The organism is Streptomyces sp. NPDC001135 (assembly GCF_053598395.1).
This window is the reverse complement of record NZ_JBSFKD010000012.1, coordinates 110,721-167,864: the sequence shown is the minus strand read 5'-3', so window position 1 is coordinate 167,864 and position 57,144 is coordinate 110,721. Positions and strand designations below refer to the sequence as shown.

The following is a 57,144-nucleotide window of genomic DNA, read 5'->3' as shown; positions in this document are numbered from 1 at the left end:
TCGGTCTGGCGCGCCGGCTGCTCGACGGGCTGGAGCGGGAGGCCCGGGAGCGCGGCCTGGGCGTCGTACGTCTGGACACGCACGCCCAGCTCACCGAGGCGCAGGCGATGTACCGGGCGTGCGGGTACACCGAGATCCCCCGCTACGACGACAACGTCTACGCCGCCCACTGGTTCGAGAAGCGGCTAGCCGGCTGACGCCGCCGACGCCCCGGTCATCAGCTCCCGTACACAGCCGCGCAGCCAGGCGTGGGCGGGGTCGGCGTCGTGGCGGGGGTGCCAGGCGAACCCCACCTCGGCCGAGGGGAGTTCCAGGGGGATCTCGAAGGTGACCAGTCCGAGGGTGTCGGCCATGGGGCGGCCGTAGGAGGTGATCAGCCCGATCAGGTCGGTCTCGCGCAGGACGAACAGCGAGGCCGGATAGGTGCCGACCGTGCCCACCACACGCCGCTCCAGACCCAGTTCGGCCAGCGCGTCGTCGATGGGCCCGCGCTGCCTGCCGCGCCGGGAGACGATGAGGTGTCCCGCCTCCCCGGCGAACCGCTCGGGCGTCAACTCCCCGTCGAGCAGCGGGTGCCCGGGCCGTACGACTCCCAGCAGGCGCTCCTCGTAGACCGTCTCCACGCGCACCTCGGGCGCGGTCGTGTCGATCACCCCGACCTCCAGGTCGGCGGTGCCCTGGCGCAGGAACGGGGCGTCCACATGGCTCTCGGAGAGAAAGCGCAGCCGGATGCCGGGGGCCTCGCGGGCGGCGCGGGCGAAGAGGGCGGCGCCGTGGGTGGCGGCGATCGCGTCGTGACCGAGGATCGTGAACGTGCGGGTCACCGTGCGCAGATCGGTGTCCCGGCCCGGCGCGAACAGGGCCCGGGCCCGCTCCACCACCGCGCCGACCTCGGCCCGCACGGCCAGCGCGTGCGGGGTGGGCACCATCCGGCGTCCGGCGCGCACCAGGACCGGGTCGCCGAGCGCCTTGCGGATCCGGCCGAGCGTGCGGCTCATGGCGGGCTCCGACAGGTGCAGCCGGCGGGCGGCGCCCTGCACGCTCTGCTCCTCCAGCAGGACGTCCAGCGCGACCAGCAGATTCAGGTCCAGAGCACTGGATTGCGTCATGTGCAGGTATCCCTTGCGAAGGTTGCACTGGAATGCAGGTCACCGGCGAGCCTACGGTGAGAGCGCATCCCACACCACCCACGAAGCTCCCGGGAGGAGCCGTGCCCGCGCACGCCCTGAAACGCCCCACCCTGCTCACGCTGTGCGCCTGTGTCCTGGTCGCCCAGAGCATGGTCGCCGCCATCAACCTGCTGATACCGCAGCTGAGTTCATCGTCCCTGCACCCGTCGCACACCGAGATCCTGTGGACGGTCGACGCCTACGTCATCGTCTTCGCGGGCCTGCTCATCCCGGCCGGCGCGCTCGGCGACCGGTACGGCCGCAAGGGTGCCCTGCTCGCCGGTCTCGCCCTGTTCGCGGCGGGCGCCGCCACCAGCGCGCTCGCGACCGGTCCGGCGGTGCTGATTGCCGGGCGGGGTCTGTCCGGTGCCGGGGCCGCACTGATCACACCCGCCACCCTCTCGATCCTGATGCACCTGTCCGCACCCGAGCACCGGGCCCGTTCGATGGGCGCCTGGACACTGTCGATCGGCCTGGGCGGCGCGGCGGGCAACCTGGGCGGCGGCCTGGCCGGCCAGTTCCTCACCTGGCGCGCCCTGTTCGCGGTGATGGTCCCGCTCGCCGTCGTCCTGGCGGTGGCCGCCTCGATCGCGGTCCCGCGCACCGAACGCTCCGCCCGCAGCAACCCCGACCCGCTCGGCACGCTGCTCCTGACGGCGGGCCTGGTCGCGGTCCTGTTCGGCATCATCGAAGGCCCGGCCTACGGCTGGACCTCCGCCCGCATCCTCGGCGCCTTCGCGGCGGGCGCCCTGCTCGTCGCCGCCTTCAGCCGGCACGCCCTGCGCTCCCCCGCCCCGCTGTTCGACCCGCGCGTCTTCGGCTCCGCCCGCCTGCGCGCGGCCTCCCTCGGCACGGCCACCGGTTTCTTCGGCCTGTTCTCGCTGTTCTTCGTCAACTCGCAGTACCTGCAGGGCGTGAAGGGCTTCGGGGCCGCCGTCACCGGGGTGGCGATCCTGCCGCTGGTGTTCGGGATGGCCGCCGCCCAGAAGCTGGCGACCCGCTGGGCCGGCCGCCCCCGCGCGGTCATCGGGGCCGGTCTCGCCCTGATCGGTCTCGGCCTGCTCGGCGCGTCCACGGCCGGCGCTGACACGCCCTACGCGGTGTTCGTCTGCTGGCTCCTGGTCATCTCCGCCGGCGCCGGACTGTCCATGCCGGCCCTGACCCTGGGCGTGGTGACGTCCCTCCCGCCCCACCAGGCGGGCCTGGGCTCGGGCCTCGGCACGACGGCCCGGGAAACCGGGGCCGCGCTGGGTGTCGCCGTCACCGGTACGGTCCTGTCCGCCCACACCGACCTGCTGCAGGGCATGGGACCGGCGCTGCGGACGGTGGGGGTGGTGGTGCTGGGAGCGACGGCGCTGGTGGTCGCCGGGTACGGAAGGCGCCCCGCAAGGGGCGCGGGGAACTGCGCGACCAGCCACAACGCACCCGCAGACGGCAAACGCCCGGCACCCCTACGGCGGGATGCCGAGCGTTTGCCGTGACTCCGGAACTTCTTAGATGAGGCCGAGGCCGCGGACCGCCTCGCGCTCCTCCGCCAGCTCCTTGACGGAGGCGTCGATGCGGGCACGGGAGAACTCGTTGATGTCCAGGCCCTGGACGATCTCGTACGCGCCGTCCTTGGTGGTGACCGGGAACGAGGAGATCAGGCCCTCCGGGACACCGTAGGAACCGTCCGACGGGATACCCATGGAGGCCCAGTCGCCCTCGGCGGTGCCGTTGACCCACGTGTACACGTGGTCGATCGCGGCGTTGGCGGCGGAGGCGGCCGACGAGGCACCGCGGGCCTCGATGATCGCGGCACCGCGCTTGGCGACGGTCGGGATGAAGTCCTCGGCCAGCCACTTCTCGTCGTTCACGGCCTCGGCGGCGTTCTTGCCGGCGACGGTGGCGTGGAAGATGTCCGGGTACTGGGTGGCGGAGTGGTTGCCCCAGATGGTCAGCCGCTTGATGTCGGCGACCGTCGAACCCGTCTTCTTCGCGAGCTGCGTGAGGGCGCGGTTGTGGTCCAGGCGGGTCATCGCGGTGAAGCGCTCGGCCGGCACGTCCGGCGCGGCGGCCTGGGCGATGAGGGCGTTGGTGTTGGCCGGGTTGCCGACGACGAGGACCTTGATGTCGTCCGCGGCGTGGTCGTTGATGGCCTTGCCCTGCGGCTTGAAGATGCCGCCGTTGGCCTCCAGCAGGTCGCCGCGCTCCATGCCCTTGGTGCGCGGGCGGGCGCCCACCAGGAGGGCTACGTTGGCGCCGTCGAAGGCGACGTTCGGGTCGTCGGTGATGTCGATGCCCTGCAGCAGCGGGAAGGCGCAGTCGTCCAGCTCCATGGCCGTGCCCTCGGCGGCCTTGAGAGCCGGGGTGATCTCCAGCAGGCGCAGCTTGACCGGCACGTCCGCGCCGAGCAGCTGGCCGGAGGCGATGCGGAAGAGCAGGGCGTAACCGATCTGGCCGGCCGCGCCGGTGACGGTGACGTTCACGGGAGTGCGGGTCATGGCGTTCTCCGTATGACAGCTGGCGGTGGGGCGTCCCTGCCCCGGGCGGATGATCGATCTCTTGGCGTCAAGAGAGATCCAGCGGTCAGGCTATCGCGCATCCGGCATGCGAGACGTCCGGGGCCGTGTGGCCCAGCCCACAAGTCGGACACATCGAACGTGATGGCGGCCGCCACGTCCGGGAGAGGGGGAGAGGACGGGACGGCCGCCAGGTGGGGGTACCGAATGCCGGACTCCCGTGGGGGTACTCCTCGCGTGCCCAGGATCCGCCCGCCCATGCGCCCGGACCCGGAATTTCACTCTCCTTCTCCCCGCGGCCCGGCCTACTTCGTGCACCCCGTCCGCCCGGAGGCGAGGGTCGCGCAGGCCTTGGCCTCCGCCGCGTTCTTCACGGCGACCATCGGGGTGTACGCGATGGTGTCGCCGACGCCGGTGGTCTCGCCGGTCTGCCGGACCTTCCCGGCGGTGAGCTGGACCTTGTCGCCCTGGGCGGCGCCGGTGATCCGGCCCCAGGCGGTGCCGCAGGCCTTGCTGTAGCGGACCTCCAGGGTGGTGGTGCCGACGGTGACGGTCCGGGCGGTGGTGACCAGGTCGCCGCTGCACCCCATGGCCTCGGCGTCCTTTCCGTTGCAGGCGGAACCGGTGCACTTGACGCCGGGCGGCGTGCTCGCGTTCGGGGTGGCGCTGGGGGACGGCGGCTTGGCGGCGTTCCCGTGCTGGGCGCCGCCCCGGTGGGTGAAGAAGAAGACGGCGGCGATGACGACGAGGACGCCGACGAGGCCGGCGCCGAACATGATCACCCGCTGTCGTCCCGCGTTCCCGGGGTCCGGGGCACCGCCGCCGGGCCGGGGGGCCGGTGCGTGGGGCTGCTGCCCGCCGTACGGGGTCGGCGTGTCCGGGGTCCGGTCGGCGCCGCCGGGCGAGGCGGCGGGCCGGGATCCGTTCACGGCGGCGGCCCCGGAACCGGCGCGTCCCCCGGTTCCGGGGCGGGCGCTCGCCGGGGACGGGCCCTGATACCCGGCGAGATTCCACGAGTTGCCGCCGGATGTCCCACCACGCCCGGTCCCGTCACCGTCGACCGGACCACCCCCCACACCGTCTCGGTCAGCCGGACCACGGGCCCCACCGTCACCGTCGACAGGACCACGAGCCCCACCGTCACGGTCAGCCGAACCCCGGCCCACGCCGTCACGGTCAGCCGGCCCACGCCCCGCACCGTCACGGTCAGCCGGACCACGGGCCCCACCGCCCCGGGCGACGCCGTCCCGGGCGTCGGCGTCAGGGGCCGTCGGCTGCGGGGGGATCGTCGGGGAGACGCCCGCCGGGCCGGCGATGCCCAGGACCGGGCCGAGACCCCCGCCCTTGCGGCCGGACGGGCCGCCGGTCGCCTCCGCCGCCCCGAACTCACCGAGCGCGGCACGCGCCTGGGAGATGCGGATCGCCTCCATGGTGCGGTCGTGCCGCATCTCCGCCCGGCTCCAGGCGCGTTCGGCCAGCTCCCACATCGTGGTCAGGTGCACGGGATTGGTGCCGGTGACCTCGGCCAGCGCGACGACCGCGCCCTTGGGCGCCAGAAGCCGGCCGCCCAGGTAGCGCTCCCAGGACGTCTTGCTGTAGCCCGTACGGTCGGCGAGTGCCGCGACGCTCATGCCGCTGCGGTCCACGAGCCGCCGCACCTGGCTGGTGAACTCCTTGATCTGCGGGTCCAGATCCTCGGGCAGGTCTTTCCAACGAGGCATCGTTTCCCCCCTTGCTCTCCCCCGACATTCCCCGTGCTGGCTACCCACAAGGATGCACTGCCTAAGGATCCCAGTTCCCGGAGCGGGGGCGCGCGGGAGCATGGGCGGCGCGCGCGGACACCGTAGCGGAACGGTCACTTCCGTGCCACAGCGCACGGACAGGCGTTGAACAGGCGGTTCACGGGCGGAAGGCTGAGGGACGGCGGCGGCTCGTCCCTCCTCGGGGGAGGGGACGAGCCGCCGCCGTCCCTGCGCACGCCTCTACTGGCTGATGGTGAAGTGCAGGGTGTCCTTCAGGAACGGGACCTGCAGCCACGGTTTGGGCTGGGCCATCATCGCCAACAGGACGATGGCCAGGCCGAGGACGCCGTACGTGACGATGTCCGTGAAGCGGGAGCGCACGGCGAGCATGCCGACGCCGGGCAGTATCCAGCGCATGACCGCCCCGGCCAGCAGGGCGGCGCCGATCAGCAGGGTGCCGAAACGGAACACGTCGAGCGCGGTCAGCAGCAGACCGAGCGCGACCGCGCCGAGCACCACGAGCAGGGGCCACTGCCGCGCCGGGGCCGGGGCGTCGCCCGGCGCCGCCCGGCCGCCGCCCTCGGGCCGCGCGGTGTCCCGGGTGATCCGCGGGAAGCGGCGCGTGGTCCGCCGCAGCCGCCCCTGCGCGTCCGGGGCGCTGGTCGCGTCGCGCACGGTCGGCTCGCCGCCGTGCGCCTGCTCAGCCGGCACTGCGCTCCGCCGCCTCGACCACGTTGACCAGCAGCTGCGCCCGGGTCATCGGCCCCACACCGCCGGGGTTCGGGGAGATCCAGCCGGCCACCTCGACGACGTCCGGGTGGACATCGCCGACGATCTTGCCCTCGGCGTTGCGGGAGACACCGACGTCCAGGACGGCGGCGCCCGGCTTGACGTCCTCGGCGCGGATCAGGTGCGGGGCGCCGGCGGCCGCGACGATGATGTCGGCGCGCTTGAGGTGGGCGGACAGATCGCGGGTGCCGGTGTGGCACTGGGTCACGGTGGCGTTCTCGCTGCGCCGGGTGAGCAGCAGCGGCATCGGCCGGCCGATGGTGACACCGCGGCCGACGACCACGACCTCGGCGCCCTTGATCTCCACGCCGTGGGCCCGCAGCAGGGAGAGGATGCCGTTCGGGGTGCAGGGCAGCGGCGCGGGCTCGTTCAGCACCAGCCGGCCGAGGTTCATCGGGTGCAGCCCGTCGGCGTCCTTGGCCGGGTCCATCAGCTCCAGGATGCGGTTCTCGTCGATGCCCTTGGGCAGCGGCAGCTGGACGATGTAGCCGGTGCAGGCCGGGTCCTCGTTCAGCTCCCGTACGACCGCCTCGATCTCCTCCTGGGTCGCCGTGGCCGGCAGCTCGCGCTGGATGGAGGCGATGCCGACCTGCGCGCAGTCGCGGTGCTTGCCGGCGACGTACTTCTGGCTGCCGGGGTCGTCCCCGACCAGGATCGTGCCGAGGCCGGGCGTGACGCCCCTCTCCTTCAGCGCCGCCACGCGGGCGGTCAGATCGGACTTGATCGCGGCTGCGGTGGCCTTGCCATCGAGAATCTGGGCGGTCATGCACCCATCCTCGCGGATGACCCGGCCCCGGTTCCAATCCGGGGGGCGGGGCCCCGTACCGCCTTGTCGGCAGATGATCGACGATGTTGCACTTGCACAACACCTGGGGGTCCCGGCTGGACAAGTCAGTAATCGGTCAAGAACGATGAGCAGAACAGTGCAGCGGGCAGCTCGACGGGGGGACGGACCGCATCTGTAGAAACTCTCCTCCGTGCAGTGCCGCGCCTCGTCCCCAGCACTCGAGCAACGGAGGAAACACCGCCATGAGCTACGGCGACCCGAACAACCCCTACGGCGCCCCGCAGGGCCAGCAGCCCGGTTACGGCTACCCGCAGGGCCAGCAGCCCCAGGGTGCCGGTTACGGCTACCCGGCGGCGCCGCCCGTCCAGCAGCAGTACGGCGCCGGCGCCCCGATGACCGCCATGCCGGGCAACGTCAGCGCCGCGCGCGTGATGCTGTGGGTGATCGTCGGCCTGCAGGTGGTCGGCGTGGCGCTGTTCGCGTTCTACGCCGTGGCCGTGAACCACGCGAAGAACGACAGCGCCGTGCAGGACGACTCCTCCTTCCAGCGGGTCGCCGACTACGGAACCGGCATCCTGCTGGGCATGGCGGTGTTCGCGCTCGCCTGGGGCGTGTTCGCGGCCGTCCTCGCGGCGAAGTTCAACACCGGCGGCAACGGCGTCCGCATCACCACCCTGGTGTTCGGCATCATCACCGGCGTCCTCGGCCTGTACCCGTTCGTCATCGTGGGCCTCGTCCACGCGGTGCTCGCCATCCTGATCGCCTGCTTCGTCGGCGGCGCCAACGGCAAGGCCTGGTTCAACCGCGCCCGGTACTGAACCCGCCCGCGCGACGGAACAGTTCGCGCCAATTCAACATCGAGGGCCGTGTCTCACCCGTCCAGGGGGAGGCACGGCCCTGGTGTCTCCCCCTAGTCTGACTCGGGTAGCCGTACCCGGCCGGGGTGGCCGCAAGGCACGGGGAGCCGCAGCTTGTACAGCATCATCGTCGTACCTCCGCCGACCCCGGAGGACCGGCAGGACCGCACCCAGATCCGGCTCGCCCCCGGTGAGCGCCTCAGCTTCGGGCGGGCGCCCGGCAACGACCTGAGGATCCCGCACGACGGGGTCTCCCGCCGGGCCGGCGAACTCGGCGCCCAGGGTGCGTTCTGGATACTGAGCAACCTGTCCGCGCGGCACACGTACGTCGTGGAGAACCCGGAGGGCGCCGGCGAGCACATCAAGGTCGGCCCCGGCAGGCTCGACGCGCCCGTCCCGTTCGAGTTCTCGCGGATCGTGCTGCCCGCCGCCGGGGAACTGCTGACGATCGAGGTGTGGGCGCCGCGCCACGACTACCTGCGCGACGGTGCCGGTCCGGACGGCGACACCACCGCCCCGGCCTTCTCCGTCGACCGCACCAAACGCTACTTCGCCGTCCTGGCCGCCCTGTGCGAACCGCGGCTGCGCGGCGACCCGCACGCCCCGCTGCCCACCGTCGACCAGGTCGTCGACCGGCTGAGCCCCACCTGGCCGGCCGCCTCCCGCACCTCGGTGCAGTGGAACATCGACTACCTGGCGGTCAAGCTGCGGCTCAAACCCGGCCCAGAGACCGCGGACACCGGCCCCCGCCTCAACGGCAAGAAGGAGTCCCTGGTCTCGCTGGCGCTCCGCTTCGACCTGGTGCGGGAGGACGACCTGGTCGTCCTGTCCGGGACGGTCAGCCGGGCGGCCCGGTGACCGAGCCGTACGCCGTACCGGTGCCCAGGGGCTACCGGGTCGGCGTCTGGGAGGTGCGCGAACCGATCGCGACGGGTGCCTTCGGCAGCGTGTACGCGGGCCGGCGCACCGGGGACGGCACGTCCGAACTGCCGCGCACAGCCGCCCTGAAGTTCCTGCCGACCGGTACCGGCACCCCGCGTCAGCTGGCCCACCTGCGCGAACTCATCGAGCGCGAGGTCGGCCTGTACCGCCGGCTCAGGCGGCCGCGGCTGATCCGGATGTACGAGACCCTCGTCGTGGACGACCCGGCCCGCCCCGCCCTCGACGGCGCCACCGTCCTCGTACTGGAGCGCGCCGAGGGCTCCCTGTCCGCCCTGCTCGCCGCCTCGCCCCGCCCGGACGCCGGGCCCGCCCTGCTCGCCCAGATCTGCGAGGGGCTGGCCCAGCTGCACCGGGCCGGCTGGGTCCACGGGGATCTGAAACCGGCCAATGTGCTGCTGATGGCGGACGGTTCGGCACGGCTCGCCGACTTCAACATGGCCGCCGAACTGGAGGGCACCCACGCCTACACCCCGGCCTTCTCCACCCCCGACTACACCCCGCCCGAGCTGTTGTGGGCGGAGATCGGCGAACGCGGCCGGCGCATCCGCCCGTCCGCCGACGTCTGGGCCTTCGGTGTGCTCGCCCACCTCGTCCTCACCGACTCCTTCCCACTGTCCGGCGCCACCCCGACGGCCCGCCGCGACGCGGCCGCCGCCTACGCGCGCGGCACCGACGAACTGCGCCTGTCACCCGAACTCCCGGACGCCTGGCGGGACATCGTCCGTGACTGCCTGGCCCGTACCCATGGCGCACGCATCACCACCGAGGCCCTGCTGCGCCGCGTGGATGCGGCGGCCGGCACGGGCCGCTCACCGCGCCTGCCCCGCCTGTTCCCGCGCCGCAGACGCCGGCGGGCGGCGGTCGCCTCGGCCGCGGCCGCCACCGTCGCCGTCGCGGCCCTCGGCTACGGCATCAGCACCTGGGTCGCGGACGGCCGGGGCGACGACGCCCGCGATGCCGCGCCGGCCTCCTACGGCGCCTCGGAACTCCGCACCGGCCAGGGCGTTCCGGTCGCCTACCGCCGGCTCGTCGTGGACTCCGCCCATGCCTGCTCCGAGCCCGACGTCACCCCCGCGCTCATCGCGGCGATGCTGAAGGCCGAGAGCAACTTCGACCCGGACCTCTCCGACCCCGGCAAGCAGGAGTTCGGCATCGCCCGCTGGACCCCCGGCGTGCTGCGCTGGTGGATGCGCGACGACGGCGTCCCCGCGTCGGCGACGCCCACCCCGCCGCTGTCCCCTTCCGTGTCCATCCCGGCCATGGGCCGCTACCTGTGCTTCATCGACTCCCACCTGAAGGACGGCCTGCCCGGCGACAAGCGCGTGCTCACCGCGGCCGGCTACCGGACGTCGTACAAGAAGGTGAACGACACGGGCGGAGTTCCCCCGAAGTACCGCGACTACTGCGCCCGTGTCGCCCACTACCTCAAGGAGTACACGCCCGCGGGGAAGAAGTGACCCTGAGACTTCCGAGGTACCGGACGGCCGGCACCGCGGGCACGGTGGAACCGCTCCGCAACGGCGGCACGGACGCCGCGGCGGAGGGACCGACACCATCCGTTCACATGGGGGAACACGTGAACATCGCCAAGCCCGCCGCACTGCTCGTCGCGGCCACCGCCCTGCTCGCCGGCTCCACGGTGGCGGCCACCGCCGCCGCACCGGACGGAACCCGGGTCACCGGCATCCAGGCCACGGCCGACCAGGTGCTCGCCGGGCACCCGAAGCCCCTGAAGACCGGCGCCGACAAGGTCCGGTACGACGGCCTGACCCTCACCAGGGTCCCGCGGGGGAAGCTCGCCGCCAAGGACCTGGACTGCGCCTACGGCCACCTGTGCATGATCGTCAACGGCACCAAGTTCGACTTCTACAAGTGCCAGACCTGGGCGGTCCACAACTGGACCGGGGACGGCCCGTTCACCAACAACCAGACGCCGGGCACGGTCGCCAGGTTCTACAACCAGGACGGCAGCGTCCGCTGGACCTCGACGGCCTACGAGGCCGGCACCGCCACCTGGGACCCGATCTGGTCCCTGCGTCCCTGCTGACCCGAACAGGCCGACGGCCTCCGGCTCCCTCGGGGGAGGGCCGGAGGCCGTCATGCGGGTCGGACGCCTGTCCGGGTGATCAGTGGAAGAAGTGGCGCGTGCCCGTGAAGTACATGGTCACGCCCGCCTCCTTGGCGGCCTCGACGACCTGCTCGTCACGGATCGAGCCGCCCGGCTGGACGATCGCCCGCACACCCGCGTCGATGAGGATCTGCGGGCCGTCCGGGAAGGGGAAGAAGGCGTCGGAGGCCGCGTAGGAACCCCGGGCCCGCTCCTCGCCGGCCCGCTCGACGGCCAGCTTGCAGGAGTCGACGCGGTTGACCTGGCCCATGCCGACGCCGACCGAGGCGCCGTCCTTGGCGAGGAGGATGGCGTTGGACTTGACGGCGCGGCAGGCCTTCCAGGCGAACGCCAGCTCCTTGAGCTCCTCGTCGCCGAGCGCCTCACCGCTGGCCAGCGTCCAGCCCGCGGGGTCGTCGCCGTCGGCCTGGAGCCGGTCGGTGACCTGGAGCAGGACACCGCCGTCGACCTGCTTGGCCTCGACCCGGTTGCAGGGAGCGCCCGGGGCCTTCAGGACCCGGATGTTCTTCTTCTTGGCGAGGGCCTCCAGAGCCCCCTCCTCGTAGTCCGGGGCGACGATGACCTCGGTGAAGATCTCCGCGACCTGCTCGGCCATCTCCTTGCTGACCGGCCGGTTGACGGCGATCACACCGCCGTACGCGGAGACCGGGTCGCAGGCGTGCGCCTTGCGGTGCGCCTCCGCGACGTCCGAACCGACCGCGATACCACAGGGGTTGGCGTGCTTGATGATCGCGACGCAGGGCTCGTCGTGGTCGTACGCGGCACGGCGGGCGGCGTCCGTGTCCGTGTAGTTGTTGTACGACATCTCCTTGCCGTGCAACTGCTCGGCGTCCGCGAGCCCGCCGCTGCCGTCGACGTACAGGGCGGCCGGCTGGTGCGGGTTCTCGCCGTAGCGCAGGGTGTTCTTGCGCGCGAAGGTGGCGCCCAGGAAGTCGGGGAACTGCGCGTCGTCGGCCGGCGCGTAGGAGGAGGCGAACCACGAGGCGACAGCGACGTCGTAGGCGGCGGTGTGCTGGAACGCCTCGGCGGCCAGCCTCTTGCGGGCGGCGAGGTCGAAACCGCCGTCCTTGACGGCCGCGAGGACGTCGGCGTACCGCTGCGGGCTGGTGACCACGGCGACCGACGGGTGGTTCTTGGCCGCGGCACGGACCATGGACGGCCCGCCGATGTCGATCTGCTCCACGCACTCGTCGTCCGAGGCGCCGGAGGCGACCGTCTCGCGGAAGGGGTAGAGGTTGACGACGACGAGGTCGAACGGCTCCACGCCGAGCTCGGCGAGCTGCTCACGGTGGCTGTCCAGCCGCAGGTCGGCGAGGATGCCCGCGTGGACCTTCGGGTGCAGGGTCTTGACCCGGCCGTCCAGGCACTCGGGGAAGCCGGTCAGCTCCTCGACCTTGGTGACGGGGACGCCGGCGGCGGCGATGCGGCCGGCCGTGGACCCGGTGGAGACCAGTTCCACACCGGCCTCGTGCAGGCCGCGCGCGAGGTCTTCCAGGCCGGTCTTGTCGTAGACGCTGACGAGCGCCCGGCGCATGGGCCGCTTCGTGCTCTCGGCGGTGGCGGTCACTGGATAACTACCTTTCGTCCCTCAATGCGATAGCCGTTGCGGGCGATCCGCCCCACGACTTCGACGAGCAGCCTTCGCTCGACTTCCTTGATGCGCTCGTGCAGCGCGCTCTCGTCGTCCTGGTCCCGGACCTCGACCACGCCCTGGGCGATGATCGGGCCGGTGTCGACGCCGTCGTCGACGAAGTGGACGGTGCAGCCGGTGACCTTGGCGCCGTACGCGAGCGCGTCACGGACGCCGTGGGCCCCCGGAAAACTCGGCAGCAGGGCCGGGTGGGTGTTGACGAACCGCCCGCCGAAGCGCGCGAGGAACTCCTTCCCCACGATCTTCATGAACCCGGCGGAGACCACGAGGTCCGGCTCGTACGCGGCCACGGCCTCGGCGAGGGCGGCGTCCCACTCCTCGCGGCTCGCGTGGTCCTTGACCCTGCACACGAAGGTCGGCAGCCCCGCCCGCTCGGCGCGGGCGAGTCCCTCGATGCCGGCACGGTCGGCCCCTACGGCGACGATCCGGGCGCCGTACCGCTCGGCTCCGGTGCGCTCGATCTCGTCCAGGAGCGCCTGCAGATTGGTGCCGGACCCGGAGACCAGCACGACGAGGCGCTTGACCGCGGGGCCAGCGGGGGTGGCGGCCACGATGGGGCCCTTTCTCGGGGTGGGCGATGTCCGGTCGGTGGTCGCACGTGCGGTTGTACGTTCGTACGAATGCTTCGCACCCCGCGATACGGGGAAGTCTACGAAGCGGCCGACCGTCAGCAACGATACCGGCACTCGGGAAGGCCCCCACGGGACGGGGGAGTGGCCGGAAGGTAGCGTTCGCGAGGAATCACAAAGGGGAAGCCTCGGGAACGCGGTCGTCGTGCGGTGCGTTGTCGGGGTGGAAGCTCATGTGGGACAGCCGTATTCACCCAGGGGAAGACGCTCTTTTGATGCCCGATCGCAGCCTGCGACTCCTCACGTTCCCTCCGCGCCCGGCCCAGGGGGGCGAGCGTGGCGCCGTGCTGCTGCGGGAGCGGCCGGTCTCGCCGCCCGAGGCCCCGCAGGACGGTCGGGGCGGTCAGGACGGCCGCGACGGTGACGGGCGAAACGGCGGGCAGCAGGACGACAACCCGTTCGCGCCGCCGCCCGAGGGCACCCCGGACCAGCCCTGGCAGCCCCGCCATCCCGAGGGTCACCAGGGTGCCGGTCCCGGCGGCTCCCCGTGGGGCAGTCAGTGGAGCGACCGCCAGCCCGGACGCTCCCCCGGAGGTTTCGGCGAGCGGCCCGGCGGCGGCCCCCAGGGTCCCGGCGGACCGGCCGGCTCCGGCATGCGCTGGGACCCGACCGACCCCGCCCAGCGCCGCGCGCGCTACGCCCTGCTGTCCGGTATGTGGGCCGTCTTCTTCGCCCTGTTCAGCTGGCCGTACGTGGCCCTGCTGCTGGGCGCCCTGGCTCTCCACTGGGGCATCAGCGCGCTGCGCGCCAAGCCGCGCGGTCCCCACCCCGACTCCCCGGCACCGGCGCCCGCCGCCCCCGGCCGCCCCCAGACGACGGCGGCCGTCGGCGGCCTGGTCACGGCCTCCCTGGCCCTGGTCCTGGTCGCCTCGACGTTCACGGTCCAGCTGGTCTACCGCGACTACTACACCTGCGTCGGCGACGCCCTCACCCACGAGGCCAAACAGTCCTGCGACACCCTGCTGCCGAAGGAGCTGCGGGGGGTCCTGGGGGCTGGCAACGACTGACGCCGGGCACTGACGGACGGCCCGGCGGGGCTCGGTGACCGGGTGCGGACGAAGACTTCGGTGTCTCCGGCGAGGGCTCGGCGGAGCCCGGGGCGTTCAACGGTGAACGGTCGGGGCCGTGGGGTCAGCGGGTTTCCGGCAAGGAGCCGGCGGGCCCCCGTGGCCGGCTCGGCGGAACCCGGGCACGTTCAAGGGTGAACGGTCGAGGGCCGTGAGGTCAGCCCGTCTCCGGCGAGGAGTCGGCAGCGCCCGTGGCCGGCTCGGCGGGGTCCGGGGTGTGTTCGGCGGTGGCCGGGCGGGGCCGTGGGGTCAGCGGGTTTCCGGCAAGGAGCCGGCGGGCCCCCGTGGCCGGCTCGGCGGAACCCGGGCGCGTTCAAGGGTGAACGGTCGAGGGCCGTGAGGTCAGCCCGTCTCCGGCGAGGAGTCGGCAGCGCCCGTGGCCGGCTCGGCGGGGTCCGGGGTGTGTTCGGCGGTGGCCGGGTGGGGGTGTGGCTGGGGCGGGGGTGTGTGCGTCGTGGCCGGTGGTTCCGGGGGAAGGGGCCAGGCGGGCGGGGTCGGCGAGGAACTCGGCTGTGCGGTCGGGGTGTCCGCGGTGTCGCGCGGGGCCGCGGGCTCTCGCACGGCCGTCCAGCGCGAGGCGCGCGTGAGGTCGTCGGGCCAGTCCGGGGCGAACGGGTCGTCGGCCGGGAGGATGTCGTACGCGTCCTCCTCCGCCGCACCGGCCGTGCCGGGCACGGCCGGCGGCCGGGCAAGGATCCTGCCCGTGCCCGGCTCCTTGCCCCCGGCCGCGTCCTTTCCCCCGGCTTTCGCGGTCTCCTCCCGGCTCCCTCCCTCGTCCTTGCCCTGCCCCTGCCCCTCCCCCTGTCCCTCGGCCTCTGCCTCGGCGGGGTCCTCGGCCCGCGTCGGCTCCTTCGCCTCCCCCCGCTCGTTTCCGGTTCCGCCGCCCCCCGTCCCGGAGTCCGCCGTGGGCACCGTGCCGTCCCGCCCCGCGGGCGCGCCCTGCGCCGGGATCTCCCCGCCCCGTGTGCGCCCGCGCCACACCCGCCATCCCCGCGCGACCAGCGCCACCGGCATCCCGAACACCACCGTCCAGGCCCCCACCGCTCCCCCGCTCTGCCACCACACCGGTCCGAAGCGGGCCAGCGCGGCCACGCCCAGCGGACCGCCCGCCAGCTCGGCGAGCAGGGCGAAGGCCGCCGCGCACACCGTCGCGGTCAGCAGCATCACCCCGGCGGTGCGGGCGGTCGACCACCGAGCCACGGCCCCCGCGCCCGGCTCCGGCCGCTCCATGGCCCCGCGCGCCACGAACCACCCCGCCGTCACCCCGGCCGCCACCGGCACCAGCCCCGCCAGCCAGTTCGGCAGCGACCCGGCACCCGCGTCCGGGACCGCCGCCAGCAGCGGGAAGGGCGGCAGCAGCGGCGCCGGATCGGAGGCGAACGGATTCACCCCGTGTCCGGTACCGAGGAGGAAACCGGGACCGAGGGCGTAGGACGCGGCCCACACCGCCGCGTTGGGGATCAACGCGATACCGAGCACCAGCACCGCGAACCGCCCCGTCCAGCCCTCGGTCAGCTGGAGGAAGGACGCCTGCGCCGCCCCGCCGTGCCACACCAACGACATCCCGAGCACCAGTGCCCCGCCACCGAAGAGCACCGCCGTAGTGGCACCGGCGGCCCGTACGGCCGTGCCCACGCGGGCGCGCTCGTCCGCGCCGAACACCACCCGCCGCACGGGCCCCGGCAACACCGTCAGGATGTTCAGCACCGGTTCGCGGGGACAGCCGTACGCCGACCACACCCCGGCCGCCGCCGAACCCGCCGCGACCAATGGCAGACACATCGTCACCCAGGGCCAGGCGGGCCGCAGTTCGCCGCCCGAGCAGTACAGCGCGATCGCGCCGCCGACCCCCAGATAGCCGAGGACGACCCCGGTCCACACCGTGCGCGCCGGTACGGGCGGCGGGCCGTCGGCGTCGTCGGGCGCGTCCACCGCGTCCCGGGCCGCCCGGTACACCCGCCACACGGGCAGCGCCAGCAGCAACAACGGGGTCACGCCCACCGGCATGGGCGCACCCGAGAGGGTGTCGGTGCGGACCAGTTCGACGCCGTGCGCCAGCAGCCACAGCGCCGCGGCGACGTGCAGCGCACCGCCCGGACCGCTGTCGGGATACGGCGAACTGACCCACAGCACCATCAGCAGTGCGGCGAACGAGGCGAATCCGAGGCCGGCCGCGACCGCGCCGGCCAGGAGGCTCGCGGCCAGCCCGGGCTCACGGTCCCGCATCCGGGTCAGCAAGGGCGACAGGGACGGTCGGCGAGCGGTCAGCAGAGTCACCACGCCATGCTCCCAATGCCACCCGCTTTCCCCGCGCAACAGGCGAACTTCCGATGTGTCGCCCAATATATGTTTATGTTCTTTTTCGCACGGAAGGGCGCATGGTGACGACGACTCAGAACACCGACGACCCGCTGCCGCCGCCGCCGGAACGCCGACGGCTGCGCACGTCACGGGCGCTGACGAAGGCTCAGGTCGCCGCGCGGGTCGGCGTCAGCCGCTCGACGATCCGCGGGTGGGAGTCAGGCCGTCGCGTTCCGCACGGACGCGAGGGCGAGGCCTACGCCAGACTGCTGCGGGCACTCGCCGCACCGGCGGCGGCTGAGGAGACGGCAACGGCCGAGGCGGTCCCGGAGAAGCCACCCACGACCGCCGCAGCCCCCGCCCCTCCCCCCACCGCCGTCCCCGCGCCTCCCCCTGCCGCACGCACGACACCGGTCACCCCCGAGCCCCTGACGCCCGCTCAGGCCTTCGACGCGCTGTACGCGTTCTGCGCCCCGGCCCTCGTACGCCAGACGTACCTGCTCACCGGGCGCCGGGAACTGGCCCGCGAATCCGTGGAGCGGGCCTTCCAGCTGGCCTGGCAGCGCTGGCCCGAGCTGGCCCTGGACCGGGATCCGGGCGGCTGGGTGCGGGCGGTGGCGTACGACTGCGCGCTCTCGCCCTGGCACCGTCTCCGGCCCCGCTACCGGCACCCGGAGCCGCCGCCCGCCGACCCGGCCGACCGTGCGCTGCTGAACGCCCTGCTGACGCTTCCGCCGTCGTACCGGCGCACGCTCGTCCTCTACGACGGGGTGGGCCTCGACCTTCCGGAGACGGCGGCGGAGACGGAGGCCAGCACACCGGCGGCCGCGAACCGGCTGACCCACGCGCGGGAGGCGGTGGCCGCCAGGCTGCCGGACCTGGCCGACCCCGCGCAGCTGCACCGCCGGCTGCTCGAACTGGCCTCGAAGGAGCGGCTGGGCGCGGGCAGGCCGACGGTGATCCGCACCGGCTGCGAGCGGCGGAACGTGTTCTGGACCCGGGCGGCGATCGCGTTCACCGTGACGATCGTCGGCGCGACGACACTCACCCTGCGGACGGCTCCGACCCACTACGAGGCCCCGGTCGCTCCGGCGCAGGCCGTACAGGGAGTGCCGGCGGTGGGGGTCATGGGCCCGCTGTCACGGGAGGAACAGGCACTGCGCGCAAAGCTGCGGGCTGCCGCGCGGGGGCCGGAGCGATTGGCGCCGGAGCCGGGGTGAGACGGGCACGGGGACCCGGGTGAACGGTGCCGGGTGCCGGTACCGCTGGGCGACACGGCGGGGTGCCGGTGCCGGTGCCGGTGGGCGAAACGGCGGTGGGCCCGCCCCAGCCAGGGAACGGGCCCACCGACGCTCAGCTGAGAAGCTCAGCCGGCCAGGATCTCCCGGGCCAGCTTCGCCGTCTCGGTCGGCGTCTTGCCGACCTTGACGCCGGCGGCCTCCAGGGCCTCCTTCTTGGCCTGCGCGGTGCCGGAGGAGCCGGAGACGATGGCGCCGGCGTGACCCATGGTCTTGCCCTCGGGCGCGGTGAAGCCCGCGACGTAACCGACGACCGGCTTGGTCACGTTCTCCTTGATGAACGCGGCGGCACGCTCCTCCGCGTCACCGCCGATCTCACCGATCATCACGATGAGCTCGGTCTCCGGGTCGTCCTGGAACGCGGCCAGGGCGTCGATGTGGGTGGAGCCGATGATCGGGTCGCCACCGATGCCGACGGCCGTCGAGAAGCCGATGTCCCGCAGCTCGTACATCATCTGGTACGTCAGCGTGCCGGACTTCGACACCAGACCGATGCGGCCCGGCTTGGTGATGTCGCCCGGGATGATGCCGACGTTCGACTGGCCCGGGGTGATGATGCCGGGGCAGTTCGGGCCGATGATGCGGGTCTTGTTGCCCTTCTTGCCGGCGTACGCCCAGAAGGACGCCGTGTCGTGCACGGCGATGCCCTCGGTGATCACGACGGCCAGCGGGATCTCGGCGTCGATGGCCTCGACGACCGCGTCCTTGGTGAACTTCTCCGGCACGAAGATGACGGAGACGTTGGCGCCGGTCTTCTCGATGGCCTCCTTGACGGTACCGAAGACCGGTACCTCGGTGCCGTCGAAGTCCACGGTGGCACCCGCCTTGCGCGGGTTCACGCCGCCCACGACGTTCGTGCCGTCACCGAGCATGAGCTTGGTGTGCTTCATGCCGGTGGCGCCGGTCATGCCCTGGACGATGACCTTGCTGTCCTTGTTGAGCCAGATAGCCATGGTGTGTCGGTGTCCTCGTCCTCGTGCTTACTTGGCGGCGGCCAGCTCGGCGGCCTTGTCGGCCGCGCCGTCCATGGTGTCGACGCGCTGCACCAGCGGGTGGTTGGCGTCGGTGAGGATCTGTCGGCCCAGCTCGGCGTTGTTGCCGTCGAGGCGGACGACGAGCGGCTTCGAGACGTTCTCGCCGCGGTCCTCCAGGAGCTTCAGGGCCTGCACGATGCCGTTGGCGACCTCGTCGCAGGCGGTGATGCCACCGAAGACGTTCACGAAGACGGACTTGACGTCCGGGTCGCCCAGGATGATCTCCAGGCCGTTCGCCATGACCTGGGCGGAGGCGCCACCGCCGATGTCCAGGAAGTTGGCGGGCTTGACGCCACCGTGCTTCTCACCGGCGTACGCGACGACGTCCAGGGTGCTCATGACGAGACCGGCGCCGTTGCCGATGATGCCGACCTCGCCGTCGAGCTTGACGTAGTTGAGGTTCTTCTCCTTGGCGGCGGCCTCGAGCGGGTTGGCCGCGGCCTTGTCGTGGAGCTCCTCGAAGTCGGGGTGACGGAACTCGGCGTTGTCGTCGAGCGACACCTTGCCGTCGAGGGCGATGACGTCACCGGAGGCGACCTTGGCCAGCGGGTTCACCTCGACCAGGAGGGCGTCCTCCTTGATGAAGGTGTCCCACAGCTTGACGAGGACGTTCGCGACCTTGTCCGCGACCTCGGCCGGGAACTTGGCGGCGGCGACGATCTCGCGGGCCTTGGCCTCGTCCACACCGTCGATCGGGTCGATCGGCGTCTTGGCGACGGCCTCCGGACGGGTGGCCGCCACCTCCTCGATCTCCATGCCGCCCTCGACGGAGGCGATGGAGAGGAAGGTGCGGTTGGCACGGTCGAGGAGGAAGGAGACGTAGTACTCCTCGAGGATCTCCGGAGCGGTCTCGGCGATCATGACCTTGTGGACCGTGTGGCCCTTGATGTCCATGCCGAGGATGTCCGTCGCGCGGGCGACGGCCTCGTCCGCGGAGGCGGCCAGCTTCACGCCACCGGCCTTGCCGCGACCACCGACCTTCACCTGCGCCTTGACGACGGACTTGCCGCCCAGACGCTCGGTGATCTCGCGCGCCGCCTCAGGCGTGTCGATGACTTCACCGGCCAGCACCGGTACATCGTGCTTGGCGAAGAGGTCCCTCGCCTGGTACTCGAACAGGTCCACGCGCTTCCGTCCCTATCAGTGATCTCGCGGTTCGTTGGATGCGTGGGCGTGCCGCGAAGGGCAACGTGACGTCCGCTTGTCACTAGGGAGGCGCACACGGTGTCCGAGCGCGCGGCATGTCCGTCTCGCAGGTTATCGCCGCTTGACGGGGCTCCCTAAATCGAGGGTCACACACGAGCGGTGATACCTGTCACATGATGCCGCCTTTCGTGACACGCCGTGCCGATCGGAACCCGTGCCAGGCGAGCGGCCCCCGCTGTCCCGGCCCGTGCCGACGACCCGCTGCCCGACACCGTGGCCGCACCCGTGACAGTGGGTGCTGTCCGTGCCGTCCGAGCCGTCGGCGCGTTTGCGCCTTCTGCATCGATTGCGCGGATTGCGCCGTCTGGGTGACCGAGGTGGTCGTGCCGGCCCCTCCCCCTCACCGCCCGGTGTCACGCGGTGTCCGGTATCGGCAGGGGGCGTTTTTCGAGCGCTGCGGCCATGACCTCGGGGAACAGGTCGGGCGTGCAGGCGAAGGCCGGTGCGCCGAGCGCGGCGAGCGCCGCCGCGTGCTCCCGGTCGTACGCGGGCGCGCCCTCGTCCGACAGCGCGAGCAGCGCCACGAACTGCACCCCGGACGCCTTCATCGCCGCCACCCGCTTGAGCATCTCGTCGCGGATGCCCCCCTCGTAGAGGTCGCTGATGAGCACGACCACGGTCTCGGCGGGCCGGGTGATCTGCGACTGGCAGTAGGCGAGCGCCCGGTTGATGTCCGTGCCGCCGCCGAGCTGGGTGCCGAACAGGACGTCGACCGGGTCGTCCAGCTGGTCGGTGAGGTCGACCACCGCCGTGTCGAAGACGACCAGCCGGGTGCTGATCGACCGCATGGAGGCGAGGACCGCGCCGAACACCGACGCGTAGACCACGGACGCGGCCATCGACCCGGACTGGTCGATGCAGAGCACGACCTCCTTCTTCACCGACCGCGCGGCCCGCCCGTACCCGACGAGCCGTTCCGGCACCACCGTGCGGTACTCGGGCAGGTAGTGCTTGAGATTGGCCGCGATGGTGCGGTTCCAGTCGATGTCGTGGTGGCGTGGGCGGCTGACCCGCGCGCTGCGGTCGAGGGCGCCGGTGAGCGTGGCCCGGGTGCGGTTCGCGAGCCGCTTCTCCAGGTCCTCGACGACCTTGCGCACGACCGCGCGTGCCGTCTCCTTCGTCGTCTCCGGCATCGCCTTGTTCAGCGACAGCAGCGTGCCGACCAGGTGCACGTCCGCGTCCACCGCCTCCAGCATCTCCGGCTCCAGGAGCAGGGAGGCGAGGCCCAGCCGGTCGATGGCGTCGCGCTGCATGACCTGGACGACGGAGGACGGGAAGTACGTGCGGATGTCGCCGAGCCAGCGCGCCACGGAGGGGGCCGAGGCACCGAGCCCCGCCGAACGGTCGCGTCCCGCCTGCGGCTTGTCCCCCTTGCCGTACAGCGCGGCGAGCGTGCCGTCCATCGCCGCGTCCCGCCCGGACAGCGCGCATCCGGTGCCGTCGGCCTGGTCGCCGCCGAGCACCAGCCGCCACCGGCGCAGCCTCTCCCGCGCCGCGTCGTCGAAGTCCGCCGTTTTTGACCCGGTCGTCATACACCCACCCCCGCGAGTCGGTCGTCATCGCTCGAACCACGCCCGGCCGCATCGCGCCCGGTCGCGTCGTCCAGGCCGAGCAGCAGCCGCAGTACCGGCAGCACGGCGTCGGCACGCTCGGTGTCCGGCTCGGCGGCGAATCCGGGCGTCACGGCCCCGCGGGCCGCCGCCCGGCCGGCCGACGGGTCCGCGGATCCACGCCGGAGCAGTTCGCCGAGCGTTCTGCGCACCCCCGGCTCATACGCCGCGAAGGTGCGCCGCAGCAGCGGCAGGACGTCCGTGAACGCCTCCGCCGGCACCCCGGTCAGCCAGCTGTCCACCAGTCCGAGCAACCGCTCGTCATGCACCAGCAGCAACCCGCCCCCGCCGACGAAGCCCTCGATCCAGGCGGCCGCGTCCGCGGGCGGCGTCCCCGGCGACAGCGCGAGCCCCATCAGCCGCGCCGCCTCCTCGGGCCGCACCTCCCCGTCGTCCAACAACAACCGCACCGCCCGCCCCCGCAACACACCGGGCACGCTGTCCCGCAACGACAACGTCCGCAGCACGGCCCGCCACCGGTCCCGCAGACCGCCACGCCCGGCGCCGGGGACGGCACGGGTGGGCGACGGCGGTCCCCCCGCGTGAGCGAAGCCGAGCGCGGGGGAGGCACCCCCGCCGGTGCCGGCACGCTGATCTGCGCCTGCTTCAGCGCCCGCGCCGGCCTGCCCGCCGGCACCGGCGCCGGCCAGCGTCTCCGCCAGCAACCCCACCGCCGAGTGCACGGCGTCCACATGGCCGCGCATCTCCTCCGCGGCGTCGCTGTCGAGGGCGGCGCACGCCGGGGGCAGGCCGACGAAGATGCGTTCGGCGAGGCCCGCGGCGACGCCGGCCAGCGCACCGGTGTCGGTGCCGCGCACGTCGCCGTAGCGCAGGGAGCGGACCAGGGCGGGCAGGGCCTGGGCGAGATGACCGACGTCCGTGTCGAGCGCCGCACGGTCGGCGAGCACCCGCATGACCACGGGCAGGGCGTCCGCCAGACCGGCGAGCAGGCAGTGTTCGGCCAGCGCGGTGACGTCGGCCAGGGTGCGCGCGGCCGTCGCGTCCGCCTCGGCCCTGGCCCGCGCCGCCGCCAGTACGGTCGTCCCCCACACGCCCGCCTCGGCGACCCGCACCGACAGCTCCGGCTCCCAGCGCAGCCGCCAGGTCTCCCGGAAGGTGCCCGTGCTCCCCCGTGAGCGCGCGGGCTCGCCCCAGCCGACGCCGAGCAGCCGCAGCCGGTGCAGCAGCCTGCTGCGGCCGGCGTCGGTGTCGCCCCGCAGGTCCAGCTCCAGTTCCCGCTCGAGCGCCTCCGGTTTGAGCCGCAGCGAACGCTGCTGCCGGGCCAGGTCGCGCTGCAGGGGCACCGCCGGCGCCGACTCCGGGACCTCGCCGAGGACGTCCCCGACGACCAGCCGGTCGTGCACCAGCGCCAGCGGCACGTCCGAGCCGTCGCCCATCACCGCGCGCACGGCGTCGGTGGTCTCGCCCAGCCCGGGCAACGGGCGGCCGCGCAGCGCCGCCAGGGTCTCGGCGAGCCGGACGGCCTCGATGACATGGGCGGAGGAGACGACCCGGTCCTCCTCACGCAGCAGCCGGGCCACCTTGGTCAGCCAGCGCTCGACCGGCCGGTCGGGGGCGTGGAACAGATGGCCGTACCAGCCCGGCGAGTCGATGCCCGCGCCGTAGCCGCTGGACCGGGAGAGCCTGCGGTGTGTCCAGGGCACCCAGGTCAGGTCGGCCCTGACCTTGGGCAGCCCCTTCAGCAGGGCCCGGTCGGCGGCGACGGTGGTCTTCGCGCGCAGCGCGGGCACGTGCCAGGCCCCGCAGACCACGGCCAGCCCGTCCCCGAACTCCTTGCGCGCCGCACGCAGCCGGAGCCGCATGTGCGCCTCGCGGACCAGGTCCTGGGAGTGTCCGCCGGCGCCGTACCGCTCCCGGAGTGCGCCCATGGCCTCCTCCAGTGCGGCGAACGGGGCGAAGGGGTCCCCCTCGCCCGGGCCCCGGTGCTCGACGACGTCCTCCCACCAGCGTTCGGGGTCGTCGTATCCGGCGGCTTCGGCGAGCGCGGCGAGCGGGTCGACACGGACCTGCTCGCCGTTCCCCCCGCCGTCGCCGCTGGCTTCGGCGTTCCCAGGGCCCGCGGCGGTCTCCGCGGCGCCGGGCTCGGCCCGCGACCGGGGCTCGGCCCGCGAACCGGGTGCGGCGCGCGATCCGGGCGCGGTAGGTGCGTCCTGCTTCTCCTTCTCCCCCCGCTTCCCCTCCCAGGCGAGCGTGTGCGCGGCCGGCAGGTCGATGAAGTGGGCCGGGACGTCCTGTTCGAGGGCCCAGCGGATCGCCACCCATTCGGGGCTGAAGTCGGCGAACGGCCAGAACGCCGAGCGGCCTGGCTCGTCCACGGCATGGGCGAGCAGGGCGACGGGAGGCCGCAGGTCCGGGTCGGCGGCCAGCGGGATCAGCGCGTCTGCCTCGGGCGGGCCCTCGATCAGGACGGCGGCGGGCCGGGCGGCGTCCAGGACGGTGCGCACCGCGCGGGCGGAGCCGGGGCCGTGGTGCCGCACGCCCAGCAGGAGCGGCCCGGAGTCGTGGGCCCGGGGCCGGCGGGTGCCGCTCACACACTCACCTCCCGGCACGCGCGGTAGAAGTCCGTCCAGCCCTCGCGCTCGCGGACGACGGTCTCCAGGTACTCCTGCCAGATGACCTTGTCGGCCGCGGGGTCGCGGACCACGGCTCCGAGGATGCCGGCGGCGACATCGCCCGGGCGCAGCACGCCGTCGCCGAAGTGCGCGGACAGGGCGAGGCCGTTGGTGACCACGGAGATCGCCTCGGCCGTGGAGAGCGTGCCGCTGGGCGACTTGACCTTGATGCGGCCGTCGGCGGTGATGCCGTCGCGCAGCTCCCGGAAGACGGTCACCACCCGGCGGATCTCCTCGATGCCGTCGGGTGCGGCCGGCAGGTCGAGGGAGCGGCCGATCTGCTCGACCCGGCGGGTGACGATGTCGACCTCCGCGTCGGCGCTCTCCGGCAGCGGCAGCACCACCGTGTTGAAGCGGCGGCGCAGCGCGCTGGAGAGGTCGTTGACGCCTCTGTCCCGGTCGTTGGCGGTGGCGATGAGGTTGAAGCCGCGGACCGCCTGGACCTCCTGGCCCAGCTCCGGAACGGGCAGGGTCTTCTCGGACAGGATCGTGATCAGCGTGTCCTGCACATCGGCCGGGATACGGGTCAGCTCCTCGACACGGGCCGTCATGCCCTCGGCCATGGCCCGCATGACGGGGCTGGGCACGAGGGCGTCGCGGCTGGGGCCGTGCGCGAGCAGCTGCGCGTAGTTCCAGCCGTAGCGGATCGCCTCTTCCGGGGTGCCGGCCGTGCCCTGCACCAGCAGGGTGGAGTCGCCGCTGACCGCGGCGGCCAGGTGCTCCGACACCCAGGTCTTGGCGGTACCGGGCACGCCGAGCAGGAGCAGGGCGCGGTCGGTGGCGAGCGTGGTGACGGCGACCTCGACGATCCGGCGCGGGCCCACGTACTTGGGTGTGATCACCGTGCCGTCCGGCAGGGTGCCGCCGAGCAGATACGTCGCCACCGCCCACGGCGACAGCTTCCAGCGGGCCGGGCGCGGGCGGTCGTCCTGCGCGGCGAGCGCGGCGAGTTCGGCGGCGAAGGCGTGCTCGGCGTGCGGTCGCAGCGCCTCGGCGCTCTCGCCGTGGCTCGTTTCCGCGGTGGTCGGTCGCACGGACGCAGACGTGACAGACATGGCTGAGGTCCCCTCCAGCTCGGCCGGTTCGGATCTGGCACCTACCGTGCACCACGCCACTGACAATCGCTCTGACCTGCGCAATCTCCCACGCCGGACCGATTGTCAGTGGCGGGACCTACCGTCGGGGGCATGACTGAGCAGGGGGTGCGCTGGACCGCGGAGCAGGTGCTGGCACTGGCGCCTGACGCCGCGTCACGCAAAGCGGGAGGCAAGCTCGGCACGGCCGGTCCGTGGTCCGGGGCGGGGAGCGGAGAGGGGACGGTGTGGGGTCTGTGCAGGGGCAGCGGCAGCAGGCCGTACCAGACGGTGGTCGATCTCGCCGGCGCGGCGGGTCCGGCGTACAAGTGCAGTTGCCCGAGCCGTAAGTTCCCGTGCAAGCACGCGCTCGGGCTGCTCCTGCTGTGGACGGGCGGCGACGGCTCGGTGCCGGATTCCGCCGAGCCGCCGGACTGGGCCGAGCAGTGGCTCGCGGGCCGGCGCAAACGCGCCGAGAACACGCAGGCCCGGGGGGAGGGCGGTGCCCGGACCGGGTCCGTCGATCCCGAGGCGGCGCGGCGGCGGGCCGAGCGCCGGGCCGAGCGGGTCACCGCGGGTGCGACGGAGCTGGAGCAGCGCCTCGCGGACCTGTTGCGCGGCGGTCTGGTCGCGGCCGAGCAGGCGGGGTACGGGCTGTGGGACGAGACGGCGGCCCGCATGGTGGACGCGCAGGCACCCGGACTGGCGGCGCGGGTGCGGGAGTTGGGGGCGATACCGGGGTCGGGCGCGGGCTGGCCGGCCCGGCTGCTGGAGGAGTGCGCGCTGCTGCACCTGCTCGACCAGGGCTGGCTGCGCCGCGACCGGCTGCCGGAGGCCCTCGCGGCCACGGTCCGCTCCCGGCTGGGCCTGCCCGCCACGGCCGGGGGCGCGCCGGTCCGTGACCGCTGGCTGGTCCTCGCCCAGTACGACACGGTGGACCCGAAGCTGACGACCCGCCGGATCTGGCTGCACGGCGCCTCCTCGGGACATACCCGGCTGCTGCTGTCCTACGGCGCGGCCGGCCGGGCCCCGGAGCTGTCGCTGCCGGTCGGCCTGGCCCTGGACGCGGAGCTGTCCGCCTATCCGGGCGCCGGTCAGCCCCGGTCCGCCCTGGGCGAGCGGTACGCCGCGCCCGCACCGGCCGCGTTCCGCCCGCCGGGCACGACCACGGCCGAGGCGGCGGCCCGGTACGGCGACGCGCTGCGGGACGACCCCTGGCTGGAGTCGGTTCCGGTGACGCTGGACCGGGTGGTGCCGGTCCCGGACGGCGACCTGTGGCAGCTGGCCGACGCCGACGCGGACTCCGCCCTGCCGCTGGCCGGGGCCGCCCGCTCCCGCCCCGGCCTGTGGCGGCTGGTCGCCCTGTCCGGTGGCGGCCCGGTCACGGTCTTCGGCGAGTGCGGCCACCGTGGCTTCCTCCCGCTCACGGCCTGGCCGGAGGGCACGGGTGAGGCGGTGCCGCTGTGCTGACCGGTCCGCCGGGAAGGCACCGGCGGTCGGGCACGGCAAGCGCCGCCGCCTCGCAGGCCCGCGCGGGAACCGGCACCGCCCGGACACACGGTCCCCAGCAGGCCGTTCCACACACAGTCGCCGTCAGACACACAAGCACTGTCAGACACACAGTCCGCCTCAGACACACAGTCGCCCTCGGACACACGCAGGGGAAGGGAAGGCGATGAACGGGACCACCTCGGCCGACGACGCCGCCGCGGCTGCCGCAAGCTCCTGGGAAGACCTGGTCACCACCGCTCTCCTCGGTACCGACCGGCGCACGCCGGCGCACGCCGAATCCGGCCGGGAAGCCCCCCTGGCGCTGCTCGACGAGGCCGCCGTGGCGACCGTACGGCGGCGGGCCGGGCTGCGCCCGGCCCGGGCAGCCAGCCGGCCGGAACCGGCACCCGAGGATCCGCGCCCGGCCCTGCCCGCAGCGGCGGCCCGCAGGCTCGCCACGCTGCTGGCCGACCGTTCCGGCGGCGGGGCCGGTGGCCGCCGGGGCAGCTCCCCCGACCTCACGGAGCTGCTCCCCCAGTGGCTCGCGACGGCCAACGCACACGGGTACGCGGCCCCCGCACAGGCACTGCCCGCCCTGCTGGACGCGGCCCGGGGCCGTACGGACCTGCGCCCGGCGGCGCTGGCGTTCGCGGGCCCGCGGGCGCTGTGGCTGGCCCGGCTGAACGCGGACTGGCGCTTCGCCCTGCGCGCGGCCCCCGGCGGCGGCACCGCCCTGCCCGACCCCGGGGACGACAAGGAGGTGCGGCGGCTGTGGGAGGAGGGCCTGTTCGCCGAGCGGGTGGCACTACTGGGCGCGCTGCGCGCCGCTACGCCCGGGTTCGCGCGTGAGCTGCTGGCCTCGACCTGGCCGGCGGAGCGGGCGGAGGACCGGCTGATGTTCCTCGACTCGCTGCGCACGGGCCTGTCCGCCGCGGACGAGCCGTTCCTGGAGCGGGCGTTGGCCGATCGCAGCCGCAATGTGCGGGCGACGGCGGCGGAGCTGCTGTCGGCACTGCCCGCTTCGGCGCTCGCCGCGCGCATGGCCGTACGGGCCCTGGCGTGTGTGGCCCTCGACCGCACGGGGAACGCGCCGGCGATCGTGGTGGAGGCGCCGCTCGAGTGTGACTCCGGCATGGAGCGTGACGGTGTGCCGGCCGCACCTCCCACAGGCAAAGGGGAACGCTCATGGTGGCTGGGGCAGTTGGTGGAGGCCGCACCGCTCGGCGTCTGGCGGGAGCGGCTCGGCGGCCGGACGGCGCAGGAGATCGTGGCGCTGCCGGTGGCGGACGGCTGGCAGGGCGAACTGCACGCGGCCTGGTGCAGGGCCGCGGTGCGGCAGCGGGACGCCGAGTGGTCGCAGGCGCTGCTCGGTTCGCCGTCGGCGCCGGAGGCCGGCGGGCCGGGCGCGGTGTCACTGGCCGAGCGTGCGAAGCTGCTGGCCGCCCTGGAGCCGGCGCAGCGGGCCGCGTGGGTGGCCGGGTTCATCGCGACCCACGGACTGTCGGAGGCGTTCCAGCTGCTCGGGGTGTGCGCGGTGCCCTGGGCCCCGCCGTTGGGCCGGGCGGTGGTGGACGCGCTGAACATCGCGCGGGACGCGGGCAGTTACCCGTGGAGCTTCAGCGGGGTGATGGGCCTGACGGAACGCTGCCTGGACCCGGCGGAGGCCACCCGGCTGGAGGGGCTGCTGGCGGTACCCGACGAACGGGAGGACGCGGCGCCGGGGGCCGGAGGGTATTGGGCGGAGGCGTTCCAGCGACTGGTGACCACGTTGCGGCTGCGGGCGGAGATGGCGGCGGAACTCGCACCCGGCGAGCCGCCGCCCCTGGTCGCAGCGTCGGCTCAACCGCCGGAGGCGGCCGGCTGACGGACGTTCTCCCGCACCCACTGCACGATCGACGCGGTCGTCGCACCCGGCGTGAAGATCTCCGCAACGCCCTTCTCCTTCAGCGGCGGGATGTCCTCGTCCGGGATGATCCCGCCGCCGAAGACGAGGATGTCCGCGGCGTCGCGCTCCTTGAGCAGGTCGATCACTGCACCGAACAGCGTGTTGTGCGCGCCGGAGAGGATGGACAGACCGATCGCGTCGGCGTCCTCCTGGATGGCGGTGTCCACGATTTGTTCCGGCGTCTGGTGAAGGCCGGTGTAGATGACCTCCATACCGGCGTCGCGCAGGGCACGCGCGATGACCTTGGCCCCGCGATCGTGGCCGTCGAGCCCCGGCTTGGCCACCACCACGCGGATCGGACCGGCTGCCACACCCATCACTGCCTCCATCAAACGACCCCGGAAGCGATCGCTTCCGTCCGTAACGACAAGTACCGCACTTTTGGCGCGTTCCGCCACCCGTCGCGAAGTGAACGAACGTTATCTCCAGCATCCCGCAACCGGCAGTTTTACGGCGCGCAGCGAGGGGGAAATCACATGGTGGGACATCAGGGCACACGGGGGATCGAGCCGTCCTCCGGCGTGCCGACAGGAGGTCGGCCATGAAGGTCACCGGGGTACTGCCGCTCTTCCTCCCGCTCTGCCGCCGCCTGTGGCCCGGCAGGCTGGCCGGACTCTCGGTGGCGTTGCTGAAAGCGACCGCACTGGAGGCCGCGATCCTGACCGGCCACCTCCTGCTGTATCCGACCGGCCTCACCCAGGAACGCCGCTCCCCCGCCCTGCCCGCCCAGGACGGCACCGCCCAGCTTCCGGTCCGGTCCGGCCCGCCGGTGGTGCTGCTGCACGGTTTCATCGACAACCGTTCGGTGTTCGTGCTGCTGCGCCGCAACCTCGCCCAGCACGGCAGGCAGCGCGTCATATCGCTCAACTACTCCCCGCTGACCTGTGACATCCGTGCGGCCGCCGAGTTGCTCGGCCGGCACGTCGAGGAGATCTGCGAGCGCACCGGCAGCGGCCGGGTCGACATCGTCGGGCACAGCCTCGGCGGGCTGATCGCCCGCTACTACGCGCAGTGCCTCGGCGGCGACCTGCGGGTGCGCACCCTGGTCACGCTGGGTACGCCGCACTCGGGGACCAGCGCCGCACCCCTGGCCAACGCCCATCCGATCGTGCGCCAGATGCGGCCCGGCTCGGGGGTCATCGAGGAGCTGGCGCGGCCCGCGCCCGGCTGCCGTACGCGGTTCGTCTGCTTCTGGAGCGACCTGGACTCCGTGATGGTCCCGCTGGAGACGGCCCGTCTCGAGCACCCCGACCTCGACGCGCAGAACGTGCGGGTGACCGGCATCGGGCATCTCGCCCTGCCCGTGCACCCGGCCGTCGCGGCCGGAATACGCACCGCGCTCGACACCCCGCACCCGGGGGACCGGGTCGCCGACGGCCTGACGGTGGCGTGACGGCGACACCTGGGTGACCAACAGTCACCGCACATCGAACACCAATCGAACCCTCGGCCAAACTCGTGTCCGGCACCCCCCGAAACACCGCCGAATGCCCGTTTACCGCCAACGCGAAACCAGCGGAAGATTGTCGCGCCCAGGTACCGGCGGGTACAGTCGCCGCACTGCTCTGGCAGCCCCTGTTGTCGAGGCGAAAGAGAAGTTGGTGAACGACCGTCACCCGTCGGGGACCATGACCACCCCGGCCTCGGCTTCCGACGCCTCCGCCGCGCACTATGCGGCGTACGCAACGCACGAAGCCCCCTACGGCGACCTCACCACGTACGGCGGCTACGGCGCCAGCGGTTTTCCGGACGGCACCGGCTCCTTCCCCACCGACCCGCTCTTCGGCGGCCTGCCCGGCCAGCAGACCAGCAGCGCGTACGAGACCGGGCAGTGGCAGACCGGCCAGACCCTGGGCTACGACCCCTACGCGGCCCAGTACCACGCCTCCTACGACTCCGGTGCCTACGACACCACCGCCTGGACGGTCCCCGCCCAGGCGACCGGCAACGACGTGAGCGGCCACTGGGATGCGAGCGCCTGGCTGCAGCCCGACCAGTCCGGCGGCGCCGACCCGACCCAGCAGTGGGAGTGGGGCACCCAGACCTTCGAGACGGGCGCGTACGACGCCACCCAGTGGAACTCCGCCGGCCAGGGCGCGACGGCGGAGCCGGAGCAGTCCGGCGAACCGTTCGTCCAGCAGGCCACCGCCCTCTTCGAGCAGGTCGGCGACCCGGAGTCGGCCGCGGCCTTCGGGCAGGTGCCGTATCAGCACGACGCGCCGTACGAGGACACCGCCTTCAGCGGACAGCGTTCCGCGGACGACGATCCGGGCGGCACGGGTGAACTGCCCGTCGTGACCGGTCTGCTGGACGACCAGGAAGAGATCACCCCGGCGTCCACGCCCCGCACCGGCTCGCGCAGCGCCGCGCGCTCCCGCCGGCGCACACCCGCCAAGCGCTCCGCGCTGCTGACCGTCGCCGTGCCCTCGGTCTGTGTGATGGGGGTCGCCGGGATCGCCGCCGCCTCGGTCGGCGCCCTGACCGACGGCGGTGGCAAGGACACCACGGCCTCCGCCTCGGACGCGCACGCGGTCAAGCCGTCGGTCGCCAACAGCAAGCTGGACAGCCAGCTCAGGACCCTGTCCGCCGGCGCCGACGACTTCGCCGACCGGGCGAGCCGGACGCAGGAGCGGATCGACCTCAAGAACCAGCAGGAGCTGGAGAAGAAGAAGGCCGCCGCTCAGGCCGCGCTCAAGGAGCGGCTGCGCCCGAAGTTCGTCCTGCCGGTCACGCAGAGGGGGCTCAGCGCCTACTTCGGCCAGGCGGGCGTGAACTGGATGTCGGTGCACACGGGCATCGACTTCCCCGTGTCCTACGGCACCACGGTGATGGCCGCCACCGACGGCGTCGTCTCCACGAAGTGGAACAGCGCCTACGGGAACATGCTGATCGTGACGGCGAAGGACGGCACGGAGACCTGGTACTGCCACCTCTCCAGCTACCGCGTCGCTACCGGTACGGCCGTGAAGGCCGGCCAGCCGATCGCCTACTCCGGCAACTCCGGCAACTCCACGGGCCCTCACCTGCACTTCGAGGTGCGGCCCGCGGGCGGGGCGGCCATAGACCCGCTGCCGTGGCTGAGGAGCCACGGCCTCGATCCCACGTAGGAACTGGGGGCTTCCGCCCCCGGATCCCTACAGCTTCTCCACCGGCGCGTACCGCAGCAGCAGCCGCTTCGGCTTGGTGTCGCCGAAGTCGATCGTCGCCTCCGCGTTCGCGCCCGTGCCCTTCACGGCGACGACCGTGCCGAGCCCGAACTGGTCGTGGGTGACACGGTCCCCGACGGCCAGCGCCACCACCGGCTTCTCCGCCGTGCGCCGCGTGGCGAAGCCGGACGCACCCGACGCCGAGGAACGCGAGCGGGTCGAGGACAGCGAGGCCGCGATCCCGGAGGCCGGACCCGAGGACGCCGGTGCCGTCGCCCCCGTCCGCTTCCACTCGACATGGGCGGGCGGGATCTCCTCAAGGAAGCGGGAGGGCGGGTTGTACGACGGCTGGCCCCAGGCGCTGCGCATCGCGGAGCGCGTGAGGTAGAGCCGCTCCCGCGCGCGCGTGATACCGACGTACGCCAGGCGCCGCTCCTCCTCCAGTTCCTTGGTCTGGCCGAGGGCGCGCATGTGCGGGAAGACGCCGTCCTCCATGCCGGTCAGGAAGACGACCGGGAACTCCAGGCCCTTGGCGGTGTGCAGGGTCATCAGGGTGATGACGCCGGAGCCTTCCTCGTCCTCGTCGGGGATCTGGTCGGAGTCGGCGACCAGGGCGACCTGCTCCAGGAAGTCGGCCAGCCCCACCGGCTCGCCCTCACCGCGCTCCTGCTCGAACTCGAGGGCCACAGCCGCGAGTTCCTGGAGGTTCTCGATACGGGTCTCGTCCTGCGGGTCGGTGGAGGCCTGCAACTCGGCGAGATAGCCGGTGCGCTCGAGCACCGCCTCCAGGACGGTCGCCGGTCCGGCACCGGACTCGACGATCGTACGCAGGTCCTCCATCAGCGTGTTGAACCGCTTGACCGCGTTGGTGGAGCGCGCGGCCATGCCGTACGCCTCGTCCACACGCTTCAGGGCCTGCGGGAAGCTGATCTTCTCCCGCTGGGCGAGGGCGTCGACCATCGCCTCCGCGCGGTCGCCGATGCCCCGCTTGGGTACGTTGAGGATGCGGCGCAGCGGCACCGAGTCCTCCGGGTTGGCGAGAACGCGCAGGTAGGCGAGGACGTCCCGGACCTCCTTGCGCTCGTAGAAGCGGACCCCGCCGACGACCTTGTAGGGCAGGCCGACGCGGATGAAGACCTCTTCGAAGACACGGGACTGGGCGTTGGTGCGGTAGAAGACGGCGACGTCGCCGGCCCTGGCCTCGCCCGCGTCCACCAGGCGGTCTATCTCGTCGGAGACGAACTGCGCCTCGTCGTGCTCGGTGTCGGCGACGTAGCCGGTGATCCGCGCGCCCTGGCCGGCGTTGGTCCACAGGTTCTTCGGGCGGCGGGACTCGTTGCGCTCGATGACCGCGTTGGCGGCGGACAGGATGGTCTGCGTGGAGCGGTAGTTCTGCTCCAGCAGGATCGTCGTCGCGTCCGGGTAGTCCTCCTCGAACTGCAGGATGTTGCGGATCGTCGCGCCCCGGAAGGCGTAGATCGACTGGTCCGCGTCACCCACCACGCACAGCTCGGCGGGCGGGAGGTCGTACTCGCCGGGCGGAGTGTCCTCGTCGTGGTCGCCGGTGCCCACCAGCTCGCGTACCAGGGCGTACTGGGCGTGGTTGGTGTCCTGGTACTCGTCGACCAGGACATGGCGGAAGCGGCGGCGGTAGTGCTCGGCCACGTCCGGGAACGCGCGCAGCAGGTTGACCGTCGTCATGATCAGGTCGTCGAAGTCGAGGGCGTTCGCCTCGCGCAGTCGCGACTGGTACAGGGCGTAGGCCTGGGCGAGGGTCTTCTCGAAGCCGTCGGCGGCCTGGGCGGCGAAGTCCTCCTCGTCGATCAGCTCGTTCTTCAGGTTGCTGATCTTGGCGCTGAAGGACTTCGGCGGGAAGCGCTTGGGGTCGAGGTCCAGGTCACGGCAGACCAGGGCCATCAGGCGCTTGCTGTCGGCGGCGTCGTAGATCGAGAACGACGACGTGAAGCCGAGCTTCTTCGACTCGCGGCGCAGGATGCGCACGCACGCGCTGTGGAAGGTCATCACCCACATCGCGTTCGCGCGCGGGCCGACGAGCTGCTCGACGCGTTCCTTCATCTCGCCCGCGGCCTTGTTGGTGAAGGTGATCGCGAGGATCTGGCCCGGGTGCACATGCCGCTCGGCGAGGAGGTGGGCGATGCGGTGGGTGAGCACACGGGTCTTGCCGGAGCCGGCGCCGGCGACGATGAGCAGCGGCGAGCCGGCGTGCACGACCGCGGCGCGCTGGTTGTCGTTCAGCCCTTCCAGGAGGGCCGCCGCGTCGAGCGCGGGGCGGGGGGCGCCGTCGCGGTAGTAGGCGTCCCGGTCCGGCGGCACGTCGAACTTCCCGCCGAACAGATCGTCCGGAAGCGGCTCCGGAGCGTGATCGTCCTCGGGCGGCGGCGGGGGCTCCTCCTCGCGCCCGCGAGGGGGCTGGAGGTCCGCCAGGAAGCTGTCGTCAAAGAGGCTGCTCATCGCTCTACGAGTCTAGGGTGCCCCACCGACAACCGGCCGCCGTACCGGGAAGACGGCCCTGCGGAAGGAGCGGCGAACACCCGGGGCATGGCCCTTACGCTGCGGAATCGCCCCATGACGGGAACGTGATCCGGAAGCGAGATCACGAAAATGTATCGGACATATCACGCACCAACCTTCACACTAGTCACACCAGTTGGCTAGGTTGCCGTCAGGCCGCGTGCGCGGCCTCCGCCGAGTCCGGCGCGTCCGCAGGGCGCCCGGAGCCGGGGACCCACCGATCCTGGGGTGAATCGGACGACTCCCGCCCGGGACGAGGCCGTAGGGCAAACCTTCCGAACCGCCGCCCGAACCCGACAGCTAACCCGGTAGGCGGCCCATTGGAAGGAGTCGCCTCCCTTGGCGTCGCACCGTAAGACGCGCCCCGGCGGAACCATCGGAACGGGCCTGCGCACCCCCGCCCTCGCCACCGCCGCCCTCACCTCCATGGCCGTGCTCTCGCAGACCGCAGAGGCCGCCCCGAGCACCGATCACGCCAAGCCGAGCCTGGAAGAGGTCGAGAAGAAGGTCGACGACCTCTACCGCCAGGCGGAGTCGGCGACCGAGAAGTACAACGCAGCCAAGGAACGGACGGGAAAGCAGCGCAGTCGCGCCGACGCCCTGCGCGAAGAGGTCGCCCGGCGCGCCCAGCGCCTCAACAAGGCCCGCGAGGAGCTGGGCTCCTTCGCCGCGGCCCAGTACCGCACCGGCGCCGCCGCTCCCGACACCGCCGCCCTCCTGCTCGCGGACAGTCCGCAGGACTACTTCGACCAGCGCCAGCTGATGAGCCGGCTGACCTCGCGGCAGAAGAGCGCGGTCGACGACTTCATCGGCGAGCAGGCCTCGACGATGAAGAAACGGCGGGAGGCCGCGGAGAGCCTGCGGACCCTGACCGACTCGCAGCACGACCTGCAGACCGCCAAGGCCACCGTCCAGAAGAAGCTCGCCTCCGCGCGCGAGCTGCTGTCGCAGCTGACGGCCCAGGAGAAGGCGCGGCTGGCCGCCATCGAGCGGGAGAAGCAGCAGGAGGCGGCACGCAAGGCGGCCGAGCTGGCGAAGCGGCAGGCGGCCCAGCAGCAAGCCTCCTCGTTGTCCTCGTCGTCCTCGTCGTCTTCGTCGTCCTCGTCGTCCTCGTCGTCTTCGTCGTCCGGATCCGGGTCGACGGGATCCGGGTCGACCGGGTCCACGACATCCGGCTCGTACGACACGAAGGCCGAGAAGGCGATCGCCTTCGCCCGCGCGCAGATCGGCAAGCCGTATGTGTGGGGCGCCACCGGGCCGGACTCCTACGACTGCTCGGGCCTCACCCAGGCCGCCTGGAGGGCGGCCGGTGTCACCCTGCCGCGCACCACGTACGACCAGGTCGATGCGGGCACCACGGTGTCACTGGCCGACGCGCGGCCGGGTGACCTGGTCTTCTTCTACGACGACATCAGCCACGTCGGCGTCTACATAGGCAACGGCATGATGATCCACGCGCCGAAGCCGGGCGCGTACGTCCGCGAGGAGTCGATCTACTACGGCGGGGAGTCGATCATCCACAGCGTGGTCCGGCCGGGCTGACCGGACCAGCCGTCCTCGCCCCACGCGCGCGTACCGGCGTTTCCGCCCTCCACGCGCGCGTGCCCTTCCACGGCGGGGACGTGCGGCTCCCTAGCATCGGGCGCATGCCCGGCATCCCAGGTCTGCGCACGTGGTGGGCGGAGCGGCCCCCCGCGGCCGGGACCGCCGTGATGGCGACCGGCATCCTGTCGGTGGGGCTGCAACTGACCGGCGCCGAGGTGCTCTCCCGGGTGGCGCTCGCGGTGTCCGGCGTCGCCTGGGTGGCGCTGGCGGCCGGCTTCGCCCTGCGGCTGCTCTGGGAGCGGCAGCGCTGGGTGGCCGAGGCGGAGAGTCCCGGCGCGCTCACCGCCGTCGCCGCGACCGCTGTGCTCGGCACCCGGATCTCGCTGCTGGGCCGCCAGACCCTGGCCGAGGCACTGCTGGCGCTCTCGGCGCTGCTCTGGCCGGTGCTGCTGGTCCTGGTCGTCCGGCACTGGAGTCGGCGCATGCCGGGCACGGTGTTCCTGTGTTGTGTGGCCACACAGGGGCTTGTCGTACTGGCCGCGACATCGGCGGCGGCCGAGCGCACGGCGTGGCTCACGCACACCGCGCTGGTGCTGTTCTGGCTGGGGCTGGTGCTCTACGGCCTCGCGCTGGCCCGCTTCGACGCACGGCAGGTGCTGGAGGGGCCCGGTGACCACTGGATCGCGGGCGGGGCGCTCGCGATCTCGGCGCTGGCGGGGGCGAAACTGCTCGTCGCCGGGGATACGGGCCTGCATCTGTGGGACGGGGACGACCGCGGTGTGCTGCGCACCGTGACGATCGCACTGCTCGCCCTGGACCTGGCCTTGTATCTCCTGCTGCTGGCCGCCGAGGCGGTGCGGCCCCGGCGCGGCTACGACGTGCGGCGGTGGGCGACGGTGTTCCCGATGGGGATGACGGCGGCGGCGACGCTGACCGTCTCGACCGCCCTCGGCGTCCCGTGGCTCAGATGGCCGGGACGGGTGCTGCTGTGGGTGGCGGTGGCGGCGTGGCTCGCGGTCGCCGCCGGTGCGGTGCTCTCGGTCCGCGCCGGCGGCAGGAACGGCTGACCGTCAGGTCCACAGCACGGCGATGAAGATGTTCGCGGTGGTCAGCAGGCCGACCAGGCCGAACATGCCCTTGTCGATCTTCTCCTCGTCGCGCTTCACATAGACCAGGCCGAGGATCACGATCAGCAGCGCCAGCTTGACGCCGATCTTGAGGGTGTTGACGTGGTGGTCGTCGGCCTGGTTGAGCCCGACCAGGACCACGCCGGTGACCAGCATGGTCAGCGCTCCATGCAGCATTCCGGGCACGAAGCGGGCCGTGCCCTGGCCCATCGCCTTCATCTGGGTGAGGAAACCGCCGAGCAGCGCGGCGATGCCGATGATGTGCAGGCCGACGAAGAGATGGATGAGTACGTCCATGGGGCCGGAGCCTAATTCGTCGGTACGAGCCCCAGGGACGGCAGGGTGCCGTTCCCCGAGTGAGCCAGCACCTACTCCGGGATGATCAGGCCGAACTCGCGCAGCCGGGGCAGACAGGCGTCCAGGCAGGCCTCGACGGACACGGCGTCCGTGCGCACCAGGAGATCTTCGCGGAACGGCGCTCCGCTCGCCACGAACGTCCACGGCTTCACGCCCTCGCGCATGCGCTCGGCATCCGCCTTGAACAACACCGTGACCCCCTGCCCGGCCAGCGACTCCATGACCCGCACCACGTCCACCGAAGCCCCCTTGCGCCCCTGCTCGAACAGCCGGCCAAGCTACGGGGCGGCTGAGCGAGAGTGTATGAGCCCCCCTCACCGCGCCGCCCGTAGCGGTCCGTGGTCCCCGTCGCGGTCCGTGGTCCGTAGCGGTCCGTGGTCCCGTAGCGGGCGGTCTCGCATATATGCGCCCCATAGCACTCCAGGCCTCGCGTGCGTCCCGCTTTGCACGCTTCGGTCACCACGGTGTGTGAAGGCGACGGCTCCGGGTCGGCGACGCGGTCACACACGGTCACATCGCGGTGTGTCGAAGACAGTTCCGTACACCGCGTTACCTGCTTGTCACCGACGGGCTTAACGTCCTCCCCCAGGTGACCGGCTTCCCACCGCCGCCCGGGCCAGGGCGGCCGTCGGCCACCACCGCCGAGAAGGTCCGGCGGTGGCCCGCTTCCCCCTGTGCGGGCCGCCGCCGGACGTCGTACGGACCACTCGGTCGGGCCTCCCGGGCCGGACCCCTCGGTCGTGCGAGTCGTACGGAAGGACGTGACGGCCCAGGTGGCAGCGCACCGCAAGCCCCGGCAACGCTCGATCGGCGGCCCCACGGCCCGGACGGCCGCCACCCTCGCCCTGGCGGGCGCGGCCACCGCCGCGGGGTTCGACGGGACGGGGCACGCCGATCCGCAGCTGACGCCGGCCCAGGTGAAGGCCAAGGTGGACGAGCTCTACCAGGAGGCCGAGGCCGCCACCGAGAAGTACAACGGCGCGAAGGTGGAAGCGGACACGGCGCAGCGGCGTCTGAACACACTGCGGGACGAGACCGCCCGCAAACAGGAGAGGCTCGACACCACCCGGGAGGCCCTCGGTTCGTTGGCGGCGGCGCAGTACCGCGACGGCGGGTTCGCCCCGGCCTGGCAGCTGGCCCTGTCCAGCAACCCCGACCAGTACCTGGACGACGCGGCGTTCGCCGAGCGGACCGGCCACCGGCAGGCCGCCGCCGTGACACAGGTGCGCGAACAGCTGCGGGAGATCGAGCAGTTGCGCGGCGCCGCGCGCGTCGAGCTGACGTCGCTGCGGTCACGGCAGGCTCAGCTGAAGCGGCAGAAGAAGACCATCACCGGCAAGCTGGGCGAGGCCAGGCGGCTGCTGGCGCGACTCACTCCGCAGCAGCGCAGCGAGGTCACCGGTGACGGCGTCGCGCCGGGGCGTACCTCCCGCTCGTCCTCCGACGCCCGTGCGGCGCTGGAGCAGGCCGGGTCGGCCACGGCTCCGAACGCGCGCGCCGCGGCGGCCGTCTCCTACGCCTACGCCAAGCTCGGCAGCCCCTACGTGTGGGGGGCGACCGGCCCGAACGCCTTCGACTGCTCGGGGCTGGCCCAGGCCGCCTACCGCTCCGCCGGCATCTCCCTGCCCCGCACCACCTACGCCCAGATCAACGCGGGCCGACGCGTGCCCCGCTCCGAACTCCAGCCGGGTGACCTGGTGTTCTTCTACTCCGGGATCAGCCACGTCGGCATCTACGTGGGAAACGGCCAGATGATCCACGCGCCGAACCCCTCGGCCCCGGTCCGGCTGGCCCCGGTCGACCTGATGCCGTTCGCGGGGGCCACCCGGGTGGCCTAGGGGGCGGGGCCGTAGGGGTCAGACCAGCCGGCGGGCCGTCGCCCAGCGGGTCAGTTCGTGGCGGTTGGACAGCTGGAGCTTGCGCAGCACCGCCGATACATGGGACTCGACCGTCTTCACCGAGATGAACAGCTGCTTGGCGATCTCCTTGTAGGCGTAGCCACGGGCGATCAGCCGCAGCACCTCGCGCTCGCGCTGGGTGAGCCGGTCCAGGTCCTCGTCCACGGGCGGGGCGTCGGTGGAGGCGAAGGCGTCGAGGACGAACCCGGCCAGCCGCGGCGAGAAGACGGCGTCGCCCTCCTGGACGCGGAAGATGGAGTCGACCAGGTCGGCGCCGGTGATGGTCTTGGTGACATAGCCGCGGGCGCCGCCACGGATCACGCCGATCACGTCCTCGGCCGCGTCCGACACGGACAGCGCGAGGAACCGGACGGGCCGCTCGGTGTCCGCCGTCAACGCCGCGCACCGGCGCAGCACTTCGACACCGCCGCCGCCCGGCAGGTGGACGTCGAGGAGGACCACCTCCGGCCGGGTCGCGGTGATGACCGTGACCGCCTGGTCGACGTCCGCGGCCTCGCCGACCACCTCGACGCCGGTCTCGGCCGTCTGCCCGATCTCGGCCTGGACACCGGCGCGGAACATACGGTGGTCGTCCACGAGCACCACCCGTACGTGCCGTCCGCCCGCGCCGCCGTCGGCGGCCCCGGACCCGGTCGCCTCGGGGGCTCCCGCCGTGCCGTTCGCCTCGGTCGCGTCGCTCATGACGTCTTCTCCGCCCTCTCCATCTCCAGCTCGACCTCCGTGCCGCCGTCCGGCACCGACCGCAGCCGGGCCGTGCCGCCGTAGCGCTCCATGCGGCCGATGATCGATTCTCTGACGCCCATGCGGTCGGCGGGTATCGAGTCGGGGTCGAAACCCGGGCCGCGGTCGCGCACGGACACGAAGACCGTCCTTCCCTCGACCTCGGCATAGACCTGTACGGCGCCGCCCTCGCCACCGTACTTGGCGGCGTTCACCATCGCTTCACGCGCTGCCTGCATCTGCGCGCCGGTTCTCTCGTCCAGCGGGCAGTCCCCGACGATGACGACCTCGATGGGCACCCCGTGCTTGTCCTCCACCTCGGCGGCGTTGCGCCGTACCGCCTCGGCGACCGTGTCCGGTTCGTCTGCCTCGTCCTTGCCGGTGCCCTCCGGCTTGTACAGCCAGGTGCGCAGGTCGCGCTCCTGGGCGCGGGCGAGGCGGCGCACCTCGTTCGCGTTGTCGGCGTTGCGCTGGATGAGGGTGAGGGTGTGCAGCACGGAGTCATGGACATGAGCGGCGACCTCCGCGCGCTCCTGGGCGCGGATGCGCATCAGGCGCTCCTCGGACAGGTCCTGGGTCATACGGACCAGGTACGGGCCGGCGAGGAGCGTGATGCCGACGAGGACGGCGAGGGCCGCCTGCAGGACCGCGCCGAGGTGGGCGGCCGAGCCCTGCAGCACGAAGATGGCGGAGACACCGGCCGTGACGAGCAGGACACCGCCGGCCGCGCGCAGCAGGGTGAGGGTGCGGCGCCGGCGGCCGACCTCGACCCAGCGGGCCCTGCGGGCGTTGTCCGCCTGGCGCCAGACGAGGGCGACACCGGCCGCGACGAGGACGGCCGGCACCAGATACACCTTGGCGCCGTTGCCCAGATTGACGCTGCTGACGAAGACCACGGACACGACGACCATGAGGAGCAGCGCGGCGATCTGGCCCTTGTCCGGCTTGCGGGCCACGAGTCTGCGGCGGCCGTCCGGCGCGGTCTCGCTGCCGAAGAGGGACTGCTTCTGCTCCACGACGCCGCCGACGCCGAGCGGGACCCAGAACCAGAACGCCGCATACAGCAGCGCTCCGAATCCATGGGCCATGAACAGGCCGACGAAGGCGAGCCGCACCCAGATGACCGGCAGCCCGAGGTGCCCGGCGAGGCCCCGCGCCACTCCGCCGAGCCAGCGTCCGTCGCTGCTGCGGTAGAGCTTGCGCGGCGGCCGCGGGTCGTCGACTGGCAGGGTTGCGGCTTCCGGCATGCCAACGATGGTCACATGGCCGGCGGGGCCGGGCATCAGGGTCGGCCCCCGAGACGCCCCTGATCTTCGGCGGGGTCGGGGCGGGGACCACGGGGCGGTGGCGCTCCCGCGCCGTTCGAACGGTTCCCCGCCCGGTCTCAGGGCCGATTTCAGGGTTCGCCCAGGGTCGTCCCGACTGCCGCGGCGGCGGCCGGGCCGTCACCATGGACGCATGACGGATCACGAGCACGCCGCGACGGGTCCGGGACCCGGCCCCGGCCCGCGCCCGGCCCCGGGCACCGGGCCGACGGATGCCGCGCCCGCCGCGACGGACAGGTCAGGAGCGGACAGGTCAGGAGCGACCGGCACCGGCACCCACACCGACCCGCACACCCACGCACAGGAGCAGGAGCAGCCGGCCGCCGGAGCCACCGAGCGGTTCCGGCGCGACCGCCGGCACAAGATGATCGCGGGCGTGTGCGCGGGCCTCGGCCGGCAGACCGACATGGACCCGGTCATCTTCCGGATCACGCTGGCCGTGCTGTCCGCGACCGGCGGCATCGGCCTGATCTTCTACGGCTTCGCGTGGCTCCTCGTGCCCTACGAGGACGAGGAGGAGAACGAGGTCCGGAGGCTGCTGACGGGCCGGGTCGACGGCCAAGCGCTCGCCGCGGTGCTGTTCGCCCTGGTCGGCTGCGGGATCTTCCTCACCATGCTGAGAAACGGCGGGGTGCTGGCCTTCGCCGTCGTGCTCTCCCTGCTGCTGGCGGGCGCCGGGTATTGGTCACGGCACCGTGGTGCCCCCGATCCCGACCCGCTCGCCGCGCAGGCCGCCGCCGACGCCCCGCCGGAGGCCCAGGCCCCGCCGGTCGTCACCGCCTATCCGTCGTGGTGGCGGGACCCGATCGTCAAGGACGGCACGCATGTCGGCGGCACCGGCTATCTGTGGGGACCCGGCGACGCCCGCGACCGGGGCCTCACCTCGCTGATCGACATCGGCATCGCCACCCCCTGGGCCCACCACGGCTCCCCCCAGCCGCGGCCCGCCGCGCCCCCGGCACCGCGCGGCCCGCGCTGGATCGGCGGCTGGGTGTTCGTGCTGGCCCTGGTGGCGGGCGGCCTGGGCACCGGACTGACGTGGGACGCGCATCCACTGGGCACGAGCCTGCAGACCGGTCTGGCGTGCGCGCTGGGGGTCTTCGGCCTGGGCGTCGCGGTCAGCTCGTTCCTGGGCCGCACAGGGGCCGGGACGGTGTTCCTGGCGATCGTCACGGCGGCGCTGCTCGCCGGGGCGGCGGCGCTGCCCAAGGACATCACCACCCACTGGAGAGACATCTCCTGGAAGCCCGCCGCGACGGCGCAGGTACGGCCGGCCTACGACCTCGGCACCGGGCGGGGCACGCTGGACCTGAGCCGGGTGCGTCCGGGCAAGGGACGGACGGTCACGACGGACGCGCATGTGGGTGCGGGGCAGCTGAAGGTGATCGTGCCGGCGGACACGACCGTGCGGATGGCGATCGACGTGGGGATGGGCGACATCCGGTCGCCCGAGGACAGCGGAAAGGACGTGGACGTGCAGCCCGGCAGGCACGCGGACATGACGCTGGCTCCGGTGAGGGGCGGCGAGGACACGGGCACCCTGGAGCTCACGCTCCGGGTCGGTGTGGGACAGGTGGAGGTCAGCCGTGCTGCGTCATGAGTTCCAGCCCGGGAAGCTGGTCGCCGGGCTCTTCCTCGCCGCCACCGGCGCGGCATTCGCGGGAGACGCGGGCGGCCTGTGGGAGACACCGTGGTTCGCGGTCGTCCCGATGATCGTGGGCGGCCTCTGTCTGGCCGGTCTCGCGGCAGCAGTGGCCCGGGGAATACGCAGGCGGGGTGGCGCCGAGAGGTGAGCGCTCCGCAGGACAGGCCGCGATGTGCCGTCCATCGCCCGCGGCGCCGTCAGGGGCCGGTCGCTCCCCCGAGTTCCCGGACAGGGCCCCGCGCCTGATCGGGGCGCCGCCAGGCTAGCGGTAGCCGCCCAGCGACCGACGGCGCCGGGCTCGCCAGGCCGCGTCGAGGGAGAGGTAGGGGGCGCCGGCGAGGACCAGGGGGAGCCAGGCCATCAGGTAGGCGAGGTCGTTGCCGTAGTAGTAGGGGGTCGTCGCCCAGCTCACCGTGAGCCACAGGCTGAGCGAGATCAGCGCACCGCCGAGCGCGGCGAGCCGGCCGAGCAGACCGAGCAGGGTGGCGATGCCGACGGCCAGTTCACCGAGGGCGATGGCGTAGCCGAAGCCGACCGGGGCCTTCAGGGCCAGGTCGACCAGGGCCGGGACGGCCGCGGAGTCGCGGGCCGCGCGCATGGTGTCGCCGATGGACCCGGCGCCGCCGGACTTCATGAAGGCGCTGTCGGTGAGCTTGTCCAGGCCGGCGTAGACGAAGGTGACGCCGAGGAAGACGCGGAGGGGAAGAAGCGCGTAGTGGGTGGCGGTGTCCCGCCACCCGCGGCGGCCGTTCAAGCCGGTGCTGTGCGTGTCCGTCCGGATGCCGTGGGTCATCGTCGTCAGCCGCCTCTCGCCCGCCGTTGAACCCGTCGTCTGACCATACGTACGACACCGGGAAGCGGTTCAATCCCATCCGGAGTGTTTTTCCGGATTTCGGCGCCCCGTACGAGGAGACAGAGGGGCTGTCGCCGCGGGCCGGGACCCGCTGCACGGCCGGTCGTGGTCCGGCCGGTCCAAGGAGGTGGCGGTCGGTGACGCACGTGGTTCACTCGGTCACCTGGACGATGCACCGGTTGGTCGCGACCCCGGCCGCGGTGACCACCTGCACCTCCACCGCCCCGGGCTCGACGTCAGCCGGTACGGGCACGGTCAGGACGCTGTCCGTGGGGTTGCGGAAGCCGCCGGTGACGGGGACCAGCGGCACGTGCACATCGACGGCACCGATACGGACCACCATGCGGGAGAGCCGGTCGGCGGTGCGGGAGCCGGGCGGCACGAAACCGGCCCCGCGGATCTCGATGTCGTCGCCGGTGCGGATCGGCCCGTCCAGATCGCCGGGCTCACGGACCCGGACCACGGACAGGACGACCGGGCGGCCGCCCTCGGCGTACTTGCCGGCCAGGTAGGTCGCGGCCGAGACGAGCACCACCACGCCCAGCCCCCAGGGCAGGTCGGGCAGCTCGTCGGGGCGGCGGGCCAGCCGTACGGCGGCGAACAACAGGGCGACGGCGCTGATGGCGGCGTACTGGATGTCGGCGAAGGCGCCCCGGCCGGAGTCGTCGGTGAGCAGATCGGCGGCGCGCGGCCGGTGCGCCGGGACCTTCTGCAGCCGCTGTGCGAGAACGCGCAGGCCCACCACCCGGCGGACCAGGACCGCGATCCCGCAGACGACGGCCAGGACGGTGACCACGGCGGCGCCGCGCGCGAGGTCGAGGCCGGAGATCAGCGCGTCGCGTTCGGCGGGGTCGGAGGCGGCGGCCAGCCGGGCCGCCAACAGCAGGACGGCGTAGCCGACGAACAGTACCCAACAGGCGGCGACCGTACGGGAGGTGGACATCCGGTTGTCCTCGCCGATCACCGGGGCCAGCGCCCCGCCGCGCGCCCGGTGCAGCCAGGAGGCGGCGCTGAGGGTGGTGGCGACGACGAGCGCGGCGGCCAGCGCCGCGGTGCGCGCGCCGGTCCAGCCCGCACCGACCGCGGTGAGTGCCTCGCCGAGCAGCAGCGCGAGGACCGCGCCCCACACCGCGCACACCGTCCGCAGCCACAGCCGGGCGAGCCAGACCTCGCCCTCGGCGCGACCGCGTTCGGCGACGGCCTCCGCCCGCTGGGTCAGTTCCTCGGAGACCCACTGCCGGGACGCCGAGGCGGAGTGCGCCACGGCCGCCGGCAGGCCCTGCCCGGCCGCGTACTCGTCCCGCAGGCGCAGGAACGCCGCGACGGCCCGCCGGTGCCCCTTCCGGGCGCCGTGCGGGCAGTCCCCGCAGGCGCAGCCGCCCTCATGGATCGCCTCGGCACCCGTGCCCTGCCTCGCCTCCTGCACCGCCACGCCCGGCGCCCGCCTTCCCCACGACCTCCCGGCACGGCCGGCGGACCCTCCTCGGAAGACCTCGCCGTCGTGCAACTGCCCTGCGTCGATTGCGAATTGTGCCCTACGACAGGCCGCCCGGGGTCGTCGGGCCGGAATCACGGCGGGTGAAGTACGGACCGCCGTGTTGACCTGGCTGCGAGAATTTCCGTATGGCCGAGATCATCCAGCGGGACGGGACCTGGGCCTTCGACGGCAGCACGATCCGGATCACCCCCGGGCTGCACCGCTGCGTGCCGCTGTTCCGGCAGACGTACGGGGAGATCTCCGTGCCCCTGGAGGCGGTCTCGGACGTCGTCTACGAACCCGAGCGCAAGCGCGGCCGGCTGCGGATGCGGCTGCGCGAGGGCGCCGACCCGCTGCTCCAGGCGACGGGGGGCCGGCTGCCGGATGCGGCCGACCCCTACCGGCTGGCGGTGGACGCGGACCGCGGCGGGGTCGCGGAGTACGTCGCCGAGGAGATCCGGCACGCCCTGCTCCTCGACCGGATCCCCAAGGAGCCCGCGACCGCCTATCTGCTGCCGGGCCCGCCGGTGCCGGTGTCGGTGCGGTCCTCCGACGGCACGGTCTCCTTCGACGGCACACAGGTACGCATCGACTGGGCCGACACCTCCGACCGGGTCAAGCGGGCGACCGGCCCGCGGATCATCGCGCTCGGCGACCTGGTGCAGGTGGAGTGGCTGCCCAACTCCGGTTGCGAGGAGGGGTTCCTGCGGTTCGTGACGCCGGAGACGGTGTTCTCGAAGCTGCCGCCCGAGCGGGACCCCTACACCCTGGACCTGTGGGGCAGCGTGCGGCGCGATCTGCTGACCGCGCTGGTCGCGACGGCCGTCACGGCCCGGCTGCCGCATCCGTCCGTCCGCACAGGTGCCGCCTACGACGGCCGGGACCGGCAGCGGACGGTCGTACCGGGGCAGGCCGATCACCATGACGTCCTGCTGCGCCGGCTGCGGGAGCTGGGCGAGCTGCACCGGGACGGGGTGCTCACGGACGAGGAGTTCGCGATGACGAAGGCAGCCGTGCTCAAGGGGTTCGACTGAGCGGGGCCCGCGCCCCCGCCGGGCAAGAGACGTCCCCGCCGGGCAAGACCCGTGCCCCCGCTGAGCGAGGCCGTGTCCCGGCGTCAGCTGAGCAGGTCCGGTTCACTGCGGCTGATGTCCTGCCACAGGGGCTGGTAGTTGATCCAGGCCACCAGGTCGCCGCCGAGCTGTTCGCGGGTGGCGACGGCCAGCTTGTGGTCGATGAGGACCGGCCGGCCGGCCGCCTTCGCCATCAGCTGCACCTGGCAGGACCGCTCCATCGACATGAACCACCAGGCCGCGGCGTCCACCGAGTCGCCGACGGTGAGCAGCCCGTGGTTGCGCAGCACGAGCGCCTTGCGGGAGCCGAGGGCACCGGCGATCCGGCGGCCTTCCTCGGCGTCGACGGTGACGCCGGTGTAGGCGTCGTAGAGCGCGACGTCCTCGTAGAAGGCGCAGCTCTCCTGGGTGATGGGGTCGATCAGCTCGCCGAGCGCGGCCAGGGCGCGGCCGTGCACGGAGTGGCAGTGCGCGACGGCGACGACGTCCGGGCGGGCGGCGTGGACCTGGGCGTGCACGGTGAACGCGGCCTGGTTGACGTGGTAGCGGCCCTCGACGACCTGCCCGTCCTGGTTGGCGAGGACGAGATCGCCGACGGTGACGTGCTTGAACGGCATCCCGAACGGGTTGACCCAGAAACAGTCGGAGAACTCCGGATCGCGGGCGGTGATGTGCCCGGAGACCCCGTCCTCGAATCCGGCCCGCCCGAAGATCCGCAGGGCTCCCGCGAGCCGCTCCTTGCGGTGCCGGCGCTCGGCCTCCAGCGACTCGTGCATCGGTGGCATGGCGAACTGCAGCTGGTCGGTGGGCAGCGGCAGGGGCGGAGTGGGCCCGTGCATAGATCCTCCAGCGGGCGGATTGCGGTACGCGCCGGAAGTTACCGCCGGTCAGCGCAAAAGGGCAGGGCTGTGGGGTAAAGATGCCGTACGCGCCGCATACACGACAGAGGTTGTCCGGTTTGCCGGTGAGACTGGCGCGCATGAACTGGGCATCCTTCACCACCGCGGAACCCGCACTGGCAGCGATCGCCGAGGAGCGGTTCGGCGCCTTCCGCCATCACGTCCTCGCCACCCTCCGCAGGGACGGCTCGCCGCGCACCTGCGGCCTGGAGGTCCGTTTCCTGGACGGGGAGCTGTGGCTCGGCATGATGCCGCGCTCCCTCAAGGCCCTCGACCTGCTCCGCGACCCGCGCTTCGCGCTCCAGACGCATCCAGGTGCCGACGACTTGGGCGACGGCGGGGACGTCCGGATCGGCGGGCGGGCGTTCGAGGTCGTCGATCCGGACGTGAAGGCGGCATACGTGAAAGAGGTGGAACCGCCGCAGCCGTTCCACCTCTTCCGTACCGAGCTGACCGAGGTCGTACGGACCTGTGTCGAGGACGGGAAGTACCTCGTCGTCCAGGTCTGGAAGCCCGGTGAGCCCCTGCGCACGCTCAAGCGCGCCTAGGGCCCCTGGGGACTACTCCCACTCGATGGTGCCCGGGGGCTTCGAGGTCACGTCCAGGACGACGCGGTTGACGTCCCGGACCTCGTTGGTGATCCGGGTCGAGATGCGGGCGAGGACGTCGTACGGCAGCCGGGACCAGTCGGCGGTCATGGCGTCCTCGGAGGACACCGGGCGCAGCACGATCGGGTGGCCGTAGGTGCGGCCGTCGCCCTGGACGCCCACGCTGCGGACGTCGGCGAGGAGGACCACCGGGCACTGCCAGATGTCGCGGTCGAGGCCGGCCGCGGTCAGCTCCTCGCGGGCGATCGCGTCGGCGTCGCGCAGGAGGTCCAGGCGCTCCTTGGTGACCTCGCCGACGATACGGATGCCCAGGCCGGGGCCGGGGAACGGCTGGCGCTGGACGATCTCGTCCGGCAGGCCCAGCTCCTGGCCGACCATGCGGACCTCGTCCTTGAACAGCTTGCGCAGCGGCTCGATCAGCTGGAACTCGAGGTCCTCGGGCAGGCCGCCGACGTTGTGGTGCGACTTGATGTTCGCGGTGCCGGTGCCGCCGCCGGACTCGACCACGTCCGGGTACAGGGTGCCCTGGACCAGGAACTCCACGGCCGGGCCCTCGTCGGCGATGATGTCCGCCTGCGCCTGCTCGAAGACGCGGATGAACTCACGGCCGATGATCTTGCGCTTCTCCTCGGGGTCGGTGACGCCCTTGAGCGCGGTCAGGAAGCGCTCCTCGGCGTCCACGACGACCAGCTTGACGCCGGTCGCGGCCACGAAGTCCTTCTCCACCTGCTCGGTCTCGCCCTTGCGCATCAGGCCGTGGTCGACGTACACGCAGGTCAGCTGGTCGCCGATGGCACGGGCGACGAGGGCGGCGGCGACGGCGGAGTCCACGCCGCCGGACAGACCGCAGATCGCGCGCTTGTCGCCGACCTGCTCGCGGATCGCGGCGACCTGCTCCTCGATCACGTTGCCGGTCGTCCAGTCCGGCTTCAGGCCCGCGCCCCGGTACAGGAAGTGCTCCAGGACCTGCTGGCCGTGCGTGGAGTGCATGACCTCGGGGTGGTACTGGACGCCGTAGAGCTTCTTCTCGTCGTTCTCGAACGCGGCGACCGGGACGACGTCCGTGGACGCGGTGACCGAGAAGCCCTCGGGGGCGGCGGAGCAGGCGTCGCCGTGCGACATCCACACGTGCTGCTCGTCCGGGGTGCCCTCGAACAGGGTGGAGGAGTTCTTCGAGACGTGCAGGTCGGTGCGGCCGTACTCGCGGGCGCCGGTGTTGTCGACGGTGCCGCCGAGGGTCTGCGCCATCAGCTGGAAGCCGTAGCACATGCCGAAGACGGGGACGCCGGCCTCGAAGATCTCACGGTCGAGGGTGGGGGCACCCGCCTCGTACACGGAGGAGGGGCCGCCGGAGAGGATGATCGCCGCGGGGTTCTTGGCGAGCATCTCCTTCACCGGCGTGGTGCTCGGCACGATCTCGCTGTAGACCCGCGCCTCGCGGACGCGACGGGCGATGAGCTGGGCGTACTGCGCGCCGAAGTCGACGACCAGGACGGTGTCGGGGGTGGCGGCAGTGGAAGTCGCTGATGACACGGGGTGCCTTCTGGTGGTCGGGCGGGGGTCTGTGCTAACGAGTCTAACGGTGTGGGCGGGAGGGCTTCCCCTGGAGTTCGCCGTGGCATACTGACCGCATGCTTCAGCACGCGACCTTCTTTACCTATGGCATCCGGCCCGCCGGCTGCCATGGTCGTGCTGCTTGAGCGCAACGCCAAGCACTTCCCAGGCGCCCCGGGCCGACAAGGCCCGGGGCGCCTGTCGTTTACCGGGTCGTGTCGTTCCGGGGACTCCCCCGTGTGATCGAGGAGCCCCGACATGACCAGTACCGTCACCCCGGAAGAGACCATCGCGAACGCCCGCGAGCGCATCGACGCGCTCGACGACCGGATCATCGGTCTCGTCCAGGAGCGGATGGCCGTCTCCGCCGTCGTCCAGCAGACCCGGATCGCCTCCGGCGGCCGGCGGGTGAACCTCTCCCGCGAGATGGAGATCCTCGGCCGCTACCGCGAGGCCCTCGGCAAGCCCGGCACCACCCTCGCCATGACCCTGCTCGAACTGTGCCGGGGCCGTGTCTGAGCGACGGGTCCCGAGGCCGTATCCGAGTTCGAGTGCCGTCTCACCCGTACGGCGCGTGACCGGTCCCCGCCCCGCGTCGTTGAGCGGGGTGTCCGTGCCAGCCAGGGGCGGGCCCGACAGAACCACGCGTGGCTCGCTGGAGCGATGAGGCGTACGGGTCGTGCCGTGCGCCGTGGGACCTCGCTCCAGGGAAGTGACCGGACGGCAGGGGACAGCAGCCCGGTCACCCAAGAGAACGGCCGGCCCCGGGGACGCCCGGGGCCGGCCGGCGGGATAACCGCACACCCCCGAAACCAGCGGCGCAGCCCCCCGGCGCCGCCCCCAGGCACCGACGCCGCCCTGACGTCGGTGCTGACCGAAGAAAGGCCCCGCGGCCTCTCCGTCCCGCGGGGCCTTTCGGCATGCCTGTGACTCACACCACACGAATATTCGGTCGGCTCGAAGCAACCCTTCAGGACTTTCGCCGATCAAACCTGCCGAATCGAAAAAACAGAAGAACACTGGGGGGACCTGCCTTCGGAGGGGGATGCAGGTCCCTCTCGGTGTGACCCGCCGGGTTCCCTCCGTGCGCGCCGGCCGGGGCTAGTTCTTCGGTGGTACGGCCGGCATCCCCAGGAACGGCAGGCGCAGCGCGCCGAAAGCCTCCGCCGGGACCGCCGGGGCCTGCGGTTCCACCGGCTTCAGCCGCTCGTACGCCGCTCCCGGTGCCGGCCGCGCGTCCTCCTCGCCCTTGTTCGGCCAGAAGGACATCGCCCGCTCGGCCTGCGCGGTGATCGTCAGCGACGGGTTCACGCCGAGGTTCGCCGAGACCGCGGCGCCGTCCACGACCGAGATGCCGGGGTGGCCGTAGAGGCGGTGGTACGGGTCGATCACCCCTGTCTCCGCGGAGTCGCCGATCGGGCAGCCGCCGAGGAAGTGCGCGGTGAGCGGGGTGCCCATCAGCTCGCCGACGTTGCTGCCCGCGAAGCCGTTGATCTCGGCGGCGAGCGCGGAGGCGGCCTGGGTCGCGGCCTTGATCTGCTTGGGGTTCGGCGAGCCGTGCCCCTGCCGGGCGGTGAGCAGGCCCTTGCCGACGCCGCCGGGCTTCAGGTACGTCGTCAGGGAGTTGTCCAGCGACTGCATGACCAGGCCGATGATGGTCCGCTCGGACCAGCGCCGGTTGGAGAGGGAACGCAGGACCAGCAGCGGGTGCCTGGCCGCGTTCGTCAGCCAGGCCAGCGCCCGGGAGGAGCCCTCCGCGTACGGCACCTGGAGGATCGACAGGCCGCCCATGGAGTTGGAGCCCTTGCCGTAGCGGACCGGCTCGATGTGCGTGTTCTCGTCCGGGTGGATGGACGACGTGATCGCGACACCCCGCGTGAAGTCGGCCCTCGCCTCCCCGGTCGCCTTCCGGTACCGGCGGTTGTCGGTCTGCGCGCCGACCAGGGCCTCGGAGTTGGTGCGGGTCAGGTCGCCCAGCCGGGCGGAGAGATACGGCAGCTGGCCGCCGGCCTTCATCCGGTGCAGCAGGGTCTGTGTGCCGTACGTGCCGGCCGCGAGGACGACCCTGCGGGCGGTGAAGAGCCGGCCCTCGCCCTTCTTCCGCTGGTCCGTCGGCAGGGTCGCCACCGCGTACCCGCCCCGTGAGTCGTCCGTGACGGACACGACCGTCGTCAGGGGGTGGACCACCGCGCCCGCCTTCTCGGCGAGATACAGGTAGTTCTCGTTCAGGGTGTTCTTCGCGCCGTGCCGGCAGCCGGTCATGCACTCGCCGCACTCGGTACAGGCGGTGCGGGCGGGGCCGGCGCCGCCGAAGTACGGGTCGTTCACCTGCCCGCCGGGCGCGGCCTTCGTCTTGCCGTCGGCGTCCTTGCCGTCGCCGAAGAACACGCCGACCGGGGCGAGATGGAAGGTGTCGCCGACCCCCATCCGCTGGGCCGCCGCCTTCAGATGCACGTCGGAGGGGGTCATCGTCGGGTTGAGCCGTACACCGAGCATGCGCTGGGCCTGGTCGTAGTACGGCTTCAACTCCTCCTGCCAGTCGGTGATGTCCCGCCACTGGGGGTCGTCGAAGAAGGCCTTCGGCGGGACGTAGAGGGTGTTGGCGTAGTTCAGCGAGCCGCCGCCGACGCCTGCGCCCGCGAGCACCATGACGTTGCCCAGCAGATGGATGCGCTGGATGCCGTACATGCCGAGTTTCGGGGCCCAGAGGTAGTTCTTGAGGTCCCAGGAGTTCTTCGGCAGGGACTCGCGGGTGAAACGGCGTCCCGCCTCCAGCACGCCGACCTTGTAGCCCTTTTCTGTCAGGCGGAGGGCGGATACCGATCCGCCGAAGCCGGAGCCGATGACGAGGACGTCGTAGTCGTAAGCGTCCTGGGGCACGGGGTCTCCTCGTTGAGTTTCGCGTGCGGGCCGTGTGTGGTTGATCGCGCAGTTCCCCGCGCCCCTAGGGAATTACCTGAACCGGAATGCCTTCATCAGCCGCAGACTCGTGCTCATGAAGCGGGCGTAGCCCTCGTCGTCCATCCCCAGCGACGGCGCCATCGGCAGCAGCCGCTGCTGGGCGACCGTCTGGGCCTCCGTGTACTTGAGGATGCCCTCGGAGCCGTGGCGGCGGCCGAGGCCGGAGTCCTTCATGCCGCCCATCGGGGACTGGACGCTGCCGTACGCGGGTGCGTAGCCCTCGTTGACGTTGACCGTGCCGGTGCGCAGGCGGGCGGCGACGTCCCGGCCGCGTCCGGCGCTCCTGGTCCAGACGGAGGAGTTGAGGCCGTACGGCGTGGCGTTGGCGCGCTCGATCACCTCGTCGTCGGAGGAGAAGCGGTAGATCGAGACGACCGGGCCGAAGGTCTCCTCCTCGCACACGGACATGGAACCCCCCACGCCGTCGAGGATGGTCGGCTCGAAGAAGTACGGGCCGATGTCCGGGCGGGCGACCCCGCCGGCGATCACCTTCGCCCCCTTGGCGACGGCCTCCTCCACGTGCCGCTCGACGGTCTTCAGCTGACGCTCGCCGACCAGCGAGCCCATGTCGGCGCCGTAGGCGAGGGAGTTGCCGAGCCGCATCGCCTTCGTGCGGGCGGCGAAGCGCTCGAGGAAGGCATCGGCGACCGACTCGTGGACGTACAGCCGCTCGATGGAGATGCAGAGCTGTCCGGCGGAGGAGAAGCAGGCGCGTACGGCGCCGGCGGCGGCCTTCTCGATGTCGGCGTCGTCCAGCACGAGCATGGCGTTCTTGCCGCCGAGTTCGAGGGACACGCCGACCAGACGGGCCGCCGCGCCTTGCGCGACCTCGCGCCCTGTGCGGGTGGAGCCGGTGAAGGAGACGTAGTCGGCGTGCTTGACGAGCTCGGGGCCGACGACCGGGCCCTCGCCGAGCACGACCTGGAAGACGCCCTCGGGCAGGCCGGCCTCGATGAGCAGGTCGCGGGCCCACAGGGCGGTGAGGCAGGTCTCGGTGTCCGGCTTCATCACGACCGCGTTGCCGGCGGCGAACGCGGGCAACGCGTCGCCGACGGACAGCTCCAGGGGGTAGTTCCACGGCGCGATCTGGCCCACGACGCCGCGCGGGTGGCGGAGTTCGGTGACCTTCGTGAGCGTGGGGATCGCGCCGGTGTGCCGCTTGGGCCGCAGGTAGGCGGGGGCCTTGCGGCCGTAGTGGCGGGCCGCGACCGCGACGGCCTGCACCTCCTCGTGCGCGTGCAGGCGGGCCTTTCCGGTCTCCAGCTGGATGAGGTCGAGCACCTCGGCCTGCCGCTGCAGCACCAGGTCGTGGAAGCGCAGCAGGACGGCGGCCCGCTGCCGTACCGGGGTCTTCTCCCACACGGCCTGCGCGGCCCGGGCGGCCTCGAAGGCCTGCTGTACGTCCTCGGGGGTGGACTCGGGCAGGTCGGCCAGCTTCTCGCCGGTGAACGGGGTGTGGTTGGCGGTACGGCCGGAGCCGACGACGCCCTTGGTGAGCTGGGCCACCAGTTCCGGGGTGACCACGTCGGCGGCGGTGCGGACGCCCTCGGGGGCGGGCGCGAGGGGGTTGGTGCCGGTGCTGTCCGGGGCCTGCGTGTCCGTCATGACGCGCAGGGTATGCCGGGGCGGAGTCTTTGTGTACCCGTCGGTAACGCGGATTCACCGAGTGCTCACATGCCGCCAGTGATCACTGGCAGAGAATGTGCTGATCAGGGCGTTGACACGGTCGCGAGCAGAACGATCATTCGAGTCCGGCTTTTTTCGCCAGGAGCAGTCCGAGCGCCGTGCGCGGGGTGCGGCGACGGGGTTCCGCGGGCGGCGCGGAGGCGGACCGAGGCGGAGGCTCCGGCGGGGTGTCCGGTACCGGCGTGAGCCCGAGGTACGCGCGCAGTGCCGCCGTGACGTCCTCGGCGCGCGGGCGCGCCTCGGGCCGCTCTGCGTGCAGCCGGTCCAGCAGCGGGCCCAGCGGGCCGGGGTCCGCGTCCCCCAGGGCGGCGCGCAGGAGGGCGCCCAGCGACCACAGGTCGGAGGCGGGGCCGGCGCCGGGGCCCGCGGCGCGCTCGGGGGCCACGAATCCGGCGGGCGCGTCCGCCGGGTGCCCGTCACCGGTTCCGAAGTCGGTGACGACCACCCGCCCGGTGCCGTACTCCAGCAGGACGTTGGCCGGTTTGACGTCCCGGTGCACGATGCCGACGGCGTGCGCGGCACACAGCGCGCCGAGGACGGCGAGTCCGATCCGGGCGGCCTCGGCGGGCGGAAGGGGCCCGCGGCGCAGGACCTCCCGCAGGGACTCGCCCTCCACCAACTCCATGACGATCCAGGGGACATGGCCCTCGGTGACGACGTCGTACACCGTGACGGCGGAGGGATGGCGCACCCGGGCGGCGGCCCGGGCCTCCCGGTAGAGCCGGCGGGCGATACGGCGGCTGTCCTCGTCGTCGGCCGGATCGCCGGGAAGCAGCGGTTCCTTGACGGCGACCCGGCGGCCCTCCCCCTGTTCGTCCCGGGCCCGCCAGACGGTCCCGGTGGGCCCGGACCCGAGGCGTCCGGCCAGCCGGTAGCGGCCACCGATCAGACGTGCGTCGGGCGGGTGTTCGCCGTCTCCACTCATGTCACATGAGTACCGTGCGTACCAGGCCCTTGTCGAAGCGGTGCGGTCAGGCGGCCCACCGGTGCAGGGTGAAGCCGTGTGCCGCCTTCCTCACCTCCACCGCGCCGGCACCCCCGAAGTGGGCCGGGACGACCAACTCCCGTTCGGCCGCCGCCCGTTCCAGCACCCGCTGCCGGGTCGTGGCCGCCTGCCGCGGATCGAGGCAGAAGCAGCTGCTGCACTCGGGGTGCAGGATCTGCACCGGGCTGTGCAGCAGGTCCCCGACGAACACGGCCCGCTCACCCCGGGACTCGACGCGCAGGACGGAGGAGCCCGGGGTGTGACCGGGCGCGGCCTCCAGGACGAGGTGCGCGTCGATCCGGTACTCGTCCTCCCACAGCACGGCCTGACCGTCCCGGTGCACGGGCGCCACACTGTCCTCGTAGACGAGCCGGTCGATCGGGCGCGCCCCGCCCGCGTACCCGCCCGCCGGGCCGAAGTGGGCGTCGTCGGCGGCCGGGAGGAGGTAGCGGGCGTGCGGGAAGGTGGGGACCCACTCGCCGCCGTCGTCACGGGTGTTCCAGCCGACGTGGTCGCTGTGCAGGTGGGTGTTGACGACGACATCGACGTCCTGCGGGCGGACGCCGGCCTCCTCCAGGAGGTCGAGGAACCGTCCCTGCCGCCGGTGGAAGAGCGGATTGCCGGGCCGTTCCCGTCCGTTGCCGACGCCGGTGTCGACCAGCACCGTGCCTCCCGCGCCGCGCACCACCCAGGTCTGGACCGCCACCACGGCCCGGTCACCGCCGGCCTCCCGGTGGTCGGGGACCAACTCCTGCTCGTGTGTGCTCCACACCTCGGGAGGGCAGTCCGGCACGAGGGTGCCGCCGGGCAGGTGCGGCCCCCGCCACTCGATGATGCGGAGCACCTCGACATCGCCGATCAGGAAACTCTGTACTTGGTCATCAGCCATGATGATCACCCTAGGTACAGCACGTGAGCATTCCCATGCTTGTTCGGCTCGGTCGAATACGCTGTCGTCTCATGGATGTGGTGAGTGACGCGATCTCCACGGTCCGGGTCGGCGAGCCCTCGTCGAACCGGCTGCGGGTGAGCGGCTCCTGGTGCGTGCGCCTGTCCCCGTACGAGGGAGCCGGCTTCCATGTCGTGCTGGGCGGCGTGTGCCGGCTGCTGCAGGACGGGGGCGGCGATCCGGTGGACCTGGGCCCGGGGGACGTGGTGCTGCTGCCGCACGGCGCCGGTCATGTGCTGGCGGACCGTACGGCGACGGAGGCCGAGGCGCGGCGGGCCGTGCCGTTCGAGACGGTACGGGACACGGACCCGCGACGTCCCGGGCCGGGCCCCGACGTCGAGCTGCTGTGCGGCAAGTACCGTCTCGACCGCAGCCGAGCGCACCCGCTGATGGCGGAGCTGCCGCAGGTGGTGCATCTGCCCCACCGGGCCGGCGACGACCCCGAACTGCGCACGGCCGTCGACCTGCTCGCCCGTGAGCTGGACGAACGCCGGCCGGGCAGCTGCCTGGCCCTGCCGAGCCTGCTGGACCTCCTGCTGATCTACATGATCCGCGCCTGGATGGCCCGGGCTCACACGGGCGCGTGGCCGGCGGTGCTGGGCGACCCGGTGACGACGGCCGCGCTGCGCGCCCTGCACTCCGATCCGGCGTCCCCCTGGACGGCCGACCGGCTCGCCGCCGAGGCCGGCGTCTCCCGCGCGACCCTCGCCCGCCGCTTCACCTCCCTGGTCGGCCGACCGCCGATGGCCTATCTGACCTGGTGGCGGCTGACCCTGGCCGCGACCCGGCTGCGCGCCTCCGACGCGCCGCTCGCGACCGTGGCCCGGGAGACCGGGTACGGCAGCCCGTACGCCCTCTCACACGCCTTCAGCCGGGAGTTCGGGATCACCCCGGGCCGGTACCGGAACACCTCCGGGGTCAGGGCTTCGT

Annotated in this window: 49 protein-coding genes and 1 riboswitch (3 of these 50 only partly in view); of the genes, 21 read left to right on the top strand and 28 right to left on the bottom strand. The window is 72.7% G+C overall.

Going from position 1 to position 57,144, the window contains the following annotated elements:
* A protein-coding gene (locus ACWC94_RS17505; RefSeq protein ID WP_450797414.1) for a GNAT family N-acetyltransferase crosses the window boundary here: on the top strand, positions 1–197 show its 3' portion. It extends 694 nt beyond the left edge of the window; 197 of the gene's 891 nt are visible here — the last part of the coding sequence; the start codon falls outside the window, past its left edge; the stop codon is at positions 195–197.
* Here ACWC94_RS17505 and ACWC94_RS17500 read toward each other — a convergent pair.
* On the bottom strand, positions 186–1,109 hold the full coding sequence (locus tag ACWC94_RS17500) for a LysR family transcriptional regulator (RefSeq protein WP_450797413.1): 924 nt from the start codon (positions 1,107–1,109) through the stop codon (positions 186–188). The two genes, ACWC94_RS17505 and ACWC94_RS17500, sit on opposite strands and share 12 nt — an antisense overlap.
* A 101-nt stretch (positions 1,110–1,210) precedes the next feature.
* Here ACWC94_RS17500 and ACWC94_RS17495 point away from each other — a divergent pair, with 101 nt between their 5' ends.
* Positions 1,211–2,650 (top strand): MFS transporter, encoded by a 1,440-nt coding sequence (locus tag ACWC94_RS17495; protein ID WP_450797411.1) that lies wholly within the window; start codon positions 1,211–1,213, stop codon positions 2,648–2,650.
* A 12-nt stretch (positions 2,651–2,662) separates the two neighbouring features.
* On the opposite strand, the gene ACWC94_RS17490 is transcribed toward ACWC94_RS17495, so the two are convergent.
* The 4 genes from ACWC94_RS17490 to ACWC94_RS17475 form a co-directional block, all read right to left on the bottom strand.
* On the bottom strand, positions 2,663–3,652 hold the full coding sequence (locus ACWC94_RS17490; protein ID WP_450797410.1) for a malate dehydrogenase: 990 nt from the start codon (positions 3,650–3,652) through the stop codon (positions 2,663–2,665).
* A 323-nt stretch (positions 3,653–3,975) separates the two neighbouring features.
* Positions 3,976–5,391 carry a DUF2690 domain-containing protein gene (locus ACWC94_RS17485; protein WP_450797408.1) on the bottom strand — a complete coding sequence of 472 codons (1,416 nt, stop codon included), beginning with the start codon at positions 5,389–5,391 and terminating at the stop codon, positions 3,976–3,978.
* A 261-nt stretch (positions 5,392–5,652) separates the two neighbouring features.
* Positions 5,653–6,123, bottom strand: coding sequence for a DUF3017 domain-containing protein (locus tag ACWC94_RS17480; RefSeq protein ID WP_450797407.1), 471 nt, complete (start codon positions 6,121–6,123; stop codon positions 5,653–5,655).
* On the bottom strand, positions 6,113–6,967 hold the full coding sequence (locus ACWC94_RS17475; protein ID WP_450797406.1) for a bifunctional methylenetetrahydrofolate dehydrogenase/methenyltetrahydrofolate cyclohydrolase: 855 nt from the start codon (positions 6,965–6,967) through the stop codon (positions 6,113–6,115). Before ACWC94_RS17475 ends, ACWC94_RS17480 begins: the two co-directional genes overlap by 11 nt.
* 263 nt (positions 6,968–7,230) lie before the next feature.
* Here ACWC94_RS17475 and ACWC94_RS17470 point away from each other — a divergent pair, with 263 nt between their 5' ends.
* The 4 genes from ACWC94_RS17470 (at position 7,231) to ACWC94_RS17455 (ending at position 10,834) form a co-directional block, all read left to right on the top strand.
* Positions 7,231–7,806, top strand: coding sequence for a hypothetical protein (locus ACWC94_RS17470; RefSeq protein ID WP_450797405.1), 576 nt, complete (start codon positions 7,231–7,233; stop codon positions 7,804–7,806).
* A gap of 153 nt (positions 7,807–7,959) precedes the next feature.
* Entirely contained in the window at positions 7,960–8,703 is a 744-nt protein-coding gene (locus ACWC94_RS17465) for an FHA domain-containing protein (RefSeq protein WP_450797404.1), read from the top strand.
* Positions 8,700–10,244, top strand: a complete 1,545-nt coding sequence (locus ACWC94_RS17460) for a protein kinase domain-containing protein (protein WP_450797403.1) — start codon at positions 8,700–8,702, stop codon at positions 10,242–10,244. Before ACWC94_RS17465 ends, ACWC94_RS17460 begins: the two co-directional genes overlap by 4 nt.
* 107 nt (positions 10,245–10,351) lie before the next feature.
* A complete protein-coding gene (locus tag ACWC94_RS17455; RefSeq protein ID WP_450797402.1) occupies positions 10,352–10,834 on the top strand; it encodes a hypothetical protein in 483 nt (160 codons plus the stop codon).
* Between the two features lie 79 nt (positions 10,835–10,913).
* Here ACWC94_RS17455 and purH read toward each other — a convergent pair whose 3' ends face one another.
* Together purH and purN are read right to left on the bottom strand one after the other, a co-directional pair.
* Positions 10,914–12,449 carry a bifunctional phosphoribosylaminoimidazolecarboxamide formyltransferase/IMP cyclohydrolase gene (gene purH / locus ACWC94_RS17450; RefSeq protein WP_450797477.1) on the bottom strand — a complete coding sequence of 512 codons (1,536 nt, stop codon included), beginning with the start codon at positions 12,447–12,449 and terminating at the stop codon, positions 10,914–10,916.
* 29 nt (positions 12,450–12,478) lie between these two features.
* Positions 12,479–13,117: a phosphoribosylglycinamide formyltransferase gene (gene purN / locus ACWC94_RS17445; protein ID WP_450797401.1), complete on the bottom strand. Its 639-nt coding sequence runs from the start codon at positions 13,115–13,117 to the stop codon at positions 12,479–12,481.
* A gap of 293 nt (positions 13,118–13,410) precedes the next feature.
* On the opposite strand from purN, the gene ACWC94_RS17440 reads away from it, so the two are divergent.
* Positions 13,411–14,202: a hypothetical protein gene (locus tag ACWC94_RS17440; protein WP_450797399.1), complete on the top strand. Its 792-nt coding sequence runs from the start codon at positions 13,411–13,413 to the stop codon at positions 14,200–14,202.
* A 402-nt stretch (positions 14,203–14,604) separates the two neighbouring features.
* Here ACWC94_RS17440 and ACWC94_RS17435 read toward each other — a convergent pair whose 3' ends face one another.
* Positions 14,605–16,488, bottom strand: a complete 1,884-nt coding sequence (locus ACWC94_RS17435; protein ID WP_450797475.1) for a cell division protein PerM — start codon at positions 16,486–16,488, stop codon at positions 14,605–14,607.
* Positions 16,489–16,640: 152 nt separating this feature from the next.
* Here ACWC94_RS17435 and ACWC94_RS17430 point away from each other — a divergent pair, with 152 nt between their 5' ends.
* Positions 16,641–17,783: a helix-turn-helix domain-containing protein gene (locus ACWC94_RS17430; RefSeq protein ID WP_450797398.1), complete on the top strand. Its 1,143-nt coding sequence runs from the start codon at positions 16,641–16,643 to the stop codon at positions 17,781–17,783.
* Positions 17,784–17,929: 146 nt separating this feature from the next.
* Here ACWC94_RS17430 and sucD read toward each other — a convergent pair whose 3' ends face one another.
* From sucD to ACWC94_RS17405, 5 genes are all read right to left on the bottom strand, one after another.
* Positions 17,930–18,814: a succinate--CoA ligase subunit alpha gene (gene sucD, locus ACWC94_RS17425; protein ID WP_450797397.1), complete on the bottom strand. Its 885-nt coding sequence runs from the start codon at positions 18,812–18,814 to the stop codon at positions 17,930–17,932.
* Between the two features lie 27 nt (positions 18,815–18,841).
* Positions 18,842–20,020, bottom strand: a complete 1,179-nt coding sequence (gene sucC, locus ACWC94_RS17420; protein ID WP_450797396.1) for an ADP-forming succinate--CoA ligase subunit beta — start codon at positions 20,018–20,020, stop codon at positions 18,842–18,844.
* Between the two features lie 434 nt (positions 20,021–20,454).
* On the bottom strand, positions 20,455–21,633 hold the full coding sequence (locus ACWC94_RS17415) for a VWA domain-containing protein (protein ID WP_450797395.1): 1,179 nt from the start codon (positions 21,631–21,633) through the stop codon (positions 20,455–20,457).
* Complete coding sequence (locus ACWC94_RS17410; protein WP_450797394.1) at positions 21,630–24,263, bottom strand: DUF5682 family protein; 2,634 nt, start codon at positions 24,261–24,263, stop codon at positions 21,630–21,632. Before ACWC94_RS17410 ends, ACWC94_RS17415 begins: the two co-directional genes overlap by 4 nt.
* Positions 24,260–25,399, bottom strand: a complete 1,140-nt coding sequence (locus ACWC94_RS17405) for an ATP-binding protein (protein ID WP_450797393.1) — start codon at positions 25,397–25,399, stop codon at positions 24,260–24,262. Before ACWC94_RS17405 ends, ACWC94_RS17410 begins: the two co-directional genes overlap by 4 nt.
* Before the next feature lie 132 nt (positions 25,400–25,531).
* Here ACWC94_RS17405 and ACWC94_RS17400 point away from each other — a divergent pair, with 132 nt between their 5' ends.
* Together ACWC94_RS17400 and ACWC94_RS17395 are read left to right on the top strand one after the other, a co-directional pair.
* Entirely contained in the window at positions 25,532–26,887 is a 1,356-nt protein-coding gene (locus ACWC94_RS17400) for an SWIM zinc finger family protein (RefSeq protein ID WP_450797392.1), read from the top strand.
* Positions 26,888–27,092: 205 nt separating this feature from the next.
* On the top strand, positions 27,093–28,772 hold the full coding sequence (locus tag ACWC94_RS17395) for a DUF5691 domain-containing protein (RefSeq protein WP_450797391.1): 1,680 nt from the start codon (positions 27,093–27,095) through the stop codon (positions 28,770–28,772).
* On the opposite strand, the gene ACWC94_RS17390 is transcribed toward ACWC94_RS17395, so the two are convergent.
* Positions 28,748–29,170, bottom strand: coding sequence for a cobalamin B12-binding domain-containing protein (locus tag ACWC94_RS17390; RefSeq protein ID WP_450797390.1), 423 nt, complete (start codon positions 29,168–29,170; stop codon positions 28,748–28,750). The genes ACWC94_RS17395 and ACWC94_RS17390 overlap by 25 nt on opposite strands.
* Before the next feature lie 224 nt (positions 29,171–29,394).
* Between ACWC94_RS17390 and ACWC94_RS17385 the strand changes: the two genes are divergently transcribed.
* Both ACWC94_RS17385 and ACWC94_RS17380 read left to right on the top strand, forming a co-directional pair.
* The gene (locus ACWC94_RS17385) at positions 29,395–30,246 is read left to right on the top strand and encodes an esterase/lipase family protein (RefSeq protein WP_450797389.1); all 852 of its coding nucleotides are present in this window, start codon (positions 29,395–29,397) and stop codon (positions 30,244–30,246) included.
* 208 nt (positions 30,247–30,454) lie between these two features.
* On the top strand, positions 30,455–31,960 hold the full coding sequence (locus ACWC94_RS17380; RefSeq protein ID WP_450797388.1) for a M23 family metallopeptidase: 1,506 nt from the start codon (positions 30,455–30,457) through the stop codon (positions 31,958–31,960).
* A 27-nt stretch (positions 31,961–31,987) separates the two neighbouring features.
* Here ACWC94_RS17380 and pcrA read toward each other — a convergent pair whose 3' ends face one another.
* On the bottom strand, positions 31,988–34,471 hold the full coding sequence (gene pcrA, locus ACWC94_RS17375) for a DNA helicase PcrA (protein WP_450797387.1): 2,484 nt from the start codon (positions 34,469–34,471) through the stop codon (positions 31,988–31,990).
* Positions 34,472–34,693: 222 nt separating this feature from the next.
* A riboswitch (cyclic di-AMP (ydaO/yuaA leader) is annotated at positions 34,694–34,863 on the top strand.
* A gap of 7 nt (positions 34,864–34,870) precedes the next feature.
* On the opposite strand from pcrA, the gene ACWC94_RS17370 reads away from it, so the two are divergent.
* Positions 34,871–36,073: an NlpC/P60 family protein gene (locus ACWC94_RS17370; RefSeq protein ID WP_450797386.1), complete on the top strand. Its 1,203-nt coding sequence runs from the start codon at positions 34,871–34,873 to the stop codon at positions 36,071–36,073.
* Positions 36,074–36,177: 104 nt separating this feature from the next.
* A complete protein-coding gene (locus ACWC94_RS17365) occupies positions 36,178–37,143 on the top strand; it encodes a tellurite resistance/C4-dicarboxylate transporter family protein (protein ID WP_450797385.1) in 966 nt (321 codons plus the stop codon).
* Between the two features lie 3 nt (positions 37,144–37,146).
* Here ACWC94_RS17365 and ACWC94_RS17360 read toward each other — a convergent pair whose 3' ends face one another.
* Positions 37,147–37,500 (bottom strand): hypothetical protein, encoded by a 354-nt coding sequence (locus tag ACWC94_RS17360; protein WP_450797384.1) that lies wholly within the window; start codon positions 37,498–37,500, stop codon positions 37,147–37,149.
* Between the two features lie 71 nt (positions 37,501–37,571).
* Complete coding sequence (locus tag ACWC94_RS17355; RefSeq protein ID WP_450797383.1) at positions 37,572–37,799, bottom strand: hypothetical protein; 228 nt, start codon at positions 37,797–37,799, stop codon at positions 37,572–37,574.
* Positions 37,800–38,333: 534 nt separating this feature from the next.
* Between ACWC94_RS17355 and ACWC94_RS17350 the strand changes: the two genes are divergently transcribed.
* On the top strand, positions 38,334–39,398 hold the full coding sequence (locus ACWC94_RS17350; protein ID WP_450797473.1) for an NlpC/P60 family protein: 1,065 nt from the start codon (positions 38,334–38,336) through the stop codon (positions 39,396–39,398).
* Positions 39,399–39,416: 18 nt separating this feature from the next.
* On the opposite strand, the gene ACWC94_RS17345 is transcribed toward ACWC94_RS17350, so the two are convergent.
* Positions 39,417–40,160, bottom strand: a complete 744-nt coding sequence (locus tag ACWC94_RS17345; RefSeq protein WP_450797382.1) for a LuxR C-terminal-related transcriptional regulator — start codon at positions 40,158–40,160, stop codon at positions 39,417–39,419.
* Positions 40,157–41,482, bottom strand: coding sequence for an ATP-binding protein (locus tag ACWC94_RS17340; RefSeq protein ID WP_450797381.1), 1,326 nt, complete (start codon positions 41,480–41,482; stop codon positions 40,157–40,159). Before ACWC94_RS17340 ends, ACWC94_RS17345 begins: the two co-directional genes overlap by 4 nt.
* Positions 41,483–41,657: 175 nt before the next feature.
* Between ACWC94_RS17340 and ACWC94_RS17335 the strand changes: the two genes are divergently transcribed.
* Positions 41,658–43,124: a PspC domain-containing protein gene (locus ACWC94_RS17335; protein WP_450797380.1), complete on the top strand. Its 1,467-nt coding sequence runs from the start codon at positions 41,658–41,660 to the stop codon at positions 43,122–43,124.
* On the top strand, positions 43,111–43,317 hold the full coding sequence (locus tag ACWC94_RS17330) for a hypothetical protein (RefSeq protein WP_450797379.1): 207 nt from the start codon (positions 43,111–43,113) through the stop codon (positions 43,315–43,317). Before ACWC94_RS17335 ends, ACWC94_RS17330 begins: the two co-directional genes overlap by 14 nt.
* 114 nt (positions 43,318–43,431) lie before the next feature.
* Here the strand turns inward: ACWC94_RS17330 and ACWC94_RS17325 are convergent, their stop codons facing one another.
* Both ACWC94_RS17325 and ACWC94_RS17320 read right to left on the bottom strand, forming a co-directional pair.
* Positions 43,432–43,962, bottom strand: coding sequence for a DoxX family membrane protein (locus tag ACWC94_RS17325; protein ID WP_450797378.1), 531 nt, complete (start codon positions 43,960–43,962; stop codon positions 43,432–43,434).
* A gap of 211 nt (positions 43,963–44,173) precedes the next feature.
* Entirely contained in the window at positions 44,174–45,454 is a 1,281-nt protein-coding gene (locus ACWC94_RS17320; protein ID WP_450797377.1) for a hypothetical protein, read from the bottom strand.
* Positions 45,455–45,645: 191 nt separating this feature from the next.
* Here ACWC94_RS17320 and ACWC94_RS17315 point away from each other — a divergent pair, with 191 nt between their 5' ends.
* Positions 45,646–46,533 carry a DUF4429 domain-containing protein gene (locus tag ACWC94_RS17315; protein WP_450797376.1) on the top strand — a complete coding sequence of 296 codons (888 nt, stop codon included), beginning with the start codon at positions 45,646–45,648 and terminating at the stop codon, positions 46,531–46,533.
* An 83-nt stretch (positions 46,534–46,616) separates the two neighbouring features.
* Here the strand turns inward: ACWC94_RS17315 and ACWC94_RS17310 are convergent, their stop codons facing one another.
* Complete coding sequence (locus ACWC94_RS17310; RefSeq protein ID WP_450797374.1) at positions 46,617–47,411, bottom strand: class II aldolase/adducin family protein; 795 nt, start codon at positions 47,409–47,411, stop codon at positions 46,617–46,619.
* A gap of 140 nt (positions 47,412–47,551) precedes the next feature.
* Here ACWC94_RS17310 and ACWC94_RS17305 point away from each other — a divergent pair, with 140 nt between their 5' ends.
* On the top strand, positions 47,552–48,019 hold the full coding sequence (locus ACWC94_RS17305; protein WP_450797373.1) for a pyridoxamine 5'-phosphate oxidase family protein: 468 nt from the start codon (positions 47,552–47,554) through the stop codon (positions 48,017–48,019).
* Positions 48,020–48,031: 12 nt separating this feature from the next.
* Here ACWC94_RS17305 and guaA read toward each other — a convergent pair whose 3' ends face one another.
* Positions 48,032–49,612: a glutamine-hydrolyzing GMP synthase gene (guaA, locus tag ACWC94_RS17300; protein ID WP_450797372.1), complete on the bottom strand. Its 1,581-nt coding sequence runs from the start codon at positions 49,610–49,612 to the stop codon at positions 48,032–48,034.
* A 279-nt stretch (positions 49,613–49,891) separates the two neighbouring features.
* Here guaA and ACWC94_RS17295 point away from each other — a divergent pair, with 279 nt between their 5' ends.
* Positions 49,892–50,152: a chorismate mutase gene (locus ACWC94_RS17295; protein ID WP_450797371.1), complete on the top strand. Its 261-nt coding sequence runs from the start codon at positions 49,892–49,894 to the stop codon at positions 50,150–50,152.
* A 582-nt stretch (positions 50,153–50,734) separates the two neighbouring features.
* On the opposite strand, the gene ACWC94_RS17290 is transcribed toward ACWC94_RS17295, so the two are convergent.
* The 4 genes from ACWC94_RS17290 to ACWC94_RS17275 all read right to left on the bottom strand — a co-directional run bounded on the left by ACWC94_RS17290 (position 50,735) and on the right by ACWC94_RS17275 (position 56,154).
* Positions 50,735–52,513 (bottom strand): GMC family oxidoreductase N-terminal domain-containing protein, encoded by a 1,779-nt coding sequence (locus ACWC94_RS17290; RefSeq protein WP_450797370.1) that lies wholly within the window; start codon positions 52,511–52,513, stop codon positions 50,735–50,737.
* Between the two features lie 72 nt (positions 52,514–52,585).
* A complete protein-coding gene (locus ACWC94_RS17285; protein ID WP_450797369.1) occupies positions 52,586–54,199 on the bottom strand; it encodes a succinic semialdehyde dehydrogenase in 1,614 nt (537 codons plus the stop codon).
* A gap of 136 nt (positions 54,200–54,335) precedes the next feature.
* Positions 54,336–55,205 (bottom strand): serine/threonine-protein kinase, encoded by an 870-nt coding sequence (locus tag ACWC94_RS17280; RefSeq protein WP_450797368.1) that lies wholly within the window; start codon positions 55,203–55,205, stop codon positions 54,336–54,338.
* 46 nt (positions 55,206–55,251) lie between these two features.
* On the bottom strand, positions 55,252–56,154 hold the full coding sequence (locus ACWC94_RS17275) for an MBL fold metallo-hydrolase (protein WP_450797367.1): 903 nt from the start codon (positions 56,152–56,154) through the stop codon (positions 55,252–55,254).
* A gap of 71 nt (positions 56,155–56,225) precedes the next feature.
* Between ACWC94_RS17275 and ACWC94_RS17270 the strand changes: the two genes are divergently transcribed.
* Positions 56,226–57,144, top strand: partial view of an AraC family transcriptional regulator gene (locus tag ACWC94_RS17270; protein WP_450797366.1) — the 5' portion only. 2 nt of this gene lie beyond the right edge of the window; the window shows 919 of its 921 coding nt (coding positions 1–919); the start codon lies at positions 56,226–56,228; its stop codon straddles the right edge of the window (only 1 of its three bases is visible, at position 57,144).
* Positions 57,133–57,144 carry the final stretch of a serine/threonine-protein kinase gene (locus tag ACWC94_RS17265; RefSeq protein ID WP_450797365.1) on the bottom strand. The gene runs 1,626 nt beyond the window's last position, so 12 of the gene's 1,638 nt are visible here — the last part of the coding sequence; its start codon lies beyond the right edge, outside the window; the stop codon is at positions 57,133–57,135. The two genes, ACWC94_RS17270 and ACWC94_RS17265, sit on opposite strands and share 14 nt — an antisense overlap.

Coding starts and splice junctions, on each gene's coding strand:
- ACWC94_RS17500 (WP_450797413.1), bottom strand. CDS start 1,109: ATGACGCAATCCAGTGCTCTGGACCTGAATCTGCTGGTCGCGCTGGAC.
- ACWC94_RS17490 (WP_450797410.1), bottom strand. CDS start 3,652: ATGACCCGCACTCCCGTGAACGTCACCGTCACCGGCGCGGCCGGCCAG.
- ACWC94_RS17485 (WP_450797408.1), bottom strand. CDS start 5,391: ATGCCTCGTTGGAAAGACCTGCCCGAGGATCTGGACCCGCAGATCAAG.
- ACWC94_RS17475 (WP_450797406.1), bottom strand. CDS start 6,967: ATGACCGCCCAGATTCTCGATGGCAAGGCCACCGCAGCCGCGATCAAG.
- ACWC94_RS17470 (WP_450797405.1), top strand. CDS start 7,231: ATGAGCTACGGCGACCCGAACAACCCCTACGGCGCCCCGCAGGGCCAG.
- ACWC94_RS17455 (WP_450797402.1), top strand. CDS start 10,352: ATGGGGGAACACGTGAACATCGCCAAGCCCGCCGCACTGCTCGTCGCG.
- purH (WP_450797477.1), bottom strand. CDS start 12,449: ATGCGCCGGGCGCTCGTCAGCGTCTACGACAAGACCGGCCTGGAAGAC.
- ACWC94_RS17440 (WP_450797399.1), top strand. CDS start 13,411: ATGCCCGATCGCAGCCTGCGACTCCTCACGTTCCCTCCGCGCCCGGCC.
- ACWC94_RS17435 (WP_450797475.1), bottom strand. CDS start 16,488: ATGCGGGACCGTGAGCCCGGGCTGGCCGCGAGCCTCCTGGCCGGCGCG.
- ACWC94_RS17430 (WP_450797398.1), top strand. CDS start 16,641: ATGGTGACGACGACTCAGAACACCGACGACCCGCTGCCGCCGCCGCCG.
- sucD (WP_450797397.1), bottom strand. CDS start 18,814: ATGGCTATCTGGCTCAACAAGGACAGCAAGGTCATCGTCCAGGGCATG.
- ACWC94_RS17415 (WP_450797395.1), bottom strand. CDS start 21,633: ATGACGACCGGGTCAAAAACGGCGGACTTCGACGACGCGGCGCGGGAG.
- ACWC94_RS17405 (WP_450797393.1), bottom strand. CDS start 25,399: ATGTCTGTCACGTCTGCGTCCGTGCGACCGACCACCGCGGAAACGAGC.
- ACWC94_RS17400 (WP_450797392.1), top strand. CDS start 25,532: ATGACTGAGCAGGGGGTGCGCTGGACCGCGGAGCAGGTGCTGGCACTG.
- ACWC94_RS17395 (WP_450797391.1), top strand. CDS start 27,093: ATGAACGGGACCACCTCGGCCGACGACGCCGCCGCGGCTGCCGCAAGC.
- ACWC94_RS17390 (WP_450797390.1), bottom strand. CDS start 29,170: ATGGGTGTGGCAGCCGGTCCGATCCGCGTGGTGGTGGCCAAGCCGGGG.
- ACWC94_RS17385 (WP_450797389.1), top strand. CDS start 29,395: ATGAAGGTCACCGGGGTACTGCCGCTCTTCCTCCCGCTCTGCCGCCGC.
- pcrA (WP_450797387.1), bottom strand. CDS start 34,471: ATGAGCAGCCTCTTTGACGACAGCTTCCTGGCGGACCTCCAGCCCCCT.
- ACWC94_RS17365 (WP_450797385.1), top strand. CDS start 36,178: ATGCCCGGCATCCCAGGTCTGCGCACGTGGTGGGCGGAGCGGCCCCCC.
- ACWC94_RS17360 (WP_450797384.1), bottom strand. CDS start 37,500: ATGGACGTACTCATCCATCTCTTCGTCGGCCTGCACATCATCGGCATC.
- ACWC94_RS17345 (WP_450797382.1), bottom strand. CDS start 40,160: ATGAGCGACGCGACCGAGGCGAACGGCACGGCGGGAGCCCCCGAGGCG.
- ACWC94_RS17340 (WP_450797381.1), bottom strand. CDS start 41,482: ATGCCCGGCCCCGCCGGCCATGTGACCATCGTTGGCATGCCGGAAGCC.
- ACWC94_RS17335 (WP_450797380.1), top strand. CDS start 41,658: ATGACGGATCACGAGCACGCCGCGACGGGTCCGGGACCCGGCCCCGGC.
- ACWC94_RS17325 (WP_450797378.1), bottom strand. CDS start 43,962: ATGACCCACGGCATCCGGACGGACACGCACAGCACCGGCTTGAACGGC.
- ACWC94_RS17315 (WP_450797376.1), top strand. CDS start 45,646: ATGGCCGAGATCATCCAGCGGGACGGGACCTGGGCCTTCGACGGCAGC.
- ACWC94_RS17310 (WP_450797374.1), bottom strand. CDS start 47,411: ATGCACGGGCCCACTCCGCCCCTGCCGCTGCCCACCGACCAGCTGCAG.
- ACWC94_RS17305 (WP_450797373.1), top strand. CDS start 47,552: ATGAACTGGGCATCCTTCACCACCGCGGAACCCGCACTGGCAGCGATC.
- ACWC94_RS17295 (WP_450797371.1), top strand. CDS start 49,892: ATGACCAGTACCGTCACCCCGGAAGAGACCATCGCGAACGCCCGCGAG.
- ACWC94_RS17285 (WP_450797369.1), bottom strand. CDS start 54,199: ATGACGGACACGCAGGCCCCGGACAGCACCGGCACCAACCCCCTCGCG.
- ACWC94_RS17280 (WP_450797368.1), bottom strand. CDS start 55,205: ATGAGTGGAGACGGCGAACACCCGCCCGACGCACGTCTGATCGGTGGC.
- ACWC94_RS17275 (WP_450797367.1), bottom strand. CDS start 56,154: ATGGCTGATGACCAAGTACAGAGTTTCCTGATCGGCGATGTCGAGGTG.